The sequence below is a fragment of the Campylobacter sp. genome (genome assembly GCF_052169515.1).
GTDB lineage: Bacteria > Campylobacterota > Campylobacteria > Campylobacterales > Campylobacteraceae > Campylobacter_A.
This window is the reverse complement of sequence record NZ_JBQNCH010000001.1, coordinates 1-57,671: the sequence shown is the minus strand read 5'-3', so window position 1 is coordinate 57,671 and position 57,671 is coordinate 1. Positions and strand designations below refer to the sequence as shown.

The 57,671-nt window shown below is 38.2% G+C and carries 43 protein-coding genes and 1 pseudogene (1 of these 44 running past the window's edge); 30 read left to right on the top strand and 14 right to left on the bottom strand.

Annotated elements, in window-relative coordinates:
- Nucleotides 1-1,027: the 5' portion of a phosphate acetyltransferase gene (pta, locus tag ACTTKV_RS00220; protein WP_442548678.1), read on the bottom strand. It extends 341 nt beyond the left edge of the window; the window shows 1,027 of its 1,368 coding nt (coding positions 1-1,027); the start codon lies at nucleotides 1,025-1,027; its stop codon lies beyond the left edge, outside the window.
- Between the two features lie 68 nt (nucleotides 1,028-1,095).
- Here pta and flgH point away from each other — a divergent pair, with 68 nt between their 5' ends.
- The 11 genes from flgH to hypA all read left to right on the top strand — a co-directional run bounded on the left by flgH (nucleotide 1,096) and on the right by hypA (nucleotide 10,799).
- Complete coding sequence (gene flgH, locus ACTTKV_RS00215; RefSeq protein WP_442548677.1) at nucleotides 1,096-1,803, top strand: flagellar basal body L-ring protein FlgH; 708 nt, start codon at nucleotides 1,096-1,098, stop codon at nucleotides 1,801-1,803.
- Between the two features lie 112 nt (nucleotides 1,804-1,915).
- Entirely contained in the window at nucleotides 1,916-2,218 is a 303-nt protein-coding gene (locus ACTTKV_RS00210; RefSeq protein ID WP_442548676.1) for a Kae1-like domain-containing protein, read from the top strand.
- Nucleotides 2,202-4,418 (top strand): carbamoyltransferase HypF, encoded by a 2,217-nt coding sequence (gene hypF / locus ACTTKV_RS00205; RefSeq protein WP_442548675.1) that lies wholly within the window; start codon nucleotides 2,202-2,204, stop codon nucleotides 4,416-4,418. The genes ACTTKV_RS00210 and hypF overlap by 17 nt, the downstream gene beginning before the upstream one ends.
- A 54-nt stretch (nucleotides 4,419-4,472) precedes the next feature.
- A complete protein-coding gene (gene nikR, locus ACTTKV_RS00200; RefSeq protein WP_087584539.1) occupies nucleotides 4,473-4,886 on the top strand; it encodes a nickel-responsive transcriptional regulator NikR in 414 nt (137 codons plus the stop codon).
- A gap of 397 nt (nucleotides 4,887-5,283) precedes the next feature.
- The gene (locus ACTTKV_RS00195) at nucleotides 5,284-6,543 is read left to right on the top strand and encodes a DUF2157 domain-containing protein (RefSeq protein ID WP_442548674.1); all 1,260 of its coding nucleotides are present in this window, start codon (nucleotides 5,284-5,286) and stop codon (nucleotides 6,541-6,543) included.
- Nucleotides 6,540-7,148 (top strand): GDYXXLXY domain-containing protein, encoded by a 609-nt coding sequence (locus tag ACTTKV_RS00190; protein ID WP_442548673.1) that lies wholly within the window; start codon nucleotides 6,540-6,542, stop codon nucleotides 7,146-7,148. Before ACTTKV_RS00195 ends, ACTTKV_RS00190 begins: the two co-directional genes overlap by 4 nt.
- A 169-nt stretch (nucleotides 7,149-7,317) precedes the next feature.
- Complete coding sequence (gene hypB / locus ACTTKV_RS00185) at nucleotides 7,318-8,130, top strand: hydrogenase nickel incorporation protein HypB (RefSeq protein WP_442548672.1); 813 nt, start codon at nucleotides 7,318-7,320, stop codon at nucleotides 8,128-8,130.
- Nucleotides 8,130-8,369 (top strand): HypC/HybG/HupF family hydrogenase formation chaperone, encoded by a 240-nt coding sequence (locus ACTTKV_RS00180; RefSeq protein WP_442548671.1) that lies wholly within the window; start codon nucleotides 8,130-8,132, stop codon nucleotides 8,367-8,369. The genes hypB and ACTTKV_RS00180 overlap by 1 nt, the downstream gene beginning before the upstream one ends.
- Nucleotides 8,369-9,457 carry a hydrogenase formation protein HypD gene (hypD, locus tag ACTTKV_RS00175; RefSeq protein ID WP_442548670.1) on the top strand — a complete coding sequence of 363 codons (1,089 nt, stop codon included), beginning with the start codon at nucleotides 8,369-8,371 and terminating at the stop codon, nucleotides 9,455-9,457. Before ACTTKV_RS00180 ends, hypD begins: the two co-directional genes overlap by 1 nt.
- Nucleotides 9,458-9,465: 8 nt before the next feature.
- Nucleotides 9,466-10,458 (top strand): hydrogenase expression/formation protein HypE, encoded by a 993-nt coding sequence (gene hypE, locus ACTTKV_RS00170; RefSeq protein WP_103640715.1) that lies wholly within the window; start codon nucleotides 9,466-9,468, stop codon nucleotides 10,456-10,458.
- The gene (gene hypA, locus ACTTKV_RS00165; RefSeq protein WP_442548669.1) at nucleotides 10,458-10,799 is read left to right on the top strand and encodes a hydrogenase maturation nickel metallochaperone HypA; all 342 of its coding nucleotides are present in this window, start codon (nucleotides 10,458-10,460) and stop codon (nucleotides 10,797-10,799) included. Before hypE ends, hypA begins: the two co-directional genes overlap by 1 nt.
- A gap of 123 nt (nucleotides 10,800-10,922) precedes the next feature.
- Here hypA and ACTTKV_RS00160 read toward each other — a convergent pair whose 3' ends face one another.
- Nucleotides 10,923-13,388, bottom strand: a complete 2,466-nt coding sequence (locus ACTTKV_RS00160) for a YhdP family protein (protein WP_442548668.1) — start codon at nucleotides 13,386-13,388, stop codon at nucleotides 10,923-10,925.
- Nucleotides 13,389-13,461: 73 nt separating this feature from the next.
- Between ACTTKV_RS00160 and mltG the strand changes: the two genes are divergently transcribed.
- The 13 genes and pseudogenes from mltG to ACTTKV_RS00095 all read left to right on the top strand — a co-directional run bounded on the left by mltG (nucleotide 13,462) and on the right by ACTTKV_RS00095 (nucleotide 29,961).
- Entirely contained in the window at nucleotides 13,462-14,406 is a 945-nt protein-coding gene (gene mltG, locus ACTTKV_RS00155) for an endolytic transglycosylase MltG (protein WP_442548667.1), read from the top strand.
- A 63-nt stretch (nucleotides 14,407-14,469) separates the two neighbouring features.
- Nucleotides 14,470-16,644 (top strand): NADP-dependent isocitrate dehydrogenase, encoded by a 2,175-nt coding sequence (locus ACTTKV_RS00150; RefSeq protein WP_442548666.1) that lies wholly within the window; start codon nucleotides 14,470-14,472, stop codon nucleotides 16,642-16,644.
- A 3-nt stretch (nucleotides 16,645-16,647) separates the two neighbouring features.
- A complete protein-coding gene (locus ACTTKV_RS00145; RefSeq protein WP_442548665.1) occupies nucleotides 16,648-17,541 on the top strand; it encodes a lactate/malate family dehydrogenase in 894 nt (297 codons plus the stop codon).
- A gap of 11 nt (nucleotides 17,542-17,552) precedes the next feature.
- On the top strand, nucleotides 17,553-17,864 hold the full coding sequence (locus tag ACTTKV_RS00140) for a 4Fe-4S binding protein (protein ID WP_442548664.1): 312 nt from the start codon (nucleotides 17,553-17,555) through the stop codon (nucleotides 17,862-17,864).
- Nucleotides 17,861-18,991: a 2-oxoglutarate synthase subunit alpha gene (locus ACTTKV_RS00135; protein WP_442548663.1), complete on the top strand. Its 1,131-nt coding sequence runs from the start codon at nucleotides 17,861-17,863 to the stop codon at nucleotides 18,989-18,991. The genes ACTTKV_RS00140 and ACTTKV_RS00135 overlap by 4 nt, the downstream gene beginning before the upstream one ends.
- The gene (locus ACTTKV_RS00130) at nucleotides 18,981-19,826 is read left to right on the top strand and encodes a 2-oxoglutarate ferredoxin oxidoreductase subunit beta (RefSeq protein ID WP_442548662.1); all 846 of its coding nucleotides are present in this window, start codon (nucleotides 18,981-18,983) and stop codon (nucleotides 19,824-19,826) included. The genes ACTTKV_RS00135 and ACTTKV_RS00130 overlap by 11 nt, the downstream gene beginning before the upstream one ends.
- Complete coding sequence (locus tag ACTTKV_RS00125; RefSeq protein WP_442548661.1) at nucleotides 19,823-20,374, top strand: 2-oxoacid:acceptor oxidoreductase family protein; 552 nt, start codon at nucleotides 19,823-19,825, stop codon at nucleotides 20,372-20,374. Before ACTTKV_RS00130 ends, ACTTKV_RS00125 begins: the two co-directional genes overlap by 4 nt.
- Before the next feature lie 40 nt (nucleotides 20,375-20,414).
- Nucleotides 20,415-20,837: a heat-shock protein gene (locus ACTTKV_RS00120; RefSeq protein WP_442548660.1), complete on the top strand. Its 423-nt coding sequence runs from the start codon at nucleotides 20,415-20,417 to the stop codon at nucleotides 20,835-20,837.
- Between the two features lie 380 nt (nucleotides 20,838-21,217).
- Nucleotides 21,218-23,080: pseudogene (gene sdhA / locus ACTTKV_RS00115) on the top strand (8-methylmenaquinol:fumarate reductase flavoprotein subunit).
- A 9-nt stretch (nucleotides 23,081-23,089) separates the two neighbouring features.
- Nucleotides 23,090-24,055, top strand: a complete 966-nt coding sequence (gene sdhB, locus ACTTKV_RS00110) for an 8-methylmenaquinol:fumarate reductase iron-sulfur subunit (protein ID WP_442548659.1) — start codon at nucleotides 23,090-23,092, stop codon at nucleotides 24,053-24,055.
- Between the two features lie 2 nt (nucleotides 24,056-24,057).
- Nucleotides 24,058-24,915, top strand: a complete 858-nt coding sequence (sdhE, locus tag ACTTKV_RS00105) for an 8-methylmenaquinol:fumarate reductase membrane anchor subunit (protein ID WP_442548658.1) — start codon at nucleotides 24,058-24,060, stop codon at nucleotides 24,913-24,915.
- Between the two features lie 338 nt (nucleotides 24,916-25,253).
- Nucleotides 25,254-25,811: a hypothetical protein gene (locus ACTTKV_RS00100; RefSeq protein ID WP_442548657.1), complete on the top strand. Its 558-nt coding sequence runs from the start codon at nucleotides 25,254-25,256 to the stop codon at nucleotides 25,809-25,811.
- A gap of 73 nt (nucleotides 25,812-25,884) precedes the next feature.
- Nucleotides 25,885-29,961 carry a hypothetical protein gene (locus tag ACTTKV_RS00095; RefSeq protein ID WP_442548656.1) on the top strand — a complete coding sequence of 1,359 codons (4,077 nt, stop codon included), beginning with the start codon at nucleotides 25,885-25,887 and terminating at the stop codon, nucleotides 29,959-29,961.
- Nucleotides 29,962-30,019: 58 nt separating this feature from the next.
- Here the strand turns inward: ACTTKV_RS00095 and htpG are convergent, their stop codons facing one another.
- The 7 genes from htpG to ACTTKV_RS00060 form a co-directional block, all read right to left on the bottom strand.
- On the bottom strand, nucleotides 30,020-31,876 hold the full coding sequence (htpG, locus tag ACTTKV_RS00090) for a molecular chaperone HtpG (RefSeq protein WP_442548655.1): 1,857 nt from the start codon (nucleotides 31,874-31,876) through the stop codon (nucleotides 30,020-30,022).
- 227 nt (nucleotides 31,877-32,103) lie between these two features.
- Nucleotides 32,104-32,778: a lysophospholipid acyltransferase family protein gene (locus ACTTKV_RS00085; protein WP_442548654.1), complete on the bottom strand. Its 675-nt coding sequence runs from the start codon at nucleotides 32,776-32,778 to the stop codon at nucleotides 32,104-32,106.
- Entirely contained in the window at nucleotides 32,759-34,054 is a 1,296-nt protein-coding gene (locus ACTTKV_RS00080) for an SH3 domain-containing protein (protein WP_442548653.1), read from the bottom strand. Before ACTTKV_RS00080 ends, ACTTKV_RS00085 begins: the two co-directional genes overlap by 20 nt.
- Nucleotides 34,048-34,713, bottom strand: coding sequence for a phosphoribosylformylglycinamidine synthase I (gene purQ, locus ACTTKV_RS00075; protein WP_442548652.1), 666 nt, complete (start codon nucleotides 34,711-34,713; stop codon nucleotides 34,048-34,050). Before purQ ends, ACTTKV_RS00080 begins: the two co-directional genes overlap by 7 nt.
- Nucleotides 34,710-34,946, bottom strand: a complete 237-nt coding sequence (gene purS, locus ACTTKV_RS00070; RefSeq protein ID WP_087577064.1) for a phosphoribosylformylglycinamidine synthase subunit PurS — start codon at nucleotides 34,944-34,946, stop codon at nucleotides 34,710-34,712. Before purS ends, purQ begins: the two co-directional genes overlap by 4 nt.
- A gap of 8 nt (nucleotides 34,947-34,954) precedes the next feature.
- Nucleotides 34,955-35,665 (bottom strand): phosphoribosylaminoimidazolesuccinocarboxamide synthase, encoded by a 711-nt coding sequence (gene purC / locus ACTTKV_RS00065; RefSeq protein WP_442548651.1) that lies wholly within the window; start codon nucleotides 35,663-35,665, stop codon nucleotides 34,955-34,957.
- A 19-nt stretch (nucleotides 35,666-35,684) separates the two neighbouring features.
- Nucleotides 35,685-37,001 carry a S41 family peptidase gene (locus ACTTKV_RS00060; protein WP_442548743.1) on the bottom strand — a complete coding sequence of 439 codons (1,317 nt, stop codon included), beginning with the start codon at nucleotides 36,999-37,001 and terminating at the stop codon, nucleotides 35,685-35,687.
- 210 nt (nucleotides 37,002-37,211) lie between these two features.
- Between ACTTKV_RS00060 and ACTTKV_RS00055 the strand changes: the two genes are divergently transcribed.
- On the top strand, nucleotides 37,212-39,785 hold the full coding sequence (locus ACTTKV_RS00055; protein WP_442548650.1) for an ATP-dependent Clp protease ATP-binding subunit: 2,574 nt from the start codon (nucleotides 37,212-37,214) through the stop codon (nucleotides 39,783-39,785).
- 166 nt (nucleotides 39,786-39,951) lie between these two features.
- Here the strand turns inward: ACTTKV_RS00055 and ACTTKV_RS00050 are convergent, their stop codons facing one another.
- A complete protein-coding gene (locus tag ACTTKV_RS00050) occupies nucleotides 39,952-41,490 on the bottom strand; it encodes an inorganic phosphate transporter (protein ID WP_442548649.1) in 1,539 nt (512 codons plus the stop codon).
- A 128-nt stretch (nucleotides 41,491-41,618) separates the two neighbouring features.
- Between ACTTKV_RS00050 and ACTTKV_RS00045 the strand changes: the two genes are divergently transcribed.
- Together ACTTKV_RS00045 and ACTTKV_RS00040 are read left to right on the top strand one after the other, a co-directional pair.
- Nucleotides 41,619-42,521 carry a Ppx/GppA phosphatase family protein gene (locus ACTTKV_RS00045; protein ID WP_442548648.1) on the top strand — a complete coding sequence of 301 codons (903 nt, stop codon included), beginning with the start codon at nucleotides 41,619-41,621 and terminating at the stop codon, nucleotides 42,519-42,521.
- Nucleotides 42,522-42,551: 30 nt separating this feature from the next.
- Entirely contained in the window at nucleotides 42,552-42,974 is a 423-nt protein-coding gene (locus ACTTKV_RS00040; protein ID WP_442548647.1) for a GatB/YqeY domain-containing protein, read from the top strand.
- Nucleotides 42,975-43,493: 519 nt separating this feature from the next.
- Here ACTTKV_RS00040 and ACTTKV_RS00035 read toward each other — a convergent pair.
- Genes ACTTKV_RS00035 through ACTTKV_RS00020 form a run of 4 tightly spaced genes read right to left on the bottom strand, consistent with a single transcriptional unit; the run spans nucleotide 43,494 to nucleotide 50,057 of the window.
- Nucleotides 43,494-44,840 (bottom strand): TolC family protein, encoded by a 1,347-nt coding sequence (locus tag ACTTKV_RS00035; protein WP_442548646.1) that lies wholly within the window; start codon nucleotides 44,838-44,840, stop codon nucleotides 43,494-43,496.
- Between the two features lies 1 nt (nucleotide 44,841).
- Nucleotides 44,842-46,770, bottom strand: a complete 1,929-nt coding sequence (locus ACTTKV_RS00030) for a MacB family efflux pump subunit (RefSeq protein WP_442548645.1) — start codon at nucleotides 46,768-46,770, stop codon at nucleotides 44,842-44,844.
- Nucleotides 46,771-47,970, bottom strand: coding sequence for an efflux RND transporter periplasmic adaptor subunit (locus ACTTKV_RS00025; protein WP_442548644.1), 1,200 nt, complete (start codon nucleotides 47,968-47,970; stop codon nucleotides 46,771-46,773).
- Between the two features lie 53 nt (nucleotides 47,971-48,023).
- Nucleotides 48,024-50,057, bottom strand: coding sequence for an ATP-dependent helicase (locus tag ACTTKV_RS00020; protein ID WP_442548643.1), 2,034 nt, complete (start codon nucleotides 50,055-50,057; stop codon nucleotides 48,024-48,026).
- A gap of 64 nt (nucleotides 50,058-50,121) precedes the next feature.
- Between ACTTKV_RS00020 and pbpC the strand changes: the two genes are divergently transcribed.
- From pbpC to ACTTKV_RS00005, 3 genes are all read left to right on the top strand, one after another.
- Entirely contained in the window at nucleotides 50,122-52,290 is a 2,169-nt protein-coding gene (gene pbpC / locus ACTTKV_RS00015) for a penicillin-binding protein 1C (protein WP_442548642.1), read from the top strand.
- Between the two features lies 1 nt (nucleotide 52,291).
- Nucleotides 52,292-57,412, top strand: a complete 5,121-nt coding sequence (locus tag ACTTKV_RS00010; protein ID WP_442548641.1) for an alpha-2-macroglobulin family protein — start codon at nucleotides 52,292-52,294, stop codon at nucleotides 57,410-57,412.
- A gap of 120 nt (nucleotides 57,413-57,532) precedes the next feature.
- Nucleotides 57,533-57,671, top strand: a 139-nt coding sequence (locus ACTTKV_RS00005; protein WP_442548742.1) for a hypothetical protein, incomplete at its 3' end; no start/stop codon positions are given.

Genomic DNA, 57,671 nt, shown 5'->3' with positions numbered 1-57,671 from the left:
GCCCACTTCCACTCTCAGCTGTAGAGTAGCTCAGCATAGCGATCTTTGGACTAAGGTCAAATGCACTTGCCGTTTGAGCGCTACTTAGCGTGATGCTAGCAAGCTCATCTGAGCTTGGATTTGGCGTGACAGCACAGTCTGCAAAGAGCAAAATTTCTTCTTCAAGTGCCATGAAAAATGCCCCACTTACCACACTTACATTTGGCTTTGTTTTTATGACCTGTAAGGCAGGGCGTATCGTATCGGCCGTACTCATTGTAGCACCACTTACTAGTGCGTCTGCCAAGCCTTCATGAATTAGCATCGTGGCAAAGTAAATTTTATCTTTTGCAAGTGCGTTAGCCTTGGCTTCATCAACGTCTTTATGCTTTCTAAGCTCATAAATTTTTTTTGCAAATTCATCTGTCAGCTCGTTTTGCGCTGGGTTGATCACTTTGGCTTTGCTCAAATTTAGCCCAAAAGCAGCTGCCTTTTTTGAAATTTCGCTCTCAAGTCCTAGTAAGATGATATTTGCCGCATCTTTTTCTAGTACGATGTGAGCAGCTTTTAAGATCCTCTCATCATCGCTTTCTGGCAAAATAACGGTCTTATTTGCCATTTTGGCTCTTTTTAGAAGCAAGCTTTGAAATTTAAAAGGAGTGACGATCTGGGCGTTGTAGTTTAAAATTTCATCAATTTTATCGGTAATTAGAAGCTTTGAGTTTGGATTTAGTGTTTTTAACTCACTTGCATTTTCGTCAAAAATTGGCGTGTTTAAATTTTTAGCAAGTTTTAAATTTAGCTCGCTTTTACCAAAGACACTAAAGCTCTCACAGCCAAGAACTATAACAAAGTCGCTTTTGGCTTTTACCTCATCAAATTTGTCTATAAATTTGAGAAAAAACTCTTTTTCATTTGAGTTTATTAAGTTATTTTTATCGTTTTCATCTGGGATTATTTTAAAAATCTCAACTTTTTTGAATTTTGTAGCTATAATTTCTTGCAGATGTGCTAAATTTTTGTCTGTAAAAACGTAACAACTTTTCATTTGTGACCTTTTTTAGGAACTTAAATTGCTTGATTTTAGCACAAAGATACTTATTCTAAGGCATTTTTATGAATTATAAAATGATTTGGCTCGTCTTATCCGCGGGCATTTTTTACACAGGTTGCACACCAAGTGCTGACCCTCACATCAACATGAAACCCCCTGTCTACGTCGAACAACTTCCAGCAAAAGATAACGGCAGTGGTCAAAGTAACGCTGGTAGCCTTTTTGGCAAGGGTGACAATCCTCTATTTTCAGATAGAAAAGCGATGAACGTAAATGACATCGTGACGATCATCATCTCAGAAAACGCAAGCCAAATTTCAAGTGGAAGCAAAAGCACCAACAAAGATAGCACTGTCTCGCTTGGCGGAGGTGTATTTACGGCTGGAGCGTCACCGCTTTCAACTGTGGCTGAAAATTTAAACAAATATGGCGACATCGGCTTTAAAGCAGGTGGTGGCAATAAATTTACAGGTAGTGGCACGAGCAATAGGAGCGAGAAATTTACTGCAACTATCTCAGCTAGGATCATAAAAATACTAAATAACGGCAATTACTTTATCGAGGGTAGCCGCGAGCTACTTATAAACGGCGAAAAGCAGATCATGCAAGTAAGCGGAGTCATTAGGCCTTACGACATCTCACAAAACAACGAAATTGACTCAAAATACATAGCTGACGCCAAAATTTTATACAAAACCGAGGGCGAGCTAGACAAATCTACCAAAAAGCCTTGGGGTACAAGGCTCATGGAGGCTATCTGGCCATTTTAATGCAAATTTAAAAGCCTAAATTTAACTTCTTTTAGGCTTTTAAAATTTATCAAAATTTTTCAATAAATGCCTATGTATTATGGCTAGCAATTTTATCTGTAAGAAGGGTATTATGACCAACTATAAGATGAAAGATGACTTTGGTTTAGACGGGGTTAAGTTTGTAAAAAGTATTATTTCGTTTATCCTTGCTGGCGCTAAAAAGAAGAATGTTAGCTTTGGTTGCACCGAGTCTTTGGCGCACTTTTTGAGCAATTTTATCTATGAAAAACGAGATAAATTTAACATTAAAAATGTTACTTTAAGCGGGGATTTATTTTATAATAAGGTAGTTAGTAACTTGATAAAAAAGCACCTAAACCCAAATATAAAAACAAATTTTGACCCAGGATTTGGCATTGAGATCAAGCTTTAGATATGAGATCAAAGGCTTAGTTCAAGGCGTTGGCTTTAGACCTTTTGTCTATACTTTGGCGGATAAACTTGCCATTGTTGGCGAAATTTACAACGACGACGAGGGCGTAAAGCTAAATTTTAGCGGAGAAGAGGCTAGTTTTTTGGCTTTTGAAAAGGAGCTCTATGAGAAGCTACCAGCCCTTGCTAGGATCGATGAGCTGCATAAATTTAAGATAGATCAAATTTATGAAAAGCTTGAGATCATCGCCTCAAAGAGAGCCACCAAACAAGCGCCCATTTTGCCTGATTACGCACTTTGTGATGACTGCCTGCGCGAGTTTTATGACCCCACAAACCCACGCTACAAGTACCCATTTATAAACTGCACCAATTGCGGGCCGAGATTTTCCATTATCAAAGCATTGCCCTATGACAGGGCAAATACGACGATGAACGAGTTTAAAATGTGCGAGCTTTGCGCCAAAGAGTACAAAGATCCGCTCGATCGCCGCTACCACGCAGAGCCTATCTCTTGCCCAAACTGCGGGCCAAAGCTATATTTGAAAGATAAATTTGGTAAAGTCTTGGCTAGTGGGAACGAAGCGGCCAAAGAGGCGGCTAAACTCATAAACAAGGGTAAAATTTTAGCCATTAAAGGGCTTGGTGGTTTTCATCTTGTTTGTGACGCGACAAATGAAGCCGCAGTTAGCGAGCTAAGAGCTAGAAAACACCGCCCAAGCAAGCCCTTTGCTCTAATGAGTAAAAATTTAGAAAATGCTAGAAAAATAGCAAAAATTTCAGAGGTAGAGGCTAAGCTTCTTACCTCAAATTTAAAGCCAATCGTCTTGCTCGAGGCAAAAAGTGGCTCAGACATCGCAAAAAGCGTAGCTCCAAATTTAAACAAGCTTGGCGTCATGCTCGCATTTAGTGGCATACATCTTTTGCTTTTTGACTATCTTTTGCACGACATCATCGCAACTAGCGCAAACATATCAGGTGAAGTTGTCATAAAGAACGAGAGCGAGCTAAGAAAAAAGCTAGGCGACGTCATAGACTTTTACCTTGATAACGACCGAGAAATTTACTCACCAAGTGACGATAGTATCGCATTTTGCGTTGGTGATGAAGTTATTTTTACAAGAACAAGCCGTGGCTTAAATCCAAATTTTATTCATACAAATTTTAAGCAAAAAGGGACATTTTTGGCTCTTGGGGCGGAGCTAAAAAGCTCATTTTGTATCTACAAAGACGGCCTTTTGATGGTTAGCCCATATATAGGAGATCTAAAAAATGTGGCAACTTTTGATAGGTTTAAAGACATTTTTAGACTTTTTGAAAAGACTTATGATCTAAAAATTGACAAGGTCATAGCCGATCTGCATCCAAATTTTTTAAATACAAAATGGGCAAAAGAACAGGGTTTTGAGCTAGTTCATCTGCAGCACCACTACGCGCATCTACTAAGTGTAATGTTTGAAAACGAGCTTACAAATAAAGAGTATCTCGGGTTTTGCTTTGATGGAACCGGATATGGAGAGGATGGCAAAATTTGGGGTGGAGAGGTTTTTAGGCTAGATAAAAAGGACTTTAATAGAGTTTATCATTTTGATGAATTTAGCTTATTTGGTGGCGAAAATAGCATCAAAAATATCTATTTAATCGCTTATTCTATTATTTTGAAGTACTCACTTGAGGAAGAAGGGCGTAAATTTTTAGTAAATTTTGATGAAAAAATACTTCATAATTTTAAAAAAATGGAGCAAAAGGGGCTAAATTTAGTCCGCACTAGCTCGGTTGGTAGGATATTTGACGCATTTGGGGCGATTATTTGTGGGCTTTTTCACTCTAGTTTTGAGGGTGAGAGTGGTATGAGGCTTGAAGCGCTTTATGATAAAAATTTAGATGTGTGTTATAAATTTAGTTTAAATGCTGGAGTGATCTGCTTTAAAGAGGCTTTTAAAAATGCTTTAAAAGATGAGCCAACGGTGGCTGCAACGGCATTTATAAATGGTATAGCTGATATTATTTTTGAAATTTCTAAAAATGAGAAAAAGGAGGTTTTATTAAGTGGTGGAGTTTTTCAAAATAAGACTTTACTTGACATTATTTACAAAAAATTTACTAAAGTAAATTTGAAATTTCATATCAATAAAAAATTATGTAGCAACGATTCTAACGTAAATTTAGGGCAAATTTATTATTATTTATCTACATTTTAAAAGAACTGATGTATAATGATTGTAAACGGTAATCAAACGAGAAAGGAGCAAAAAATGGATAGTGTTATACGTTTTAGTGTTTCTTTACCTAGTCAGTTACTAGACGAACTAGATAGGAAAGTTAGCGAACAAGGCTACGCTTCTAGGAGCGAATTTACGAGGGATCTGATCCGTGAAAAGATCGTAAATGATAGCTGGAAGGACGCTAATGAAGAGTTGATCGGTGTTTTGACACTAATTTATGTGCATCATCACAACGATTTGGTAAATAAAAAAATGGATATCGAGCATGACTCTGACGTGAAAATCATCTGTACAAATCACGTACATGTCGATCATCATAACTGCTTAGAAACGATCTCTATAAGAGGTGAGGCGGCCAAAATAGAACGCTTTTCTGAGAGAATCGCTGGTTTAAAAGGTGTTAAATTTTCTAAACTTACAAAGGCTGCTGTTCCTAAATTTTAGGATGTAAAAGTCTTTGTGGTGGTAGGAAATTTAGGAGTTTTTAACAAGTATAGCAAGCAGCTGGTTTCTTATAGCTGCGTTGTTTATTGCATTTGTCTTTCAAAATAGTTTTAAGCGGTTTTTGTAGTTTTTGTAAATCGATATTGAGTTTTGCCGATTTGCTCGTGCAAACTCCATATCATTTGAATAAATGATAATTTGATGGTCATTTACTCTTTTTATTGGGCTTTGACTAAAATTCAAATTTCTAAAAATTTTTTGAACTCATCCAAATATCTCTTCTTATCATTTACACTATATTTTTATATAATAACAACAAAAATTTGATCCTTATTACTACATTTTACGCTGGCTAAGAGGCTTCTTATGTTTTAATGAGCTTGCAAAGGAGTTGTTGTTGAACTTTTTAAATAAAATTTTTCTAGCAAAAGAGCTGGATCGGTGGCAAAGTGACGGTATAGTCGATAAAGAGACCGCTATAAAAATAGCAAATTTATACGACATCGACACTAACGCTCATAGTGACAAGATAAGTTTTGTCCTAAAACTCGTAGCATATCTCTTTTTTGCACTGGCATTTTTTACTCTCGTTGGTGCAAACTGGGAAGAGATACCAAGACTAGGACGTTTGGCGCTTGTGTTGTTTGTACTTGGGCTTGTAAATTTTGGTGGAATTTACTATCTCGCAAAGGGAAAGGAAAATCTATCAACGGCGATGTTTTTTCTTGGAAATTTCTGCTTTGGTGCGGCGATTGCACTTATTGCCCAAATTTATCACATTAGTGATGAGCCAAGCGGCGGTATCTTGCTTTGGAGTATCGGAGCGTTTGCGGTTTCTTTTGCTAGTAAAAAAGGTGTGTTGGTAGCCCAAAGCCTTATCTTTGCAACGGTTTGGTTTTTTATGAGAGGCTATCAGGGCGATTTTGGTTTTGGCTTTATCATTTTTATAGTACTTGGTGCATATACGCTTTACAAAGACGACTCAAAATGGCTTGCTTTTGTGCTTTTTATAGATATCTTTATATACATCATTTCATTTTGCGGCTACATTAGTGGTCTTAGAGCGATATTTGATTATGGATTTTTGTTTGGACTTCCTATGGTTGCGATCGTATCGCTATCTTATGCACTTTTACTTATTAGTATTTCGCCTCTACTAGATAAATTTAGAGCAGGGCTTGGCACATTTGCAAAAGAATTTGGTAAAAATTTTGGCGTTTTTGTGTTGTTGCTTTGTCTGCTTTTATTTGAAGAAAGAAATTTATTTGAGGTTGGAGATGAAGAGCTTTGGTTTGTGAAGTCGTTTTTTAAAAGCAACTTTGGCTTTGTTTTTATACTATTTAGTGTTGCTTATTTTGCACTATTTTTTAAAGAAAAAAACAAGAGTGGTTTGCTGCTTGGGGCACTGCTCGTGTCGTTGCCATTTGTCTTTAGCTACGGTCCTGGTTATGCAAATATATTTTTTTCGCTCGCAAATATCATAACAGCTGCGGTTCTTATCAAAAAGGGTGAGTTAAAACTTGGTCTTTGTATGATATTTTTGGTTACAGCTGTAAGATACTTCCAGCTAATAGGTGATTATATCGGCGCTACGGCACTATTTATGGTGTTTGCTTTCATAGTGCTAGTTGTGGCTAGAAAAGGACGTAAAAAATGAAGATAAAAGTATTAATAGTAGCTGTGGTTTTTCAAATTTTGCTTATTGGTATTATGCTTGGCTACGCACTTATGCCACTTTATTTTGGGCAAGAGGTAAGAGTAAGGGTCAATCTTTATGATCCAAGAGATCTTTTTCGCGGAAATTATGTTGATTTAAACTATGAATTTTCAAATTTCCATTCAAGAAATTTTGATGAAAATGATGAAAATAACCGCTATATCGACCAATACGATGAGAGAGTAAGAGATGGGGCTAGAGTTTATGCTGTTTTAAAGCCAGATGTTAATGGCACTTACAGCTTTGCTAAATTTAGTATAAGCAAGCCAGACAATGGAGTGTTTTTAGCTGGTAGATATGACGGCTACTCACTCGTAAAATACGGCATAGAGCAGTTTTATATGTCGCCTGATAGTGCGGCTAATACTGAAAATGAAATGAGAGAAGAAGATGTTAATGCATATGCTGTTTTGATGGTGATGGATAGTGGCAAGGCTAGATTAAAGGATCTAATAATTCAAAAGAGTGCTGGAAAGAATAGTAAAAAATTATTTGGTGATGAAAATTTTGACAAGCTGGATGAAGATATTAGACAAAAAGAGTAGGGTAAATTTAGTCAAAACATTTGTAAAAAATCGCTTATATTTTAAATTTAAATGAAAATTTAAATAAGTTAATTAATTTTGATCTATTTGTAAAAACTCCCAAAAATTTAATTTTATTTTTAAATTTAAGAGTTAAAATCTCCATAAATTAATAAAAAAGGATAAAAAAATGTGCAAAGATTGCGGTTGCTCAATGGGTAATCACGCTCATGCCCACACTCATGTAGATGGCACCACCCACTCACATTTTCACACTCACGATGGTCATATCGATCACGCACACGACGCACACGAGCACAGTCACGATGCTCACGCACATCCAGTGCTAAATGAGAGTAAAACTATAGACGTGATAGAGAAAATTCTCTCTGAAAATGATAAAGAAGCTGCTCACAACAGAGCTCATCTTGATGAAAAAAAGATACTTTGTGTAAATTTAATGAGTAGCCCAGGTGCTGGCAAGACCACGCTTCTCGAGGCTACGATAAAGGCTGGTAAGTTTAAAATAGGCGTTGTTGAGGGCGATTTGGAGACAAATCAAGACGCCGACCGTATAGTAAAGGCTGGCGCAAAAGCTCATCAGATAAGCACAGGTCAGACCTGTCACTTGGATGCTTTTATGGTGCACGAAGGCCTTCATCACTTGCCACTAAATGAGCTTGACCTAGTCTTTATAGAAAATGTTGGAAATTTAGTCTGCCCTGCTAGCTACGATGTGGGCTCGCACTTTAACGCTGTGCTTCTTTCAGTGCCAGAGGGCGATGATAAGGTGAGCAAATATCCAGTGATGTTTAGGGCTGCTGACGTGCTTCTCATTACAAAAGCTTCGCTCGCACCACACTTTGACTTTGATATCGAGCGGGTTAAAAATGACGCTAGGAAGTTAAATCCAAAGGTTGATATCTTTGTGGTAGATAGTAAAACTGGTGAAGGTATCGATAAATGGATAAGCTATTTGGAATTTAAAAAAGAGCTAAGATAATGTGTCTTTCGATCCCTTCAAAAGTAGTAGAAATAGATGATAACAATGTCGCTACGGTAGAGACTCTAGGAGTTACTAGAAAAGTAAGCCTTGATCTTATATCTGAAGAGGTAAAAGTTGGCGAATACGTGCTAATTCACGTTGGATACGCAATGCAAAAGATTGATACAAATTTTGCACTTGAAAGTCTTGAAGTCTATCGGCAGATCGCTGATGATATGAGCGATGGGAAAATTTGATGGATCTTATAAATGATTTTCGCGATAAGGATCTGATTTTAGCCCTTTCAAAACTTATACAAAAAGAGAGCACAAAAACCCTAAATATCATGGAAATTTGCGGCGGCCACACGCATAGCATTATGAAATTTGCACTGCCAAGCTTGGTTGGAGAGCATATAAATTTCGTCCACGGACCAGGCTGTCCGGTCTGCGTGATGCCAAAGAGCCGCATAGACGAGGCCTGTAAGCTCGCTAGCATGCCAGGAGTGATCTTTTGCACGTTAGCCGACATGCTAAGAGTGCCTGGCTCAAAGACAAGCTTGCAAAAGCTTCGCGGCGAAGGCCACGACATAAGAGCGCTTTATACGCCACTTGATGCGCTAAATATCGCTAAACAACATCCAGACAAAAAGGTCATATTTTTTGCCATTGGCTTTGAGACGACGACTCCGATGAGCGCAAATTTGGTTGAAAAAGTGCTTCAGCAGGGTATTAAAAATTTATACTTTCACATAAATCATGTAACCGTCCCAGCGCCAGTTAGAGCTATAATGAGCGATGAAAACGTGAAGATAGACGCATTTTTAGGCCCAAGTCACGTGAGTGTCATTACTGGTAGTAAGATTTACAAAGAGCTAGCAGATGAGTTTAAAAGACCGATTGCCATTAGTGGTTTTGAGCCGCTTGACATAATGGCAAGTGTCTTAAATTTAGTCCGTCAGCAAAACGCAGGCACATATGAAGTCTATAACGAGTACGCAAGGGCGGTTAAAGAAGAGGGAAACGTCAAGGCAAAAGAACTCATAGCTAAGTACTTTGAGCCGTGTGATTTTGTCTGGAGGGGGCTTGGCGAGATAGCACAAAGCGGCATGAAGCTAAAAGACGAGTTTGCCCACCTTGACGCCAGAGTGCAGTTTGACTGCAGCGTAGAGAGTGCCGGCGAGAGCAAGGCTTGCATTTGTGGGCAAATTTTAAGAGGGCTAGCAAAGCCGACAGAGTGCAAAGTCTTTGGCAAGGTTTGCAACCCGCAAAACCCGCTAGGATCGTGCATGGTCTCAAGCGAGGGCGCTTGTGCGGCATATTTTAAATACGCAAGAGTTGGTTAAGGAATTTAATGAAAAAGATAATGCTAAGCCACGGCGGAGGCGGCGAGGAAATGAACTCGCTTATAAACGAGACGATATTTAAAATTTTTGATAATGAAATTTTAAGGCAGAGCAACGACTCGGCGATATTAAATTTGGGCGGCAAGATCGCTTTTAGCTCTGATAGCTTCGTGGTAACTCCCATTTTTTTTAATGGCGGTGACATCGGCAAGATCGCAGCTTGTGGCACGATAAACGACCTTGCGATGGTTGGTGCAAGCGCTAAATACCTAAGCTGTTCGCTCATAATCGAAGAGGGGCTTAGCATAGAAGAGCTTGAGTGTGTGCTAAGCTCGCTTGCAAAAACTTGTAAAGAAAGTGGCGTAAGCGTAGTTTGTGGTGATACGAAGGTTGTGCCAAAGGGCAAATGCGACAAAATTTTTATAAATACATCTGGTATCGGCGAGATAGTTTGTGAAGGCGTGGAGCTTAAAAATTTAAAAGCAGGGGCTAAAATTTTAATCTCTGGAGATGTTGGCAGACACGGCGGCGTGGTGCTTGCAGCAAGAGAGGAATTTGAGCTCGGACTTGATCTAAAAAGTGACTGCAAGAGCCTAAAAGAGGTTGCTTTAAGGCTATTTAGTGCTGGTATAAAACCGCAGTGCATGCGTGATGCGACAAGGGGCGGACTAAGTGCGGTGCTAAATGAGTGGGCTAAATTTAGCAAATTTGACATCTTGGTTTTTGAAGAAAATATCAAGGTCGCAAACGAAGTGATGGGCGTTTGTGAGCTGTTTGGTTTTGAGCCTTATGAGCTTGCAAATGAGGGCACTTTTGTGATGGCTGTTGATGAGAGCGAGGCCGAGGATGCGCTTAAAATTTTAAGAGAATTTGATAAAAATGCGATGATAATAGGCGAGGTAATGGATGTTAAAAACGAGCGTGTCATCATCGAAAACGCCTATAAATCAAGAAGATTTCTCGAGCCGCCAAAGGGCGAGCTACTGCCAAGGATCTGCTAATGCACGAGCTTAGTATCGTTCAAAATTTAGTTAGCCTTTGCAAAAAAAATGCCGCCAAAGAAAACGCCAAAGAGGTTAGCCGGATCGAGATAAAGGTTGGCCGTTTAAGCGGAGTGGAGCCTCATTATTTGCAGAGTGCCTTTGATGTTTATAAGGCTGGTACGATCTGCGAAAACGCCGAACTTGTGATAAATTTACAAGCCGTGGTTATTGAGTGCTTGGATTGCGGATTTGGTGGGGAACTTAGCGAAAATGACTTTACTTGTCCAAAGTGCAAGAGCCAAAATTTAAAGGTGACTGACGGCGAGGACATGTATCTCATGCGTCTTGAAATGAAGTAAAATTTAAACTCTAATACTTAAATACAAATATAGTCTATTAAATTTTTGCCAGGAAGAAATAGTATCAAAACTTGGTTTGATTATTTAAAATTTTTACATTTGCAATCACACTAAAAGCACTTTTTATTCAAATATCAAAAACGGAGCTTGTAGGACGTTTCTTATTATCTTTAGTGGTGAGAGCAGGGCGTCTTGCAGAATTTGTGTCGAGTACTCTGGCTTTTCAGTTGTACCGCGTATAGCGATGATGGTTGAGAGCGAGCGATCCTTGCCTAGAATTATTTGATTAACAAGCGGTATCTTGTCAATGATACTGCTGGCATCTTTTAATAGCTTTAGCTCAAGATCGATATTTATCTTTTTACTCTTTAGATCTATCGTGCCTCGTCCGCCTATGTCGGCACTTGTTCCTATCATCTCTATCGCCAAAAATTCAATCACATCGCCCCTTCTAGTGAGTAAAATTTTACCGTTTTTGACCGTAAAGCCTTTGTCGTTAAAATCAGGAGTTTTAAAGCTAAGAAGCGATGGTACCGAGTTTAGAAAGCTAAGTAGTCTTTGATAAAAAATGTAGTCTTTTAGGTATGTACCAAAAAACCTCACTTCAGCTTTAAAGTCTTTTGCATTTTCGCCGAGTAGTTTTAAGCGAAATTTACCGCCCTCAAAGCTCTTGATACCAAAAAGGTCGTTGATAAATTCGCCGCTTATGTCGGTTGCGTCTAAGTTTATACTCTTTTCATCGTTAAAATAGCCAAGTCTGCCTTGCTGAGCTAGGCCATTTAGTGAGATGCTTTTGCCCTTTTTCTCGGCACTAAAACTAGTAAATGGTAGGGTTTTGTTTAAATCTTTTAAAATAATATCGCCGTTTTTTGCCAAGAGCTCAAGCGGTGTGTTTTGCTCGCTGGTTTCGTTACCGTCAAGTACTAGCAAATCTAGATCTTGAGTTTTTACATTTATGGCTTTTTCTTTTATGTCTAGGCTTAGCTTTTTACTCGCACTATCTACTTTTACACCAGCTTTTGAGACTAAAATTTTAAGATCATCATTTTCATAATTTGAGCCATTTTTATCTAAAAACGGCATATCAAATTTTACTTCTTTGGCCAAAATGTCAAGATCTACAAAATCATTACTTTTGATACTAATTTCATCAAAGTCAAGCACGCCGTTTTGCTTTAAAACTGGCGAGTTTTGTAAAACAAATTCGCTATTTTTTGTTGAGATAACATTCTCATCTCCAAAGCTCATATCAAGCCCAAATGGTTCTATCTTAAGTAAAGTCTTATCATCCTTGCTAAAGTCTAAAAAAACAGTAAATGGCTCATTTTTAAAGGCTAAAATTTCATCATTTTTTTCTTTTAGATCAAAGCTTTCTATTGTGCCTTTTATCTCGCCAGTACTTTTTTGTAAATCTATATTCGCTTTGGCATTTGCCTTAAAAAAGTCAAGCCCAAAGCCAGTAGCATCGATATTTAAATTTGTTGTATCTATGAGCTTTACGAGAGCGTTTTTGGTATTAAATTTACTTCCGGCTATTTCTAGGACTGCATCGCTGATTTTAAACTCTCCATTTGCGATGACGCTTTTTTCATCAAAATTTTCAAGGCTTTTTTCATCAAGTTTGATTAAAATTTTTAAGTTAGCATCCATTTTTCCGCTTAGCTGTCTAACTGGTACGATGATTTTGTAAGCTTTTAAAATGTCATTTATCGCCTCATCATAGATCGATTTTGTCTTTATAAATAGCTCTAAGTTTGCACTTTTTTCATCAAATATATTATTTATCGTAACATTTGAGCCATCAAGCTTTTTGCCTTTGTAAATGGGTGCTGTAAGATCAAATTTAAGCTTTGAGTTTTTAAGCGTAATATTTGCTTCGCTCACGTTTACTGCCGGCAGACCTTTTTCAAATTTAACGAGTAAATTTTTGGCATTTGCAGTGGCATTTAGATCATTTAGATAAAAGTCATTTTTAGCTAGATTAGCCTTACCGTTTATCTCATTTAGATGGTAGTCGTTTGCTACGATATAGCCATATATCCAGCTTTTTACCTCGCTGTTTAGCTCTATACGTTTATCAAGTTCATCGATGAAATCCTTAATACTACCAGCATTTACGTCGTAAGCTTTATAGGTTAAAAATGTATCTTTTAGAGCAAAATTAAGCTTGCCATTTAGCTCATGAGATGTGAAATTTCCATCAAATTTATAGTCATTTTTATCAAAATTTGCACTCCCTTCTCCACTAATGCTTATATTAAAATCCTTAAAACTTAAATTTCTAACACTAAAGAGATCTACGCCATTTTGTTGTTCGTTTTGGAATTTGATGTCTACATTTAGATAAGGGCTATCTACGAAAAAAATATCATCTAAAAATAGAATTTTTAGTTTGAAATTATCTCCTATTTCTACATTTTCAAGTGATATTTCTTGAAAAATTGTATCTATAAAATCTACGCTTTTGCTAAGGTTTAAAAGACGTTCATCGCTACTTTTTTGTTCACTTTCTTTTTTAAATTTTGGGAGTCTTATCTGCTTTGCTCTTACAATTATTTTTTTATCTAACTTTATATATAATTGCTCCAATTTTACGCCGTAAAATTCGAAATCGTTAATTTTTATGCCGTATTTTAAAAGCAAAGCAAGCGAAAGAATCAAGATGATAAAAAATTTTATAAAAAAACCATATCTGGATATTTTTTTTGATATTGTACTCATCATCGTCCTAAGTGTTTTTATCTATTTGGCACGCCCTATAAATACAAGTAAGGTCGTTTTTATACCAAAGGGGAGTGTGGGCGAAATTATAACCTATTTAGCTAATCGCAACTTTAACTTAAGTGTGATCGACAAGTACGCCATGCACTTTATCGGCTCTCCACAATCTGGCTGGATAGAGATCGGAAAAGATAAAATTTCAAGGATTGATTTTTTAAAACGGCTCGCAAAGTCAAAAGCTGCTCTAACCGAGATAACTCTCATACCTGGAGAGACAACGGTTGTCTTTTTAAATCAAATTTCTGCTCAGCTAGGACTTGATCCTGTTAAGTTAAATGGCGAATATAACGCTCTTGCTCCGGTGAGCGATGGCTTTTTGATGCCAAATACATATAAAATCCCAATAGGTATTAGTGAAAGGCACCTTGCTTTTTATCTTGTTAACTCATCAAAAAAGGCTCAAAATGAGATAAGTAGAAAAATTTTTGGTGAATACAACGAGAAAAAATGGTTCAAAATTTTAACGATTGCATCGATTATCCAAAAAGAAGCGGCAAATGACGCTGAGATGCCTCTTGTGGCTTCCGTCATCTACAACCGCCTTGATAAAGGCATGAGGTTGCAAATGGATGGCACACTAAACTACGGCATCTACTCGCACGATGTGATCACGGCTGAACGCATAAGAAGCGATATGAGCGAGTTTAATACCTATTTTAATAACGGCATTCCGCCAAGTCCTATTTGTACAGTGTCCATAAGTGCGATCAAAGCAGCAATAAATCCAGCAAAGAGCGATTATTTATATTTTGTGCTTGATAAAAAGGCAAAAAAACACATTTTTTCAAAAACCTTAAGCGAACACAACCAAAATATCGCAAAATAGGGCTAAGATACAACAAGTTTTAATAAAAAAAGTGATAAATTCTTAAAAAATAAAAGGGCTAAAATGAGTGATATAATTTGGACTAAAACCGATGAAGCTCCGCTGTTTGCGAGCTACTCCTTGTTTCCTATTGTAAAGAGCTTTTTATCTCGTGCCGGAGTTAGTATAACTAGAGCTGATATAAGCCTAGCTGGGCGAATTTTATCCATTTTTAGTAAAGAGCTTGGACTAAATAAGGCCGATGAGCTAGAGCTTTTAGGCGAGCTTACCAGTCACAAAGAGGCAAATATCATAAAGCTACCAAACATCTCAGCCACACTCGTTCAGCTAAAAGCTGCGATTGAGGAGCTTAGAAGCAAGGGGATAAATGTACCGTTTTATCCAGATGAGATCATCACAGACTACGACGAAGAGGTTGCCAAAAAATACTCAAAAGTGCTTGGTAGTGCGGTAAATCCAGTGCTAAGACAAGGTAACTCAGATAGAAGAGTCCTGCCGCCTGTAAAAGAATTTGCCAAAAAGCATCCGCATAGCAATGGCAGCTGGGACAAGGCAAACAAGACAAAAATTTGCTACATGCAAAATGGTGATTTTTATGAGAACGAGTGCTCAATCATCGCCAGTAAAGACGAGAAATTTTATATAAATTTTGTGAGCACGGATGGCAAAAAAGAGCTTTTAAAAGAGCTTGCTGTACAAAGTGGCGAGATAGTTGATGCTACATATTTAAGCGTAAACGAGCTTGATAAATTTTATGAAAGCTGTTTTGAAGAGGCAAAAAAAGAGAATTTGACCTTAAGTCTACACCTAAAATGTACGATGATGAAGGTTAGCGATCCAGTAATTTTTGCTCATGCGATAAAGAGCTATTTTAAAGAGGTTTTTGCCAAATTTGGTGATGAATTTAAGGCTCACGGTGTGGAGACTAAAAACGGTTTAAAAGATATGTTCGCTAAAATTTCGCAGCTTAAAAACAAAGATGAAATTTTGGCTAAATTTGATGAAATTTTAGATAAAAAAGCAAAAATTTGGGCGTTAAATGAAAATGCCAGCAACTTTGATGTGCCAAATGATGTCATCATCGACGCCTCCGTGCCAGCACTCATTAGAAACTCTGGCAAAGTAAAAGATAGAAGCGGCGAGCTAAATTTCTCACTTTGCATGATCCCAGATAGAACGTATGCTAGGGTTTATGAGGCCTGCGTGGCGGACTTTAAAGAGCATGGCGCGCTTGATGTAAGCAGCATAGGCAGCGTATCAAACGTAGGGCTCATGGCTAAAAAGGCCGAGGAGTACGGCAGTCACGACAAGACTTTTATAGCAAAAGAAGACGGAGAATTTGTTGTTTTTGATGAGGCTGGCGAGAGTATCTTTAAATTTAGCGTTAAAAGTGGCGATATTTTTAGGATGACGCAGGCAAAGGACGATGCGATAAATGCGTGGTTTGAGCTTGCTTTAAAAAGAGGCGAGATATCAAAAGATGAGCTCATATTTTGGCTAGATAGTAGCCGTGCTCACGATAGAAATTTGATAGCTAAATTTGAAAAATTTAGAAATAAATTTGCTAGGGCTGGTGTTAAATTTGAAATTTTAAACTACGAGCAAGCAACGATAAGATCGCTTCAATCAATAAGAGCTGGCAAAAACGTAATAAGCGTTACTGGCAACGTTTTAAGAGATTATCTAACCGATCTTTTTCCGATCTTTGAGCTAGGCGGCAGCTCAAAAATGCTCTCAGTCGTGCCACTACTTGCTGGTGGGGCAATGTTTGAAACAGGTGCTGGCGGAACGGCTCCAACGCTCGTAAAAGAGCTAAAAGAGAGAAATCACCTACTTTGGGATAGTCTCGGTGAGTTTTTAGCGCTTAGTGCTTCACTCGAGCATCTGGCATTTGCTAAGCAAAAAAAAGAGGCAAAAGAGCTAAGTGATGCGCTAAATAGGGCAGTTGCTAGCTACCTAGACGAAAACAAAACTCCAAACGCTACCCTTGATACAAGAGAGTCGCACTTTTATTTGGCACTTTTTTGGGCAATAGAGATGGCAAAAAATGATGGAATTTTGAGCAAAATTTTTGAAAATTTAGCGGATGAACTAGAAAAAAGTGAAAGTGAAATTTTAAAAGAGATAAGAGAAAAAGAGGGTGCTAGAGTGGAATTTGGCGGATACTACCTGCCAAATGAAGCAAAGGCAAACGAGGTCATGAGACCAAGTAAAATTTTAAATCAAATAATAGGATAGAACATGAAAATAAGTGTAGTTGGAGCAGGAAACGTCGGTGCTAGCATAGCATATGCGCTTTGTATGAGGGAAGTTTGCGATGAGATCGCACTTGTAGATATATTTGGTGATGTGGCACGTGCAAAGGCGATCGATCTATCGCAGTCAAGCTGCGTTTTTAACGCAAAAATTAGCGTTTGTGGCGGAGATGATTTTGCTCTGCTAGAAGGTAGCGACATCGTCGTGGTAACTGCTGGAAGCCCTAGAAAAGATGGTCAAACTAGAGAGGATCTGCTTCTTAAAAATGCCGTAGTTGTAAAACAAACAGCGCAAAATATCGCTAAATTTGCCCCAAATGCGGTGATAATTGTCGTGACAAATCCACTTGATGTGATGGTATGGACGGCTCATGAATTTAGTGGCTTTAGCAAAAACAAAGTGATCGGTATGGCTGGTGAGCTTGATGGTGCAAGATGCAGATATGAGCTAGCTATTTTAAAAGACAAGGACGCAAAAGAGCTAAAGACAAAGATCGTTGGCGCTCACAATGACGAGATGATAGTATCAGCTAGCAACATCAGTGAAAATTTAAGCGAAAATGAGCTAGCAACTCTTAAAAAAGAGACCAGCACTGGCGGAGCAAAGATTGTTAAACTTCTTGGCACATCAGCATATTACGCACCAGCAGCAGCGGCTGTAAAGATGTGCGAGGCGATCATGGGCAAGAGTGACGAGATACTAAGCGCTAGCGTGATACTTGATGATGAGCTAAGCTGCGGAAGGTTAGTAAGGCTTGGACGTGAGGGCTTAGAAGAAATTTTTGAGCTAAATTTAAGCACCAGCGAGCAAGAACAACTAAACAAAAGTGAAGCTGATATTAGAAAAAACATTAAATTTTTAAAAGAAAATTTAGACTAGGAATAATATAGATGATAGTAAAAGAAAACGTGCCTGTTTGGGTCGATGAAAGCAGGTGTAAGGCCTGCGATGTCTGCGTGAGCTACTGCCCAGCAGGCGTGCTAGGCATGAGACTCGAGCCAAATGCTGTGCTAGGCAAAATGATAGAGGTCGTCCATCCAGACTCCTGTATAGGCTGTCGTGACTGCGAGCTTCATTGTCCTGATTTTGCTATTTATGTAGCAGAAAAAGGCTTTAAATTTGCAAAGCTAACGCCTGAAAGTAAAGAGCGAGCTGTGGCTGTAAAGGCAAATAAATTTGCAAAGCTTGGAGAGAGTGCATGAGAGAGCTGGTATCAACAGGAAATGCCTTAGTAGCAAGGGCTGCGGTCGAGTGCGGCTGTAACTTCTTTGGCGGATATCCGATCACTCCAAGCAGCGAGATCGCCCACGAACTAAGCGTGCTTTTGCCAAAACATGGCGGTACATTTATACAAATGGAAGATGAGATAGCTGGAATTTCAGTAGCACTTGGTGCCTGTGCAAGCGGCGCTAAAGCCATGACAGCAAGCTCAGGACCTGGAATTTCGCTAAAGGCTGAGCAAATAGGCCTTGGCTTTATCGCTGAGATACCGCTTGTCATCGTAAACGTCATGCGTGGCGGCCCTTCAACTGGTCTGCCAACCAGGGTCGCACAAGGCGATATACTGCAGGCTAAAAACCCAACTCACGGCGATGTAAATATGATCGTCCTTGCGCCAAGTAGCCTAGAGGAGTGTTACACAGAGACCGTGCGTGCCTTTAATCTCGCAGCTAGGTTTATGACGCCAGTCATGCTGCTACTTGATGAGACGATAGGGCACATGCAAGCAAGGGTGCGTTTGCCTGAGATTAACGAGCTAGAAATTTATAAAAGAAAAGAATTTAACGGCGAGCCAAAAGAGTATAAGCCTTATGAGGCCGCACACGACGAGCCAGCCACGCTAAATCCTTTCTTTAAAGGCTATCACTACCATATAACTGGGCTTCATCACGGAGCAACTGGCTTTCCAACTGAAGATGGCAAGATCGTTGAAAACTCGATAAATAGGCTATTTGATAAGGTAAATTTACACGTAGATGAGTGCGAGAGATATGAAGAATTTATGCTTGATGACGCTGATATTTGCATCATCGCCTTTGGAAGTGTCGCTCTTTCAGCTAAGCAAGCGATTTTAAATTTACGTGAAAAAGGGCTAAAAGTAGGGCTATTTAAGCCACTTACACTTTTCCCAGCTCCAGCTAAAAAGCTAAAAGAGATATCAGGCAAATTTAGTAAAATTTTAGTTTGTGAGCTAAATTTAGGCCAATATAGTGGCGAAATTTCAAAAATTATCTTAAGAGATGACTTTGCTAAACTACTAAAAGCAAATGGCAGACCGATAAGCCCAAGCGAGATCGAGGCGAAGATGGGAGAAATTTATGGCTTTTAATTACGATAAATATTTACGAACAGATAAAATGCCTACTCTTTGGTGCTGGGGTTGTGGCGACGGCGTCATACTAAAGGCTCTCATCCGCGCTATCGACACGATGGGTTGGGACATGAACGACGTTTGCGTGGTCTCAGGCATCGGCTGCTCTGGTCGCTTTAGCGGATACCTCGACTGCAATACGATCCACACGACGCACGGCAGAGCCATAGCTTACGCCACTGGCGTGAAAATGGCAAATCCAGACAAACACGTCATCGTTGTAACTGGCGACGGCGACGGACTAGCGATCGGAGGCAACCACACAATACATGGATGCCGCCGAAATATTGGTCTTAATCACATCCTTATAAACAACTTCATCTACGCGCTAACAAACTCTCAAACCAGCCCAACCACGCCAAAGGGCATGTGGACGGTCACAGCACAGTATGGCAACATCGATCCTAGCTTTGACGCCTGTAAGCTCGCAACCGCAGCAGGTGCTAGCTTCGTCGCACGCGGAAGCGTCATCGAGCCAGAGAAGCTCACAAAGCTCTTTGTGGAGGGCTTTAGCCACGATGGATACAGCTTTTTCGATGTATTTTCAAACTGCCATATAAATTTAGGCCGCAAGAACAAAATGGGCGAAGCAGTGAAAAATTTAGAGTGGATAAAGGGTCGCACGACGAGCAAGGTCAAATTTGACATGCTGAGCGACGAAGAAAAAGAGGGCATTTTTCCACTTGGTGTGCTGCATAAAGATGAAAAGAAGATAGAGTACACCAAGGCTTACGACATGGTAAGAAGGGCTGCTATGAGCGGTGAGGCGATAGATTTTAAGGAGCTAGTATGAAGTCACAACTAAGATTTGTCGGCGTTGGCGGACAGGGCGTCATACTAGCAGGTGAGATCCTCTCAGCCGCCAAGATAAAAGCAGGCGGATACGGTGTTAAGGCATCTACCTACACATCTCAGGTGCGTGGCGGTCCAACGAAGGTCGATATCATCCTTGATGAGAAAGAAATTTTATATCCTTACGCAAACGGGGGCGAGATAGAATTTATGCTAGCAACTGCGCAGATAAGCTACGATGCCTTTAAAAGCGGCGTAAAAGAGGGCGGTGCGATCGTTGTTGAGCCAAATTTGGTAAAAGTAAGCGACGAAGATAAAGGGCGCTGGAAAATTTATGAAATTCCTATCATCTCTATCGCAAAAGACGAGGTTGGTAATGTCATCACTCAAAGCGTCGTGGCTCTTGGCGTGGCGGTGGCGATGAGTGGGTGCATGGATGAAAATTTAGTGCGTGAAGAGATGTTAGCAAGCGTACCAGCTAAGGTCAAAGAAGCAAATGCAAAAGCTTACGAGCTAGGCCTAAAATACGCAAAAGAGCTTTTAAGATAAAAACTTGGCTAAATTCTAAATTTAGCCAAAACCTCACAATATGGATCAGATAAAACTAGAAAATTTCCGCAAAGAACATGGCTTTGAGATACCTATCATTAGGAGCTTGTCGCCTAGTGAGTGCTTAAAGATAAAAGAGAATTTACTTCATAAATTTAGCCTAGATGATATAGATCAGTTTTTTAAAATGGAAAAATTTAGCAAGCTTGATGGCTTTAGTGCGGACGAAGTAAATTTTGACCTAACTGCTGCTTTCAGCGATCTTGACATCGCCACACCAAATGAAATTTGCATAAATTTTAATAAATTTGAGAGCATTGATATTTTGCATTTTGATGATCTATCTAAATTTTTTAGCGATATCTGGTATCCGTCACTCGATGATGTTGAGATATTTGATCTAAAATTAAACTGGATTGTTTCAGTCAGACACCACGGTGCAATATACTACGTAAAACTATAAATTTAGCTCTTTTTGATAATAAAACAATTTTTATCATATTTTTATATATTAGTTTATTTTATTTATAAATATTTAATATTTTTATTAAAAATACGCTAAATAGGTCTTTTTATTTATTTTTATCTTTTTAACATAAAAAAATACAAATTTTATTTTATAAAATAATTAAACCTTACAAGAATAGCCATTTACTAGTGCTTTTAACAAATTTATTTCACATCTAAAATCTAGAAATAAATTTTATGTAAAATTTAAATAAATTTGATGTAAAGTTATATCATTAATTTTTTAATTAATCTACTTATTTTAAAAAAAATTAAGAAAATGAACTTGCGGTGCGTTTTTATACGCTAGAAATTTATCAAAATAGGAAGTTATCAATGAGTGAAAAAATTACCAGAAGAGAATTTCTGCAAAGTGCCTGTATTAGCGTAGGTGCGTTGGCTACTACTGCTGGTGCTACAAATGTTTTTGCGGGTGAGTTGCCAAAAGGTAATGAAAATGGCTTGCCATCTGTTGATGTGCTGATAATTGGCTCTGGCGGCGCAGGACTTCGTGCAGCGACAGCTGTTCGCAAACAAAATCCAAATTTAACAGTCGTAGTTGCTACAAAGATGATGCCATCTCGCAACGAAACCTGTATGGCAGAGGGTGGCATAAACGGAGTTACCGACTTTAGCAATGGAGACAGCTTTAAGCTTCACGCCTACGACACTGTAAAAGGTGCGGCCTATCTTGCTGACCAAGATGCAGTAGTTAAATTTTGCGAGGCAGCAGGCGCGGTCATCCATGAACTAGATCACAACGGCATGCTCTTTTCTCGCATAGATAATGGCGACGTATCTCGTAAAGATAATGGCGATGTTGCGTTTCGCTTTATGGGTGGCGCTAGCAAAAAGCGCTGTAACTACGCAGCTGATAAAACTGGCCACGTTTTGATGCATGCGTGCTTGGACGACGCGATCACAGCCGGTGTTAAATTTCTAATGGATCATGAGCTACTTGAGATCGGTCTTGAAGATGGCAAGGTCGAAGGTGTCGTACTTCGTAATATCCAAGATGGTCAAATTTACCCAGTTCTTTGCAAGTCACTTGTCATCGCAACTGGCGGATATACTAGAATTTTTTATAACCGCACTTCAGTTCCATTTATAGCAACAGGCGACGGCATCGCAGTAACTCTTCGTGCTGGTCTTGGCTTTGAAGACCCATAGGTGATCCAGTTTCACCCAACCGGTGTTCAAAACGGCGGCACACTTATCACAGAAGCGGCTCGCGGTGAAGGCGGATACTTGCTAAATAATAAGGGTGAGCGTTTTATGAAAAACTATCACGAAAAGATGGAGCTAGCCCCTCGTGACGTCGTCGCTCGTGCGATCGAGACAGAGATTCGTGAGGGCAGGGGCTTTGGTGAGGGTATGAGCTCTTACGTGCTTTGCGACGTTCGCCACCTTGGTAAAGAAAATATCATGAAAAAGCTTCCAAAAATTCGCCACACAGCGATGCTCTTTCAAAACATCGACCTAGTCGAGCAGCCAGTGCCTATCCGTCCGACAGCTCACTACTCAATGGGCGGCGTCGAAGTGGCTAAATTTGATGATATGAGCACAAAAATTCCTGGAATTTATGTAGGTGGTGAGGCCTCATGCGTATCTATCCACGGTGCAAACCGCCTTGGCGGCAACAGCCTAACTGACGCAGTGGTCACCGGCGATCTGGCTGGTAAAGGTGCTGGCGCATACGCAAAAGATGCTAAATTTGCAAGTGGCAAAAAGACTTCAGAGCTAGCTAAAATGTGGCAGGATAAATTTAAAGCCATAGCAGCAGGCGAGGGCGGTGTAAACGACATGTACGCGCTTCGCGAGGAGCTTGGTAAAAACAACTGGGATTTAATGGGAATTTTTAGAACAGGTGACAAGTTAGATCAGCTCTCTAAAAACCTTGAAGCTATCCAAGCAAAATACGACACCATAAAAGTGCCAAATAATAATCCAGTTATGAATACCGCCTTTACAGACTATGTCGAGCTTGGCAACCTTATACTTCTTTCTCGTGCAGCATGTCTTGCAGCGCAAAAACGCCTAGAGAGTCGCGGCGCTCATACAAGAGAGGACTATCCAAAAAGAGATGATGCAAATTTCTTAAAACACAGCATCGTTACACTAAATGACGGCAAGTTGGAGCTTGGTTACAAAGATGTTGTGACAGGCATATTTTCACTTGACGGCAAAAAGCCAGAGTAAGGAGCTAAGATGAAAATTATTATCGACCGCTTTGACGGAACTAAAAAATATGAATCAACTTATGAACTAACAAACGAAGAAATCGAAGGAAAAACTCTTTTAACAGTGCTTCTTGATATCAAACAAAAAAAGGATGCGACGTTAAATTTCACAGCATCTTGCCGCTCGGCGATATGTGGAGCGTGCGCTGTTAGAGTAAATGGCCACTCATATCTAGCCTGTGATACAAAGATGAATGAGCTTTTGGCGGAGTATGATAACCCAGAGAGCATAAGAATTTCTCCACTTGGAAATTTCAAAGTGATCTCAGACCTCATGGTGGACTGGGAGCCAAGTATTGAAAATTTACGCAAGATTAAGCCTAGTATCACTGCTAAGTCAGAATTTAGCGCAGAAAAAGGCTGCAAACAAAGTCAAAAAGAGTATGACAAAGTAGCTCTTGAATGGGACTGCATACTTTGTGGAGCCTGTGCTAGCGAGTGTAATAAGCTTGAAGCTGATGCGAGCGACTATATGCAGCCATTTGTCTTTGTGTATGCTTATAGAGCGGCGTTTGACTCACGCAACAAAGATCCTATGCCGCACTTAAAACCAGCTATCGACAACGGCCTTTGGATGTGTGTAAAGTGTCAAGAGTGCGCTGATCGATGTCCAAAAGGTATAAGTGCATGTAAAGATATAACTGATCTTCGCATCATGGCTATACAAAAAGGCTTTGATGATGGTATGGGGCCAGATCACGCTGAGGCATTCTTAACTGATCTAGTTGATGGCTCAGGTAGACTAAATGAGATCAAGCTTGCACTTCGTTCTGAGGGAGTATTTAAAAATATGGGCAAAATGGATATTGCTGCAAATTTAATGCTCGCAGGTAAGATGAATCCACTTCATATTTTTGGTGAAGAGGATATCGAAGGACATGATGATCTAGTAAAAATGATAAATGCGGCTCGCAAAGCTGCTAGTAAGGAGTAATTATGCAAAACGAATTCGCTTTTTTCCCAGGATGCGTACTCTCTCAAGCAGCTAAAGAGGCTAAGATGTCGCTTGAGGCTATCGCTCCAGTACTTGGCTGGAAGCTTCACGAGATAAGGGGCTGGAGTTGCTGTGGGGCTCAACAAGCACAAGACGTGGATCCTATCGCTGCACTTGTAGCAAACGCTAGAAACATAGCACTTGCAGAGCAGATGAATATGCCGATGCTTACGACATGCTCAACTTGTATGCTAACTCTAACAAGAGCAAAAAGCACGCTTGATAAGGGAGCAAAGGATCGTATAAATACTTTCTTGGCTGAAGGCAATATGAAATATAACGGCTCAACCGAGGTTACAAGCCTTCTTTGGGAGCTTTATAAAGATATAGATACTCTAAAAGCAAAGGTTGTTAAACCACTTAGTGGCCTAAAAGTGGCACTATTTTACGGTTGTCACAGCCTAAGACCCGAAAAGGATCTGCATAATAGAGAAAGTTCAGTCAATCCAAAGAGCTTTGAAACCGTTGTAAGTGCACTTGGTGCTACTATTGTACCATTTGAAAAGAGGCTTGACTGCTGCGGCTTCCACGCTAGCTATCCAGCTGGAAAATCAGTAAGAAAAATGTCTAGCCAGATCGTAAATAATGCTGATGAAAACGGCGCTGACGTAGTTGTCACACCATGTCCTCTTTGTCAAATGCAGCTTGATATCTACCAAGAGAGATATCAAGATGAAAACAACTCAAACGTAAGAAAACCTATCATCCACCTATCTCAGCTTGTAGGCCTTGCACTTGGACTATCTATTGAGGATCTGGGGCTTGACCTAAATATCGTTGATGCTAGTAAAAGAGCATAAATTTATCCCACGCCTTTTAAGCGTGGGAGTTTTTAAAATTTATTGTTCTAGTTATCAAAAATACATATATTTTAATAACATAATTGTTTTAAAATTTACTTTATACCATTTAAACGTGCTTATTATAAAATTTATAAAAATTTGATTTTCTTCTCCTGCTAAAATCCGAGAGCGAGTTTTTGGTATTTCATAAAAAAATTAATTTATTTTTAAATGCAAAAAAAGGATCAAAAATAATAAAATTTATTATATAAATTCTTTTATTTATATAAACATTTATTTGGCTATAATCGCGTGAAATTTTAATGGATTGAATAGCAAAATTTAAAGGACTAAATATGCAAAATGTTGGTATCGTTGCAAAAATAAGCGGAAAAGTATTTGTAAAACGTGATGGAAAATTGATCGCTTTAAAGCAAGGTGATGAGATATTTTTAGGCGACGAGATCATCACACAAAGTAGCGGTGACACTATCGTTATAAATTTCTACCACGCTTCGCCTATCACGCTACTTGAGCCCCAAACTATTATCATCACAAAAGAGCTATCAAAGGTAAATTTTAACACGCAAGGCAGCGAAGCACAGATAGAAGAAGATAAGAGAAAATTTCTTAGTGAGAATGAAGAAACAAAAAACAAAGGCGAAGATGACAACTCTCACAACGCAAGCCATAGTTCTCATGGCTCAAGCCACAGCAGTAGTTTTGCAAGTATAAATGGTTTAAACTTTGATATGCAAGGTCATATCTCAAATATTGTTAGTGTTGATGGCAGTGCGGTTGTACTACCTGTTGTATCAAACGAGTCGGCATTGCCACATAGTTTTGTTGGTGGAGCGGTATCGGCGGTAGAGCGAAAAAGAGAGTGCTCCGGTTATTGCGGCACCAAGTGTTAAAATTTTAAAAGACATTGATGGTGATGGCTACATAAATATTGCAGAAGCAGGCGGCGATGCAAATCATACTAGTATGGCGGTTACTTTTAATAATGATTTTAAACCAAACGACAAAGTGGCATTGGAAATCGTAAATAACGGTGTAAAGACTGTACTTGTTTATAAAGTTGATCAAGCTGGCACAAGCGTGATAAATATAAATAATCCAAGTGAAATTTTACCTATTGTGCCAAATGCTACAAACCCAGAGCAAAAAGAATTTATCATTCCAAGTGTCGCTGTCACTCCAAATGCTACATTTAGTGTAAATTCTAGTATCACTCTAGCAAATGGTACTAGCTCATCTGTAGCAAAGATAGCTGCAAGCGTTGATACAATCACTCCGACTCTTGGCTTTAAAAAGGTCGTTTTGGGAAAAGATTTAAACGGCGATGGTGTCATAGATGCAAGCGAAAATAGCTTTAATCCAGCAGTTAGTACACCAAGTGATGATGCTAAGATCATCTTGTCGCCAAATATGAAAATAGGCGATAAGATAAAACTAACTACTACTGATCCTGACGGAACTTTACATGAAAAAGTGCTGGTTAAAACATCACAAAACACGCTTATAGATAAAGAGAGTGGCGAGAGCTATCCGCTCACAAGTGAAAGTGGTGGAAATGTCGGTTTTAACGTAGCAAATGCGGTTAAAATTTCATCTTCAACGCCTACAAATGTCAATATACAAATGATAAGTAAGTCGGGCAATCCAGGTGCAACTGAAACCATAACCATAGCAAACAACAATGAACCAATCGCTGTTTTTACTCTTGATGATAATAAAGATGGGATTATAAATTTAGCTGAACTTACAAAAAGTGGCGGTACGGCCTTATCGATAGATATTTATATACCAAACAATGCCGCAGTTGGCGATAAGATCCGTATAAAAGTTGATGATCCAGCTAGCACGCCAACAAGTGTAACAAAGACATATACTATCGCACCTGACGGACTTAGTGCTACACTTGATGGTGGTACAGAGATCATTCCCATCGAAAATGGCAAGATCACAATCACTGATCCAACAAACTCGAGTGATCCAAGCAGAAAAAGACTAAGCACGACGATCATTGACGGAACGACTGGCACTCCAAAAGCTTCAAGTGTGAGTGAAATTTCAAGTGACATAGTTGCACCTATAAAATCCCCACATGTGCAGTTTGCAAAAGATGGCGATAAAGACGGCATTCTAACTAGCAAGGAGAGTGGTTTTAGTCCTGATGGCGTAAAAACATCTATAAAGATAAAAATTCCAAACGATACAAGAGATGGTGATAAATTTGAGATAGATATCGCAGGAAGTGACGGCAAAACAGATAAGATTACTATTAAAATTTCTCAAGATACATCTGGTGTATATAGTGCGACAAGAGATGATGGCGTGCCTATTAGCGTAAATAATGGTACGATAGAGACCACCACAAGACTTTATGGACTTACTACAAATTTTACAACTACATTTACTGACAAAGCTGGCAACAAAGCAGCCCCAGTCACAGATAAGATAACTCTAGATAATAGTATAAAGGTGCAATTTGCAAGGGATAATGACGGTGACGGTTTGATAGATAGCATAACGACTCCTTCAGGCTCGCCGTCAACCCAAAGTGATCTTGATATTTACCTGCCTAACAATACAAAACCAGGAAGCAATATAAACGTCACGATATCAACTCCTACCATACCATCTGTTACAACAACTGTCAAATATACCATAAGCGATGATGGACTAACGGCTATACCAAGCGATGGCTCAGCACCACTTCCAATAGCTGGTGGTAAATTTAGCATACCAGGCGTTCCTATTTCTATGGATCATTCTACGCCGGTTAGAGCGACTATTTCAACACCTGGCGAGGCTACGACGACTGATGGTATCCGTGGTAGATTATTTGACTTTGGAATTTTAGAGTATATTGATGATGTAAAGCTTGCTACGCAGATAGACGGCGGAGTTATAAATATTGCAAAATACTTAAGAGCAGGGGATAATGAAAAAGTTATTCAGAAAAATAACTTCGATAATGAGAGCAAAACTATAAAAGAGTATAACATTTCGCTTACTAACGATGAGCAACCAAATATAGTCTTTGGTGTAGATCGTGCTCCTGGAACAAAACTTCGTTTGGCTCTTGAAGATGATCTTGGTAATGCTAAAATTTTACCAAACGGACAAAACTATATAGATCTAGTTGTAGGTGCAGACAAGCGTGTAAATATGGACTTTGAAGCGCTTGGGATAAAGCTAGATGAGAGATACTCAAATATTAGAGCGACTGTTTTAAAGAGTGATGAAACAAAAGATGATGATCTCTTGGTTCGAGTCGATCTTGATGCTACTCCAGATGCGATAGGCACACCAAACGCCACATCTAATGTCACTAGTGTAGACATTTCAGGCAGTATCGGAACCGACTCAAATGGCAACAACACTCTTAATAAAAATACCATAAATAAAGTTGATCTTTATGATTTGCTAAATTCTGTTCACAAAAGCTCGTCTCTTGATAATACACACACTTATTCTGAAAATTTTGCCCTATCATCTAATAGCACTGGAGCAAATTTTATGATAAAAAATTCTGACGCTGCAGGAAACGTCTCTATTAGCACAGTAACATTTATTGGTAATAGTGGCCTTGATGCTGATATGTGGTTTTACAACTACGTAGATCCGTCATGGAGAGCTAGAGTTGGTAACAATTCTGGTGTTTATAGCACGCAAGGTGGCAAGCCTATCTATAAAGACTATATGGAAATTTATTCTCCAAGCGCCTCTACTACCTATGATGTTGTGCAGTTTGCTTCAGGAAGACACTATAAGACCTTGTCTGATCAAGGAAATATGCATGCGGAGGACCTGGCTAGAGTTGGTAGACATGGAGATAGTGCCTTATATGATGCGTCTAATCCATATGCGCCAAAGAAATTTAGAAATGGTGTCGATACCGCTGCTGGCACAGGTGAGAATATAAGCTTTGTAAATGGAGTTTTAAAAGGTAGACCCGGCAACTATACCCTTGGTGAGTCAAATCCTGTTGGATCCGATCTTGTTATGAAGATGAATGGTTGGATATATGTAAGTGCACCTGGAATATATTCTGTAAGAGCAGCAGACTTGCATAACTATGCAGAGCTTACTATAAATGGAACGACACAAAAATTTGGAAGTGCGACTAATTATATAAATCCATCTACCGAAGCATCATATGGTAAAAATGGTCAGTGGTGGAGTAGGGATTTTACATTTGATAAAGCTGGTTTTTATAAACTTGATATGGAGTATATGGACGGAACTGGTGAGATGAACTTATCTTTATATATGCTTCCAAAAAGTGTAGCAAACACTTATGGCCCCCAAGATCCATATCCTTCATCTATGCTAGTTGGAGCACAAGGTAGCGGCACGCATCTTTTTAGTAATAATTATGTTGAAGCACTTATCCAAAATGGACATCTAAAAAAGATAGGGACTACAAATTCTTACGAACTAAGCGACACTAGCAAATATGGCGAGTCAAATTTTGGCGACCCAGTATACCTAAGACAAGAGGGCGATATAAAAGGTGGCAACCTAGATGATGCCTTTGTTTATAGCAAGGGTAGGGCGATAGATGGTAGAGGTGGAGTGGATACTCTAATAGTCGTTGATGATGTGGATTTTTCAAATTTAGATAACGTTAAAAAAATAAATAACTTTGAAAAGATCCAGCTAGGCAGTGCCGATCAAGCGGTATCTATAAAATTTAGCCCAGATGGTGTCTTTGATATTATTGATAGCAGAAACACAAGAGATGCAAGCAATAGTGCAGCTAGTGAGAGTGTAAATACAGTGTTAAAAGTCATAGGCGACAGCAAAGACCTAGTACAGCTCACACATGACTTTGTAAAAGCTACAAAAGCTGATGTTGCTACGCTAAATAGAAAACATAGTGTTGTCGGTGACATATACAACAAAGTAGATGTTACAAGTGAGGGTGACGCAGTCAATCAAGTCTATAAAGCGACATTTAATCGCCAAGAAACCATCAATGGAAATACAATAAACACAAGACACACTGTTTTTCTTGAGATCCAAGATGGTGTACAGGTCGATCTATTATAGAAATTTTTAATTTGTACATGTAGAGTAAAGCCCAAAATTTCTCTTGGGCTTTATAAATTTAGATAGCTTTTAGCATAACTTTCGTTAGCAACTCTGAAAATTTAGCTGGATTTTCTAGGCTCATGCCTTCATTTAACCTTGCCATATCAAGAAGTAAAGGCGCAATGTCATAAATCATAGCTTCATTCTTCTCTAGTTTTGCAAAAATTTCATGATCAGCGTTGATTTCCAAGATCGGCTTAACTTTTGGAGCGTTTGCACCTTGTCCCATTTGTTTTAGCATCTCTTGCATAGCGTAATCAGGATCGTTTTTATCATAGATAAGCACCGCAGCAGAGCTTGAGAGTCTTGAGCTAAGTTTTACGTCTTTAACTTCATCTTTTAAAATTTCTTTCATTTTAACAAGTGTGTTTGCGACTTTACTCTCATCTACCTTTTCATCGCTTTTTATCTCGTCATTGATATCAGCGTGAGAGATAGATTTTATAGGAGTTTTGTCAAATTCATTCACCATTGGCATAACGATCGTATCTATCTCTTCATCCATAATAAGAACCTCGATATCATTTTTCTTAAAGCTCTCAAGGAGTGGAGAATTTCTTAGCATGTTTTCGTTGTTACCACTGATATAATAGATCGACTTTTGATCATCTTTCATTGCCTCTTTGTACTCTTTTAGGCTAATTAAACCATCTCTTTTTGAGCTTTTAAATAGACAAAGATCTAAAATTTGCTCTTTTTCAGCACTAAATCCATAAAGACCTTCTTTTAAAACCTTACCAAATAGTTTGTAAAATTTTATGTATTTTTCACGATCGTTATCTTTTAGCTTTGCAAGCTCGCTTAAAATTTTCTTCACGCTTTGCTCTTTGACACTTCTCATGATCGCATTTTCTTGTAAAATTTCACGGCTCACATTTAATGGCAGATCCTCAACATCAATGATACCCTTGATAAATCTTAAATATGGCGGCAAGAGTTCTTTTGCATCATCTGTGATAAAAACTCTTTTTACATAAAGCTTTACGCCACTTTGATAATCGACTCTAAATAGATCAAATGGCTCAGAGCTTGGTACGTAAAATAGCGTCGAGTACTCGATCTTGCCTTCGGCCTTTGTGTGAATATAAAGGAGAGGATCGCTACTGTCGTGAGAAATTTGTTTATAAAAGTCGTTGTAATCTTGCTCTTTAAGGCTAGCTTTATTTAGCCTCCAAAGCGCATTTGCCTTGTTTATCTGCTCATTTTTAGTCTCATATGTGCCTTCCTTTTCGCCTTCTTTTGGAGCGACATAGCTTTGCTTATCCATAAATATAGGATAAGGAATGTGGTTTGAATACTTCTTGACTATCTCTTCAATACGCCAAGAATTTGCAAACTCATCATCGTTTAAATACAAAGTGATATCAGTGCCAAAGCTCTCTTTGCTAGTCTCTTCTATCTCGTAGTTTTTTGCATCAGATGTCCATTTGTAGGCCTTATCGCCAAGTGCTCTTTGGCTGATGACTTCGATCTTGTTTGCTACCATAAAGGCTGAGTAAAAGCCAACACCAAACTGACCTATTAACGAACTATCTTTTTTTGCATCGCCGCTTAAATTTTTCATAAAGCCTTTTGTGCCGCTTCTTGCTATTGTGCCCAAATTTGCGATAAGCTCATCTTTGTCCATACCAATGCCGTTATCACTAATAGTCAGTGTTTTGGCTTTTTCATCGATCTTAATATCAATTCTTGGAGTATAGTTTAATTTTTTGTACTTTTCGTCGGTCAAACAAAGGTAGTTTAGCTTGTCGAGCGCATCGTTTGAGTTTGAGATAAGCTCTCTTAAAAATATCTCTTTGTTTGAGTAAAGAGAGTGAATCATTAAATTTAGAAGGTCATTAACCTCGGTTTGAAATTCAAATTTATCTGCCATTTTTCTTTTCCTTGTTTTAAAATTTTGGCAGATTATAACACAAAGTGATAAAAATACTCTTAACATTGATAGTATCACTATCAAGTTTTTTACAAAAATTTTTATAGTTACAAAAGAGAATCTCTCTTTTACTTGCAAGGTGGTACACTGGTAAAGCATAAAATCAAACAAATAAAAGAAATTTATAGATAATAAAAATTTTAGAAAGCTAAAGTTTTAAAAGATATTTATTGTCTATTTTTATCTAAAACATTTTGCATATTTTCTCTTGTGACTTCTAACCAATTTTCTTTAGAGGTATCTACTAGATCAAGACAAAATATTCTAATATCTGCTTTTTTAAAGCTAAACTCCTTTACTTTCAAAGCGTCACTTCCAATGATTACGATAGGCTGAACCTTTAAATTTAGCTTTTCTACAAGCATTTTAGCTCCACCTTTAAAAGGTAAAAGCTTGTTAGTTTGCGATCTTGTTCCTTCTGGAAAAATCGCTAAAACACGACCGTTTTCAACTCTATCTTTAGCTTCTTTTAAAAGTTTTATTAAAGAGTGCTTGTTTTCACGTTCAACTGCTATCATCTTTGGTATGCTTAAAATTTTGCCTATTATAGGAATTTTGCCTATTTGTGCCTTTGCGATCCAACAAAGGTTTTTTGGATGAACCTCTTCTAGGACAATAATATCAAGCATGCTTTGATGATTTATGAGTAAGATATTGGCCTCATCTTTAAAATCACCAATTACTTCAAGCTTATAGCCACCAAAAAATCTTTGCGTTCTGCCCCAAAATTTTCTAATAGTTCTATTTTTGGAGTTAAAGAGCCACATAAAAAAAACCACCAAAATAACACTAAGAACGAATGTAATTGAAAAGAAAAGAGCTCTAATTTTTGACAAGATCATCCTTTTTTACCCAGCCAATTTTGCCGTCGGTAAATAAAATTTTCGAATAGTCGTTTTTTGTATCTAAAATTTCAACATTTTCATTTTTGCGAGATGTGTAGAAAATAGTCGAATTTTTAGTTGGCAAAATAGAAACACTAACATCTGGTTTCAAGATAGCTTTCCCGAAAGGATTATAGGTGTAAACCCCAAGCGCTATAAAAACAGCAGCTACAAAAAAGTAGCTAAATTTTCTGCGCCAAATAGCTAGCAATATAAAAATTACTACACAAGAGTAGATCGTAATATCTTTGTAGGTGCTAAATTCGCTTTGTTTTGGGTTAAGTCCGATTTGTGTACTTACTTCGTCATCTTCAACACTAACCGGCAAAGAAAAGCTTTCAAATTTGGCCTTTTTTAGGTTGTAGTAGTTGAAATCAAGCGATTTTTTATTTGGTTTAAAAACCGCAAAATAATATGCACTTTGTGAGTTGAAATCACCATTTATCGTATCTACGCCTTGCTTTAAGATTGTCTTATTTTCAATATTAAAAGCACTTAGATCTACGTTATTGCCATAAATTTCTACAACCATGATATTATTTATATCATCAAATTTTGTTGTTTTAAATTTTTTGACTTCAAGGTTGTCGGCTACGATATGGTTGTAATTCTCGTCGCTTCTAAGCTCTTTTAGCTTTGGTAAAAAGATATTTATATTTGAGTTTTGGTAGTTTTCGCCATTTCTTTTTAAATTTAGGCTAACTCTTAAAGTCTTGGCATCGATATTTGTCGCTTCTAGATAAAATGTACCTATATACTTATTTTCATCGCCTCTTACCCATTGAAAATTCTTCTTGTTTAGCCATTTTATGCTTGTTTCGTCAAGCTGTGTCTCAAACTCAAACTCAAGGTCGTTTTGCGTATCAGCTACAATCTCAATACTAAAAATTTCTCCTATAACGACATTTTTTGGAACATTTGTAGCTTTTAGAAGAAGTTCTTTAACTTTGATCTTATCGTAGATTTGATTATCAGGAACATTAATATCTGGCTCATTTGTTGGTACGATATTTCTCATCTGTTCCGGAGTGATGCGCTCTGGCTGTGGTGATACAAATTTTCTTGAAAAGTCTTGCTCTCTAGCTGGTTTTTGAGTTTTCGGCTTTGCGGCAGGACTATTTACAAATTTATCCTCCCTGGCTTCATCCATCATATCAAAAACACTAACTTCATCAGTGTTTACAGCAAATAAATTTATTATGAGCAGGGAGACAAAGAGGATCTTTTTTACCAAACTAGCCCTTTTAGCATTTTCATGCCATCATCTGTACCTAAAATTTTCTCACAAGCGCGCTCAGGATGGGGCATAAGACCAAATATTCTTTTGCTTTCATCGCAGATTCCAGCTATATTGTCGACTGAACCGTTTGGATTTATTTCGTTGCCTTTAGCATCGCAATATTTTAGCAGCACTTGCTCATTGTCATATAGGCTTTTTAGCGTATTTTCGTCAGTGTAGTAGTTTCCTTCTCCGTGGGCGATAGGTATATTCACTACTTCATTTTTGGTTAAATTTGCCAGGAATTTATTGTTATTTGAGATCACTTTTAGATGGTGATATTTTGAGACGAAATTTAAATTTTCATTTCTTCTCATAGCACCTTTTAAAAGCCCAAGCTCAAGAAGCATCTGAAAACCATTGCAAATTCCCAAGATATAGCCGCCTTTTTTCGCATGCTCTTTTACGGCCTGCATAGCTGGGCTAAATTTAGCTATCGCAGCTGTTCTTAGATAGTCGCCGTAGCTAAAACCACCAGGCAAAACGACTAGATCAGCCTCTATCTTATCCTCTTTGTGCCATATGATCTGTGTTTGGCAGCCAAGTAATTTAAATGCGTGAGCCGTATCTTCTTCACAGTTTGTGCCAGGAAAAAGTATGATCGCTACTTTCATAGCACGATCTCGTAGTCTTCGATGACAGTGTTAGCTAGAAGCTCTTCGCACATTACTTTTAGCTGCTCGTTTGCTTTGTTTTTATCGCTCTCGTCGATATCTAAAACGATTTGTTTGCCTATTCTGACATTTGACACACCACTAAATCCGAGAGAATTTAGAGCGTGCTCCACTGCTTTACCAGCAGGGTCAAGGACCCCACTTCTTAATGCTATATTTACAACAGCTTTCATCTTTGTCCTTACGATAAAATTCTTTTTAAAACTTCTTCATAAGCGACTTTTACGCTACCAAGGTCTTGTCTAAATCTATCTTTATCAAGCTTTTCATTTGTTGTTGCATCCCAAAATCTGCAGCTATCAGGGCTTATCTCATCAGCTAAGATAATGTTGCCATCTTTGTCAATACCAAATTCGACTTTAAAATCAACTAGTTTTAAATTTCTCTCTGCAAAGAATTTAAATAAGATAGAGTTAATCTCTCTTGCTGTGTGTCTTAGTGTTTGAAGATCTTTTTCACTCTTTACTAGACCCATGATGATGCAGTGCTCATCAGTCACCAAAGGATCGTGCAAATCGTCGTTTTTGTAGTAAAACTCTACAAGCGTGAAAGGTAAAACTGTACCTTCTTTTATGCCAAGTCTTTTGCTTAGTGAGCCAGTTGCGATATTTCTAACAACAACTTCCAGCGGTATGATCTCGCATTTTTTGACAACTTGCTCGGTATCGCTGATGGTCTCAACTAGATCAGTCACAATGCCTTTGCTCTCTAGTAGCTTAAAAAGCTGTGTAGAAATTTTATTATTTAAAGCGCCTTTGCCAGCTTCATTGCCTCTTTTTTGAGCATCAAATGCTGTTAGGTCGTCTTTAAACTCAGCCACAAGCAAATTTGGATCGTCTGTGGCATACATCTTTTTGCCTTTTCCTTCGTAAATAAGCTCTCTTTTTTGCATGATCTTCTCCTTGTGAAATTTATTGTTTTATTTTTAAAATTTTAATAGTATCAATTGCTGTTTTTAACTGAATGTCTTCATCAACTTTTTTTTGCGTGATTATCTTTTTATCGTCTTTTGCTTCAGTTTTATTGCCCTCGCTTGTAGAATTTATCTTATTTAGCTCGCTTTTTAGATGAGCTTTGAGCTCGCTCTCTTTTATACTAAATGCGCTATCGTCACTTTGTGGTACTTTGCCTGGGTGTACTATCACATCAGGTGTTACTCCTACGGCTTGGATAGTTCTTCCACTTGGTAGATAGTATCTTGCAATGGTTAGCCTTAAAGCTTCCGTATCGTCTATTGGAAGTATTACTTGAACGCTTCCTTTACCAAATGTATTTTCGCCAATTACCACTGCACGTTTATGGTCTTGAAGTGAACCACTTACAATCTCACTAGCACTAGCACTTCCTCCATTAACTAGCACTGCAAGTGGTAATTTTGAAAGAGTCTTGCTTGCACTTGCTTTGTATTCTACGTTTTCAGACTCATCGCGACCTTTTTGAGAAACGATAACGCCATTATCTACAAAGATATCTACTAGATCAACAGCTTGATTTAAAAGTCCGCCAGGATTGTTTCTAAGATCAAGTATGACGCCACTTACTTTTGGATATTCTTTGATGGCTTCTTTTACTTTTGAAACGACGTTTTTATCAAAATTTGTAACACGAACGTAAAGAATATTGTCGTTTTCTATCATTTTTGCATAAACAGACTCAACCTTTATGAGATCTCTTATGATTTTTACGTCAAACGGCTTTTGTTCGCCTTTTCGCAAAATAGTAATAGTTATCGGAGTTTTTGGCTTTCCGCGCATTTTATTTACGGCTTCGTCTATCGTTGTGCCGATCGTTGAGTTGCCGTCTATCCTTAAAATAATATCGCCTGATTTTATGCCTGCTTTATCGGCTGGAGTATCTTCTATTGGTGAGATAACGGTTAGTGCACTATCTTTCATGCCAACAGTTATGCCAAGTCCACCAAACTCTCCACTTGTTTGCACTTGCATATCTTTATAAGCTTTTTCATTTAAAAAGCTTGAGTGAGCATCTAAATTTTGCATTAAACCAGCTATGGCTTTGTCTATTATCTCTTTAAATTTGATGTCATCTACGTAATATTTTTCAACTGTCGAAATCGTTTTTGTAAGCTTTGAAAGTGCCTCAAGTTTTGCACTTGCTTCATCTTCAGTTTTAGCAAAAAGTGCATTTACCGCCACACTTGATATGAGTAGGGCAGATGTGATTCTTAGTGCGAAAGATCTACTAAATTTATTCAAAATTTCTCCTATGATTTTTGGTTCAATTTTATTAGCTTTTGGCTAAAAAAAGCATAAATTTGAGCTCGTATTTTTGCCTTTTTTGTTTGTTTGTAACACAAATTTATAATGGTAAATTTTAGCAATTAAATATACTAAGTGATAAATATTATATTAATACTTGACAATATAAGACTAAAGTTATATAATACTATTCATATAAAATAATTCAAGGAGATTTGAATGGCTGACATAACAGAAAATCTAACAGCTCAGATGCAGGAAACTCTTGAAAAAGGCGTTAGCCTGGCGATTTTTTCTAAAAATCCACAAGTTGTCCCACTTCACATTTTTTGGGCTTTGATTGCAGATAGTAACTCTATTTTAAATCAAGTATTTAATAAAATGAATATAAGCAAAGACGCTGTCGAGCTTGAAGTAAAAAGTAAAGTTTCATCACTTCCAAGTAGCTCAAACGTCACTAAAGATAACGTTTCAGTTTCAAGAGAGCTTATAAATTCACTTGAAAACGCAAAAGCCTTAATGGTAAGCATGGGTGATAGTTATATCGCTGTTGATACATGGATCATCTCGGCTCTTGACCTTGGTGATATCAAGCAAATTTTGAGTAAATTTTGCGATATTTTGGAGGTTAAAAAGAATCTTGAGAGCATAAGAGGCGGTAAAAAAATAGATAGCCAAACTGGCGATGATACGCTTGATAGTCTAGAAAAATTTGGTATTGACCTCACACAAAAAGCACTAAATAAAGAGCTTGATCCAGTTATCGGTCGTGATGAAGAGATCACTAGAATGATGCAAATTCTAATAAGAAAGAGTAAAAATAACCCTATATTATTAGGTGAGCCAGGTGTTGGTAAAACAGCTATCGTTGAGGGCTTAGCTCAAAAGATAGTGGCTCGTGATGTACCAACAAGTCTTGCAAATAAACGTGTCATCGCGCTTGACATGAGTGCAGTCGTAGCTGGTGCAAAATATAGAGGTGAGTTTGAAGATAGATTAAAAGCTATCATCGACGAGGTAAAAAAAGCTGGTAACATCATACTTTTTATAGATGAAATTCACACGATAGTTGGAGCAGGTGCGAGCGAGGGTGGAATGGACGCTGCAAATATCCTAAAACCAGCTCTTGCACGTGGTGAGCTTCACGCTGTTGGTGCTACGACATTAAAAGAGTATAGAAAATATTTTGAAAAAGATGCGGCACTTCAAAGACGCTTCCAACCAATAGACGTTAAAGAGCCAAGCGTTAATGAAGCTTTGCAAATTTTACGTGGTATAAAAGAGCGCCTAGAAGTTCACCATGGCATTACGATAACAGATAGTGCGCTAGTTGCCGCAGCAAGACTTAGTGACCGCTATATAGCAAACCGCTTCTTGCCAGATAAAGCGATAGACCTTATTGACGAAGCCGCAGCTGAGCTAAAAATGCAAATAGAAAGTGAGCCATACGAGCTTTCAAAGATAAAACGCGAGATCGTGACGCTTCAAGTAGAAAAAGAAGCTCTAAAGATGGAGGATGCGGATAAAAACAAAGAAAGACTTGGCGAGATCGAAAAAGAGATAGCTGATCTAAATGAGAAAAAGCTGGCACTTGATACAAAATTTGAAAATGAAAAAGATGTTTTTGGCGGAATTTCAAAAGCCACAAAAGAGATAGATAGCTTAAAATCACAAGCTGAAATAGCAAAAAGAAATGGCGATCTTCAAAAAGCTGCTGAGATAGAATACGGCAAAATAGCAGATGCCAAAAAGCATAAACATGAGCTTGAGGAAAAATGGGAAGGCATGAAAAAAGAGGGTGTGCTTCTTAAAAATCAAGTCGATGAAGAGCTTGTGGCTGAAATTTTGAGCAAATGGACTGGAATTTCAGTTAAGAAAATGCTAACAAGCGAAAAAGAAAAGTATCTGCATATCGAAGAGCATTTAAGAGAGAGTGTAGTCGGTCAAGATGACGCACTACACGCATTAGCACGTGCTGTTAAGAGAAATAAAGCAGGGTTAAACGAAGGTCAAAGGCCGATTGGTTCATTTTTATTTCTTGGGCCAACAGGCGTTGGTAAGACTCAGTCTGCTAAGGCTTTGGCTAAATTTTTATTTGACGACGAGAAGGCACTCATTCGTTTTGATATGAGCGAATATATGGAAAAACACAGCGTGAGTAGACTTCTTGGTGCACCTCCAGGATATGTTGGATATGACGAGGGCGGTCAGCTAACAGAGGCTGTTCGTAGACGACCTTACTCGGTCATACTTTTTGACGAAGTTGAAAAGGCGCACAAAGACGTATTTAACATACTTCTTGGCATACTTGATGATGGACGTGCGACTGACAATAAAGGTGTAACAGTTGATTTTAAAAACACTATCATCATTTTAACTTCAAATATCGCTTCAAGTTTTATAATGGAGCTAAAGGGTGAAGAGCGCGACGCTGCTGTTAAAAATGAGCTTAAGAATTACTTTAAACCAGAGTTTTTAAACCGTCTTGATGACACCATCATCTTTAATCCTTTAAATGAAGAGGGTCTAATCTCTATCGTTGAAATCATGTTTAAAGAGCTTGAAAAAACCCTTCATAACCGTGGTATCAAAGCAGTTTTGAGTGAGGAAGCCAAAAAATTTATTGCAAAAGCCGGATTTGACATAGTTTATGGTGCAAGACCACTAAGAAGGGCACTTTATGAGCTAGTTGAAGACAAGATAGCTGACATGATATTAAAAGATGAGCTTGAAACTGGCGACGAGATAGTTATCAACAGTGACGGTGAAAATATAGAGATCAATAAAAAATAATTTTACACTTACTTGGCAGGTTTAGGCCTGCCAAGGCTTAAATTTCAACAATAATTTCTTTACATTAAAATCAATAATAACATTAGTATAGGTAAGCACTCTAGTTCTAAAAATTTAAAGTGTTTATTGGCATAAATTTTTAATCTATACCAATAAGTTTAACTTTTTAAATTCCTAAAAATATAGCAAGACCAAAGTAAAATAGAGCCGATGAGATCGCAGCTGCTGGAAGCGTAATAAGCCAAGCAAGTATGATTGGTTTTACCATTTTCCAGTTTGCATTTTTATTTACGATGCCGATGCCTAAAACCGCACCTATTAGGATATGAGTCGAGCTAACTGGTATGCCAAGCTTTGTAGCTAGAAGTATGACAATACTTGAGGCAAGCTCTGCGCTAAAGCCGGTCGTAGGTAAAATTTCAGCTAGTTTTGAGCCAATGGTTGTGATAACCTCTTTGCCTAAAAACCAAAGTCCAACAACGAGCGAGATACCAAAAGTCACCATTGCGATGCTTGGTATTGGTGAGCTTTCGTTTATCGAGCCGGTTTTTAGTACATCAAGCACAGCAGCAAACGGTCCGACTGCGTTTGCGATGTCATTTGCACCGTGCGAAAAGGCAAAAGACGAGGCAGTAAAAATTTGGAACCAAGAAAAAATTCTATTTATACTTTTTTCGCTATCGTTTTTACTCATTACGTTGATGATGGCAAGACTAGCAAGGTAGGCTAGGGCACCTATGACAAATATAACCCAGATAGTTTGGATGATACTAAAGGCTAAATTTATGTGTTCTAAACCCCTAAAAAGCATCATAGACGAGATCACCATCGCAGCAAAACCAGCAATGATAGGTACGTGTTTTTTCATGGCTTTAAACGTATCGATCGCCTTTTCTCTATCTTTCATTATGCGGATTTTTGAGCGGTATTCGCTATATTCTGTCGTTTCTATCTCGTCTTCATCAATGATGGCAATTCTTGAAAGTGTAGCGATTTGCTCTTCAGCCGGCTTTGTTTTTAAGGCCTTTACAAAGCTTTCTTTGTATGCCTTTCTCTCGGCCTTTAGGGCTTTTAGATCCATTTTTAGTTCGTGTGTTGGATCTAAAATTTTTCTTTTTACATAGCCAAATATAATGTAAGACATCACACCACCAAGCAAAGGTGATATGACCCAGCTAACAGCGATCCTACCGATCTCACTCCATGAAACCATACTAAATGGGGCTGGATTTTTTATCATAAAACCCATTGCAAGTCCAGCGCCTACGATGCCACCTACAATAGAGTGTGTAGTAGATACTGGAAGTCCTTTTCTAGTCGCATAAAAGAGCCAAAGTCCAGAGCTAAGAAGGGCTGAAATCATGATGATGACAAATTTCATCGGATTTAAATCGATTGGAAATTTCACGATCTCATTTCTAATCGTATTTGTAACCTCAGAGCCAGCAAATATAGCGCCGCTAAGCTCAAAAATGGCAGCTATAACAAGGGCTTGTTTAAGGGTTAGTGTCTTTGCACCGACACTTGTACCAAAGCTATTTGCAACGTCGTTTCCGCCGATATTAAATGCCATAAATAGACCAAAAACACTAGCGATTAGAAACAAAAAGTAGTTATTTGTTGGGATGTATTGATAGCCCCAAACGAAAAATCCAACGCTACAAATCGCAAAAATAACGAATGCTAAGAAGTTATCTCGAAGCAATCAAGCCCCCTTGAGAGTTTTTAGCAAGATTATATCTTGAAAATTATTAAAGTTTTTAGAATTTTCTCACTTTAAATGATACTAAATTATCATATGTTAGAATTTATAAAAATTTTTAAGGATAAATTTTGGTTATAGCGATTGATCTTGGTTCAAACACCTTTCGTGTAGCGCTTGTAAAAATGGAGCAAAACATCTTTTATAACGAGCAAATTTATGAAAAAATAGTTGGAGCTGCAAGAGGTTTAAACGAAAGTGGCGAGATAGGCTTGGAGGCTAAACATAGGCTTTTTGAAGCGATAGCTGAGGCCAAAAGTAAATTTTACTTTGCCAAATTTAAATGCGTGGCAGTTGCTACTGAAGCTTTTAGAGTGGCGTCAAATAGCAAGGAAATTTTTAGCGAGATAAGAGAGAAATTTGGGATAAATTTTCACGTAATTGACGGTAGGGCTGAGGCAAAACTTACATTTTTGGGAGTTCAAAACGCCTTTAAAAGGCTTGGGATAAATGAGAAATTTAGTATAGTTGATATCGGTGGAGCAAGCTCAGAGATCGGTGAAGATGGAAATTTTAAGAGTTTTAAATTTGGCATTATCACATTTTTTGAAAAATTTAAAAGCCTCGAGCTACTTGAGCAAAATACAAAAATTTATGTGCAAGAGGCGAGGGCGTTTTTAGCTTCGCTACAAAATAATTTTATTGTTTTAACTTCTGGCGTGCCAACAAGTATCGCAGCCTTAAAACTAGGGCTTAACTACGAAAACTATGATGCCAAAAAGATAAATGGCTATGAGCTTAAAATGAGCGACTTTGATCACTTTATAGGCGAGCTTTTGAGACTAGATGAGGCTGTAGCAAATGTAGCGGTCGGCAAGGATAGGAAATTTCCACTTATCGCTGGGGCACTGCTTTTAAAAGAGCTACTAAGCGGGCAAAATGCGAAATTTATAGTTATCGACGATGGGCTTCGAGAGGGCGTCGGGGCGGCTTATCTGCAAGGTACCTTTCAAGAAATTATCACAAATTTTTAGTTATTATTTCAAAAATTTAAAGGAGATAAAATGAGCATAAGAGAGCAAATTTTAGCTGATATAAAAGAGGCTATGAAGGCAAAAGATGAGTTTAAAAGAGATACGCTAAATGCAGCACTTAAACAGGTTGAAGTTGATCAAAGGATTGAGATGACTGACGATGTAGTTCTGCCACTACTTCAAAAAGAGATCAAAAAGAGAGCTGACTCTGTAGAGCTTTATTTAAAAGGCGAGAGAGGGGATCTAGCTAAAAAAGAGCAGGGCGAGATTGAGCTAATTAAGGCATATCTGCCAGCACAACTAAGCGATGAGGAGCTAAAGGCAAAGATCGAGGCTATTATCCAAAAAACTGGTAAAAACCTTGGTGCTGTGATGAAAATGGCAAAAGATGAGATCGGAGCAAGTGCTGAGGCAAAACGTATAAGCATGATCGCAAAAGAGCTTTTGTCTTAATTTATATTTTAAATTCTAACTGCAAAAATTTTGAAAACTTATATTATAAAAATAAGTTTTCAAATCAATTTCTGATCTGATTTGTATATTCTAAAATGTAATATCGAAACAAATATATTTTAAAAGGTAAAGTACAAGCTATTTTATATATTTTGTATTGAAAACTGTAATTTTCAAATTAATATTTTAAAATCTTTATTCTGCTCTTCTGAAAGTTTTAAATGACTAAATATAGGCATTTTCGTGTTTTATCTTTTGTATAATTTTAATTTATCCATCAAATTTGTCGTAAAAATATTTGTAAGAAAATGAGTTAAATTTTATACTTTTTGAAAATTGTAAAATTTGTATTTATCTTATACATAACTTAAATTTTGATCTACCCTATTGTGTAATTTTTGGACATAAAGATCTGCCGTCCATTCAGATAGCGTGACCTCTCAGCCTTCAAATTTAGTGTTAAATTTGCCGTCTTTGCTGCACGCGTTTGCCTTGTAGTCCCAAGCCGAGCTCATAAATTTATCTATTAAATTTGCCAGCCATGGCTTTATAGATATTTAGCTCATCTTGTAAGAGTGTGTATTTTGCCTTTAGTAGCCCTATTTTGGCTTCTAGTTCGCTATTTTTAGCCTCCAAAAACTGCTTTAGCTCGACCTTGCCGTAGGAGTATTTTAGCTCGTAAATTTTTGAAATTTCCTCGTAGTTTTTTATCTGCTCTTGGTAATTAGCAAGTAGCGCCTCGTCGTTTAGGTAACCTTTGTAAAATGCGTCTATCTCGTTTAGTGCGCTATTTAGAGTGCTTATGTAGTTTAGCTTTGCAAGCTCGAAATTTGCCTCGCTTATTTTTAAATTTGACTTTAGCTTGTGGTAGTTTAAAAATGGCAAATTTAAAGCGACGTTTCCATTAAGAAATTTAAGATTAAAAGCTTCGTCTTTTTTGTCAGTGCTACTTTTGAGGCTGGCTCCTAGCGTGATGCTTGGATAAAACTCTTTTTGACTCGCCTTGTAGTTTAAGATACCCTCCTCTATGCGGTAAATGGCCGCTCTTAGATCAGGCCGGTTTGCTATGGCGCTTGTTGGCACTTTTAGATCAACACCAACTCTTTTTACCGGACTTAGCGTGAGGTCTTTAAATTTAAGCTCAAATTCTGGCCTCTCATTTAGCAAAGTCCTAAGCGTTTTTTTAGCGCTTACAAGCTCTTTTTTGGCGCTTTCTATCTTATTTTGAGCGCTTAAGAGCTGTGAGTTTATCTGTTTTAGACTTAGCGCCTCCTCTTTGCCAAGCTCAAATTTAAGCCCAATTATCTTATTTAGCTCATTATAAATTTCTAAAATTTGCTCATAAGTTTTTATGCTCTCGTTTAGATATAATATCTGAAAATAGGCGTCTGAGACAGAATTTATCACACTTAGCTTGCTAGCTTCTAGGTCAAATTTAGTAGCCTCTGCTTCAAACATCGCTACGTCTTTGCTATTTGCTAGCTTTTGCCAAAGATCAAGCTCGTAGCTTAGCCCTATGCTTGAGCCAAAACTTCTACTAGAAGCGCCGCCCTCTTTTATGTTTTTGCTACTTCCAGCCTCAAAACCAGCGTTAAAGCTCGGGATGAGATTTGCCTGCAAAACGCCAGCTTGAGCGAGTGCTTTATTTACATTTATCGCGGCTTTTGCTAGGTCGGCGTTGTTTTTAAGTGCAAGCTCTACAAGCTCATCAAGATAGCTTTGCTGATACTCTTTCCACCAAGAAGTGTTTAAATTTAGCTCGCTATTGGCGTTATCTTCAAGTAAAATTTGCTTGTAGTTTTCATCTATATTTTTAACAGCGCAGCCGCTTAAAACGAGCACTAAAGCTAGGCTTAGAAATTTCATATTACTCCCTTGAAAGCGCATCTATTGGATTTAGTTTTGAGGCATTTTTGGCAGGCATGTAGCCAAAAATGATGCCAATTGCCATCGATGTGACAAGTGCAAGCACGATCGAGCCGTTTGAAAAGATCATGCTAAAACCATCTAAAAAGTTGTTAAAGATGTAGCCAATAGCGTAGGAAAATCCTATACCGATGGCTCCGCCGATAAGGCAAAGTAGCACTGCCTCTATCAAAAACTGCTGCAAGATATTGCTCTGTCTGGCTCCGATCGCCATTTTTATGCCGATCTCTTTGGTACGCTCGGTGACTGAGACTAGCATGATGTTCATGACGCCTATGCCGCCAACTACGAGCGAGACGACGGCTATGCTTGATATGAGAAGGCGCATTGTGGAGATGGTCTCTTCGATGGTTTGCTTGATACTATCTGAGTTTCTTGTAAAAAAGTCTTTTTTGCCGTGTTTGATCTCCAAAAGCTCGCTTAGGCTCTTCTCGGCGATTTGCGCATTGACGCCCTCGTTTACTTTGACGGTGATCGAGCTTATAAATTTATCCCCTGTGACCTTGTTGATGACGGTCGTGTATGGGGCGTAAATTTTAAGCGTGCTGGCGTCGCCCATCTTAAAATCATCTTTTTGCAAAACGCCGATAATGCGGAGCGGCTTTTTGTTAAAAAGTATGATCTTTCCGATAGGATTTTCATTTTCAAATAGGCTATTTTTGGTATTTTGATCGATTAAGGTGACTGAAGCGGAGTTTAAAACCTCGTCATCATCATAAATTCTGCCATCCTCTAGCTTTAGCCCGTTTACATCAAGGCTGCCAGTGCCCCCACCTCTTAGGCTAGCACTTAGTGAGGTATTTTCGTATGTTAGAGTGCCAGAGGTGTTTGTATTTGGCGTGACGGAGTCTAAAAAGGACTGCTTGGAAAGCATTGTGGCGTCGCTAATTGAAAGGGTTTTGATCTTGCCTGAGCGCATATCGCCAAAGCCTTTGCCAGGCATAATGTCGATCGTGTTTGTGCCGATCTTTCTGATGCCAGCTAAAATTTGCTCCTGTGAGCCTTTGCCAAGAGCTACGACGCTAATGACTGCCGTGATGCCAATGATAATACCAAGCATCGTTAAAAGCGATCTTAATTTATGAGCTAGCATCGCGCTTACCGACATTTTAAAGCTCTCTATGAGCTGATCTTTATAGTAGGTAAATTTACTTTTTTCTGGCTGGCTCTGCTTGGCTGCCTCGTAAATTTCGCTATTTTTGACATTGTCGCTTACGATGTTGCCATCTTTTATCTCTATCACCCTACTCGCGTACTCTGCGATCTTTGGATCGTGCGTGACGATGATGATGGTGTGGCCTTTTTTGTAAAGATCAACTAAAATTTTCATCACTCTTAGCCCACTTTTGCTATCAAGAGCGCCAGTTGGCTCGTCTGCTAGGATGATCTCGCCGCCATTCATCAGCGCCCTTGCTATGGAGACCCTTTGCTGCTGTCCGCCAGAGAGCTTGTTTGGTAAATTTTTCGCTTTTTCGCTAAGGCCAAGTGAGTCTAAGATCTCCATCCCCCTTTTCTCTCGCTCGCTCTTGTTTGCACCTGCGTAGATGCTTGGGAGGGCTACGTTTTCAAGGGCATTCATCGTGCTAAGTAGGTTGTATCTTTGAAATATAAAGCCAAATTTATCTCGTCTAAGCTTGGCAAGCGAGTCGCTATCAAATTTAGATATATCTTTGCCGTCCAGTAGATATTCGCCACCACTTGGGCTGTCTAAGCAGCCAAGGATGTTCATAAGGGTTGATTTGCCAGAGCCAGACTGGCCGATGATAGCTATAAACTCGCCCTTTTTTATCTCTAAATTTATGCCGTGCAGGATCTCTAGCTCATTGTCGCCGAGCTTAAAGCTTTTGGTGATATTTTTTAGACTTATCACTTAAAACTTCTTATGTTCTTTTGCGATCATCTTGGCGATCTCGCTTGATGAGCCTTGAGATGTGATGATCTCATCGCCCTCGTTTATGCCGCTAATGATCTGTGTATCAAGGTTGTCTTTTATGCCGGTTTTAACCTCGGTTTTTACAGCCTTGCCATCTTTTAGTAGATATACGTAAGAATTTCCTTTTTCATCTTTTTTGATACCAACGCTTGGCGCGATGATGGCGTCCTCGACGTTTGCTATTAAAAGCTCATTTTGCGTGGTCATGCCTATTCTTAAAATTCCATCTTTGTTATCAACTATACTTTGGGCGTAATAATAGACCGCCGAGCTGCTACTTGAGCTGTTAGAAACTGAGGACTTGGTGCTTGATGAGCTGGAGTAGCTGCCGTCACTTAGCGTGGTAAGCCCCGGGTCGATCGAGCTAACAGTAGTTTGAAATTTCTTTGTTGGCTCAGAAAGTATCGAGTACTCAACTGGCGTGCCGACTTTGATTTTGGTGATGTCGCCCTCGGCGATTTGCATCTTCATCTTGACACGGCTAAGATCGGCGATATTTACGATAGTTGGTGTAGTTTGGTTGGCATTTACAGTCTGACCCTCCTCTACTTGCACGCTTACTACAACACCGTCTCTTGGTGCGGTGATCTTTGTGTAGCCTAAATTTATTCTAGCGGTACTTAGCTCGATATTTGTCTGCTTGATCTGAGCTTCTAGCTCCTTTATCTTGGCACTGTTTGAGCTAAAAGTGTTTTTCGCACTTTCAAATTCTTGCTTTGAAGTGGCATTTTTGGCAAAAAGTGCCTTTTCTCTATCAAACTGCGTTTTTGCAATATTTAAAGCCACTTTTGCACTTTCAAGCTGAGCTTTGTAGATAGCAAGCTGTGCTTCTTTATTGTCAATGCTATTTTGCTGGGTAGAGCTATCGATACTTGCGATCATATCGCCCTTTTTTACCTGATCTCCAAGCTTAACGTATAGCTTTTTTATCTGACCGCTTACCTGTGCGCCCACATCAACTAGCTCGGTAGCAAAAATTTCTCCAGTGGCATCGACCTTTTTGCTAAATGATCCCCTTTTTGCCTTTTTGGTGATAAACTCCACCTTTTCGTCTTTTACCTTAAAAAATTTATCGTAGATAAAATATCCACCGACGCCTAAAATAAGCAGGATTATTAAAATTTTAGATTTTTTCATCGCTTCTCTTTGTAAAAAATTGGCAAATTCTACTTCACAATAGTAAACATCTACTATGCTTCCTCTTTTGCCATGCCAGCCTCTATCAAAAACCTACTTGGTTGGTAGGTCACCTTCTTTATCTTGTCGTATTTTGCGTAGCTTAGATATAGCTCGTCTTTTGCCCTAGTTACTGCTACGTAAAAGAGTCGCCTCTCTTCTTCTAGGCTGCCGCCCATGCTCATTAGCTTTAAATTTGGAAAGCGGTTTTGTGCGAGATCGACTATGAAAACTTGGTCAAACTCAAGCCCCTTGCTCGCATGCACGCTGAGCAAACTAACGCCCTGCCCTTCGCTCATCTCGTTGCTTCCAAGGGCTAAGAAGTTGTAAAATTTACTGATATCTTGATATTTTTTAGCTAGCTCGCTTAGCACCACGCTCTTTGCTATTATGCGCTCTTTGACCTCTTCTTTGAGCGCAAGATCGACGTTGCCGTTTTTTAGAGTTGCCCTTTTTGTGCTGAGATTTTCAACGATTAGAGAGTAAATTTTGCTAGTTTTTATCTCATTTATCATTGTGGCTGGCTTTGTGATATTTCTCATACCCTTTAAAAAGTTGTAAATTTCATATAAAAACTGCGCTCCGCTCTCGCTTAGCTTTTGTAGTTTTAGCACAGGGTGGCCTAGAAATTTATCGCTAAAGCCAATCTTAGAAAACCTTGAAATCTCGGCAAATTCATCAAGGTCGTCAAAAAGGCCCAGCTGATAATTTCGCCTTTTATTTGATGAGATATTTACACTCTCGTCTGGATCAAGCATGCCTTTTATCAAATTTCCATGTCCAAGCTTAAGAAGCGCGTCAAAAATTTCTTTGCTAACTGCGCTACCAACGCCCTTTGCGTATTCGCAGATGTGGATAAATGCCATTATATCTTTTGGATTGACATAAATTCCCATGATGTCGATGAGTGCCTTGATCTCGCGGCTCTCAAAAAAGCTCACCCCACCCTTTCGCTTTGAACTGATACCTCGCTCTTTTAGCGCGACCTCGATGCCGTCCGCTGATGAGTTATTTCTAAAGATGATAGCAATATTTTCCCTATTAAACGGCGAAAACGAGATGATATCGGCGATATTTTGATACTGATCAAAAAGCTCGTTATAGACAAGTAGCCTTGGAGGCTTGAAATTTCCCTCTCGGCTAACTGTGAGGTGCTTTTCATAAAGCCTTGGATTGTTGTTTATGACCTTATTTGCGAGAGCTAGTATGCTTGAGCTTGAGCGGTAGTTTACATTTAAAGCGTAGATATTTGCGTTTGGGAAGCGATCTTTAAATGAGCCAATGATCTCGATATTTGCTCCGTTAAATGCGTAAATGCTTTGGTCAAAATCGCCCACGCAAAATAGGCTCTTTGTCTTAAATGCGTCTATGAGGCTGCCTTGAAGAGTATTTGTGTCTTGATACTCATCGATCAAAATTTCATCATAAGCTAAATTTGCCCCATTTTTTAGCTCATCGCGCATTTTTATAAGAAGATCGTTAAAGTCAGCGTAAGAAAATTTAGCCTTTTCAGCCTCAAACTCCTCTAAAACATCTTCATAAATTTCAGCATAAACGCCCTGCTCTTCACTCTTATCACTTATCCATTTGCCAAATGTTGTGCCTTGCTCGCTGTTTTGAAATAGCGAATAAAGGTCGTATAGATATGCCCCGCCATAAGGCTTGACGTCGCTTAAATGGTAAAATTTACGCCTCTCAACAAGACTTTTTAAAAGCGTCTTTAGCTCGCTTGGCTGCTTTAGCGTGACGCCTTTATCAAGGCTTTTTAAAAGTGAAAATGATACCGAGTGGAAGGTGCCTGCGGTGATTTTGGAGGTGATTTGTTTATCAAAATACCTATTTAAGCGCTCTATCATCTCGCTGGCTGCTTTGTTGGTGAAAGTTAGAAGCAAAATTTTCTCTGGTTTTACGCCTAAATTTAGTAAATGAGCGATGCGTGCGACGATGGTGCTAGTCTTGCCAGTACCAGCTGAAGCGATGATAAGATTGTGTCCAAATGGCGCAGTTGCGGCGGTGTATTGTTCTTTGTTTAACCTAGATAAGGGCATGTATTCCTCTTTTTTAAAAGGCCTAATTATAGCTACTTAAACTTTAACAGCTATAATCACGCAAATGAAAAAGCTTAAATTTCTAAAATTTCTTGCCCTATTTTTGGCTCTAATGGTCGCTATTTTTTTGATACTGGATCAAATTTACCCACTAAATTTAGATGCATTAAAAAAAGACGAGGCCAAAATTTTGCTTGACAAAAATGGAAACATTATAAATATGAAGCTTGGCAGCGATGGAATTTGGAGATTTCACGAGCAAAATTTTCCAAGCTCGCTAAAACAAAGCGTCGTTCTCTTTGAGGATAGATACTTTTACTACCATTTTGGGGTAAATTTTGCCTCCATTTTTAGAGCATTTTTCCACAACCTGAGAAGCGACAACCGTATAGGTGCGAGCACTATCACGATGCAAGTAGCCAGGATGCTTGAGCCAAGTGATCGAAGCTATAAAAATAAGATAAGAGAAATTTTTAGAGCATTTCAGCTTGAGTTTCACTTTAGCAAAGATGAAATTTTAAATTTTTATCTAAATTTAGCCCCATACGGCGGAAATATAGAGGGTGCAAAGGCGGCTAGCTTTTTTTATTTTGGAAAAGAGCTAAATGAGCTAAGCTACGCTCAGGCGGCACTTTTAAGTACGATACCTAAAAATCCAAATAAAAATAGACTTGACCGCGTCTCAAACATAAATGCTCTAAAAAACAGAGTCATAAAGATGCTTTATAAGGCAAATTTGATCGATCTTAGTGCGTTTAAAAGAGCACAGGCTGAGCCATTTAAAAATGTAAGGATAAGAGCCGTCGTAAACGCAGGCGACTACGCAAATGTTGCTTTTAAAAACCAAATTTCAAAGGCCAGTTTGGATCTAAATTTACAAAAAGATATGCTTAAAATTTTAAAAGATGCGATGTTTTTGCTAAAGGCCAAAAACGCAAACAACGCTGCAGCCGTGGTAATAGATAATAAAAAAATGAGTGTGGTAGCTTTTATAGGCTCACACGATGAGCACGCACGTGACGGTAAAAACTCAGCACTAAATATGAAACGAAATACCGGCAGCACTCTAAAGCCATTTATCTATTCACTTGCTCTTGATAGCGGGCTCATCACGCCAAACTCGCAGCTAATTGATACACAAATTTATGTAAATGAATATGTGCCAAAGAACTTTAATAACAACTTTTTAGGGCTTGTAAGCGCTAAGGATGCTCTAAATTTTAGTCTAAATATCCCAGTTATAAATTTAAACCTAAAACTAAAAGACAACTCACTTTATGAGCTACTTGAAAAGGTAAATTTGGTAGATGAAAGCAAGGAATACTATGGTGCTTCGATAACTCTTGGAAGTGCTGAGATGAGCCTGCTTGAGCTTGCACATCTATATACTATATATGCAAATGGTGGCGTTTTTATGCCACTTGAGTTTGCAGGCAAAAACTATAAAAATTTAGACAAAAACTTAACTCTTATTTCACCTCAAAGTGCCTACTTGACCGCTAAAATGATGAGCGAAGCCTCAAGGTCATATCTAAAAAATGCTTGGCAGTACGCACAAAACACGCCAAAAATAGCCTTTAAAACAGGTACAAGCGCAAGCTCGCGTGACCTTTATGCTATAGGTGTTGATGCAAACTACACGGTTGCTGTTTGGGTGGGGAATTTTAATGCTGATAAGACAGATAAGCTAACAGGGCTAAATGATGTTTCAAAGATGGTTTTTGACATGTTTAAGATCACAGCTCAAAGGCAAAATTTAGAGTTTATGGATGCCCCTACTGGCATAGTAAAGCTTCCAACTTGTCTTGATGTTTTTAGCTATGAGCAGTGTCAAAAAATGGCAGTTGATGAGAGGATAGAGGGCGTTGAGCTCGCAAATAAATGCGATAGTTTAAGAGGCGAAGAGCTTGAGTTTTTAGTTAAAAATGAGCTTTTAAATAAGGACGAAATACAAAAAAGTCCCTGTGTTGAAATTTTTAAAGATAAAAAGCCGGTTTTTGCCTATCCTTATGACAAAGAAGAGATAGTAACAGATGAAAATATTACCCAAGTTATGGTAAAATGCTACGCGTTCTTAGGTGATGAAATTTACCTAAAAATAGATGATTTAAATTTTACAAAGATAGAGAATGCAAGTGAGAAAAAGCTTGATATGACTCTTGGCGAGCATAGTCTAAAGTGTCTTGATGAGAATTCAAATCAAAGTGAAATAACAATAAAACTAAGGAGATAACATGCGTCAAAAAGTAGCACTTATGGCACTCCTGGGGGTGGTAAATTTATATGCTTTTAGCCTAAATGGTACTGCTGAGATAAAATCGCCCCTAAGTGTAGAATTTGGACTAGAAGATAAAGTAAGCAAAAATCTTGTTGAAACACTAAGCGATAAAAAGATCCTCTCATGCCAGCCAGCACTAAATGGCATAGTAAAATTTAGAGATCAAAGCTTGCTACTTTTTACAAAAGATATGCACGCTGGCATAGAGTATGACTGTAAGCTCGAAAATGGCAGCATGGCTAGATTTACCACAGAAGAGTTTAATCTATCAAATATAGAAAAACTAAGCGATAGTTCATATATACTTAAATTTAACGACGAAGTGGATATAAGCACTATAAAAACTATCGCAGTAAAAGGTGCAAATTTTAATGCAACTGAGCTAACTAGCACTAGCTTTGAGCTTAATCTTGATAAAAATATAAGCGAGCCCATTTTTGATCTAGGTGAGAATTTTGAGAGTAAATTCAAGGCCAAACTTGTAGGTGAGACGAGAGTAAAATTTACAAACGAAGCAAAAGAAGAGAATGTAAATATAAACGCCAAAGCTAAAAGCCTTGAGATACCTGAAATTTATCCGGTGAGCCTTGATAATGGTATCTTGGGATTTAGAATTTATCTAAAAAATTGGCTTGATGATGACATCAACCTAAAGAAATTTATAAACATAAAAGATGTGAAAAACTTTAGCATTAGTGATGTTACATATAATGGTAGCGATGAAGAGAACTCGGAGTTTAACGAGTATTATTACTACATTGATATTACAAGCGATGAGTTTAAGCCACAAAGCAAATATCAAATCACTATTAAACCTGGATTTGGTGATGATAGAAATGTCGTAAGAGAGGCAAGAAACTACGAAGTAACAGCAAGTAATTTTATGCCTTTTGCAAATTTTATAAACAATGAGCCATACATATCAAGTGTCGGTGAGATCGGTATCAGAAGTGCAAATTTAGCCGAACTAAATGTAAGTGTTGAAAGGCTTGCTGAACAAAATTTTAGATTTTTTTTAAATTTTAACTACGATAGCGAAAATCTAAGTAGCTTTAGCACTCAAGTAGCACAAAAGAGCTATAAGCTTGATGGTGCTTTAAATGAGATCGCGCTTAACAAAATAAAACTTGACTTTGCAGGTGCAGGAGACGGCGTATATAAGATAAATTTAAACTACGGCAAAAACAAGAGCGTCTCAAAAGTGGTTTACTTAAGCGACATTGCCGTAAACGTCAAACTTGGCAAAGATGAAATTTTTGTCTTTGCAAACCGCCTTGGTGAAAATACAATGCTACCAAATGCAAATGTTAAAATTTATGGTGTAAAAAACGAGGAAATAGCTGTTGGTGCTACAAATGATGAGGGTGTATTTAAATTTAATAAAAAAGATATACACAAAATCGCATCATCAGTCGTGGTTTCACTTGGCAAAGAGCAAAATTTCTTAATCATACAAGAAAACGAAGCACTAAATGATGCTCAATTTATCAGTCAAAATCCAAGTGATACCATCGATGCCTATACGCATTTTGCGTCAAACATTATAAGGCCAAATGAGAGCTTGCAGGGGGCAATTTATCTAAGAGATAGAGATTTTAAACCGCTTAAAAGCATGCCAGTTAAGATCAAATTTATAGATCCACAAGGCAAAAGCAGTAGTGAAATTTCACAAAATACAAATGATGCTGGCATGATAAATTTCGAAAAAGAGATATTAAGTGATCTAAGCGGTAGATTTAACATGCAAGTTATTTACGCTAGCAAAGTGATATCAAGCGTACCATTTTATGTCGAGAGCTTTGTGCCAAATAGGATAAAAAATGAAATTGTCCTTGAGTCGGAAAAATTTTTCAAAAACGATCTTTTAAGGGCAAATCTAAGAAGCAACTACCTTTTTGGCGGTGCGGCTAGCGAGCTTGATGGAAATTTACAAGTAGACTTTTTTGATGATGAATACAAAAATAGTGAATACAAAGAGTATAAATTTAAAAACGATACGATAAAAGCAAGCTCATATCCAGGCTATGTTAGTGATTTTACACTTTCAAAAGATGGCAAATCAAGCCATATTGTAGACCTTAGTTTTAGTACTAAAAACGCACCTTCTATCATAAAAGGTGTCATAAATTTCAACGTAAATGACGATGGCAAGAACGTAAGCGAGGCAAAAAGCTTTACGCTTTATCCATATAAAGATATGGTCGGAATAGCCGCTAGTACGACTTTTGCTGAGCCAAACGAGGATGTAAAACTAAGAACAGTCGTACTTGAGATGTCAAGTCAAAAGGCTGTAAAGTCAAATTTAAAATTTGATATAAAACGTGTTTCATGGCAGTACCAAAGGGATGCAAATGGCTATATAAAATGGATACGAACACTAGAAGATATCGATAGTTTTTATAAAAGTAGCGGTGAGTTTGGGTATAAATTTACACAAAGCGGTTCATATGTGATCACTGCTACAAATTTAGTAAGTGGAGCAAGTACGAGCCTTGATATCGATGTTAGCGGCTATAACTATTCAACTCTTGCACCTACAAAAGAGCTTAGCAAGTCTCAGATCAAGCTAAACAAAAGCGTTTATAAAAGAGGCGATGAGCTAAGTGCGGACATCAGTTCAGCCATAAAAGAAGGTATCGCTCTTGTCGCGCTTGAAGATGCGGGTGTTAAGGCCTACAAGGTGGTTAAGATCAAAAATAATTCAGCAAATGTTAAATTTAAGCTCGACTTTGACTTTAACGGTCTTTATGTAAGTGCAAACATCTACCGCATGACTGATGCTGGATTAACTCCGTTTAGAACATATGGCAAAGTCTATGCAAATGGCGATAAGTCTTCAAGAAAGATTGACCTTAGTCTTGATGCGCCAAAAGTCGCAAAAAGCGATGAAAACATCAAAATTTCACTAAAAACAAAGCCAAAAGCATATGTAAATTTATTTATCACAGATGTTGGCGTACTTGACATCACTTCACAAAAGCCGGCTGATCCACTTAAATTTTTTGACAAAATTTTACCAGACGGTGTATTTGACTACGACATTTATAATAGACTCACAAATTACAAGGTCGAAGGTAAAATACTAAATTTTGGTGGTGACATGACGGCGATGGCCATGGAGGCCAAGATGGCAAAACATGCAAGCCCAGTCGATAGTAAAAATGTAAAAACTTTTGCAAATTTGATAAGCCTTCAAGCAGACGACAAGGGTGAAATTTTATACGAGTTTAAAACACCAAATGGTTTTAACTCGGCTGTCAGAGTGGACGTTGTGGCAAATAATGAAAGCGGTATGAACGCAGTAAGTAGCGAAATTCTTATAAAAGATGAAGTCATTATAAAACCAAGCGTTGTAGTTTATCTCTTAAAAGGTGATGAGCTAAATACAAATTTAAGGCTAATAAACACAACAAATGAGGATAAAAATTTAACTATAAATGTGGTTAGTAGTAAAAATTTAAACATCAAAACAAAAGAAAATGCAAATTTAAAGCCACTTGAAAACAAAGCCTTTACGTTTAAAATTTCAGCTCTTGAGGCTGGTGCGGCCGAGTATAATGTGACTATAAGCGACAAAAATAGCTCAAAAACTGTCCAAAGTTTACTTGACGTTGTCAACCCTTACACAATAAGCACCTACGCAAAAAGTAGTGTCTTTGACAAAGAGAGCATGATCTCACTTCCAAAAGGCTTTCATAATGTTGGCATAGATGCGTCAAGCTCTGTCTCAAGTGTGCTTTTGGCAGCTTCAAAAAATTTAGTTGAGTACCCTTACGGATGTGCAGAGCAAAGGAGCTCAAGACTGCTTGCACTTTTAAATTTAAAACCAAAAGACGAGCTTGAAAAAAATGATCAAAAGAGGTTTATCACTCATGGTATGAGTGAGCTTATCAAGATGCAAAAGCCAGATGGTAGCTTTGGCTACTGGAGCGATCTAGGTTACACAAACGCATTTGCAAATATCTTTACAACTGATGTATTGTTAGACCTTGAAGAGGCTGGATATGAGATAGGCAAAAGAGTAAAACAAAGTGCTGTAAATTCAATGGCAAAATATGTAAATAGCGACCTTGAAGCGCTCTACTCTCTATATGTAAGTGCTCGTGCAAATATGGCTGATAAGTCGCTGCTAAATAAAATTTACGATGACAAAGCCTACAATACAACCGCGCTTAATAAATATTTAATGGCAGCAGCTTTGAAACTAAGCGGACTAAATGACGAAGCAAAAGTAGCTCTAAAAGATATTAAAAAAGCTCAAGTGGCTGATTACAGCAAGGATTATTCTAGCTTTGGCTCAAAGATGAGAGATAATGCGTTTATCCTATATCTGCATGCAAAATATTTTGAGAAAAACGACTACTCAGATGATCTTGCAAATTTCTTGATCACAAATTTAAATGAGCTAAGCTCAACACAGGAGCGTGCATTTACCCTTAGGGCGCTAAATGCTTACTTTGGCAAAGATAGTGGCGAGAAAAACAATAAATTTAAGCTTGCCTACAACGGTTCAAGTAAAGAATTTGACGGCCTTTTAAGTGTATCTTTTACAACAAAAGATGGAAATTTCACCATTACACCACTTGGCGAAAACAAGCTATATGCCACTATTTTAAGCTACGCTTACGTGCCGCTTGAGATCAAGCACAAAATAGAGCCAAAAGAGCTTGACATCTACCGAACATTCGTAGATGAAAAAGGCAAAGAGTTGGGTCTTGACAGCCTAAAAGTAAATGACGTCATCTACTCAAAAGTAGTAATAAATTCAAAAACAATGGTCAGAAATGGTGTTATAAACGAGATCGTAAGTAGCTGCTTTGAGCCGATAAATGAAAATTTAACTAATTTTACAAAGAGCCTAAAAAGTAGCTTGCAAGTAGAGTATAAAGGCATAAAAGATGACCGCGTGTTAAGCTTTTACACACTAAGTAGTGATCAAAAAGACGCCGTGCTTTACACACCTTATAGAGTAAGACTTGGTGGCAAATGCTCTCTTGGTGCAGTCACAACTGAAAATATGTACAACGAAAGACAAAACGACTACGACCTAGCTCAGCGAAGCTTTAACGTCAAATAGGCTATTTAAACTCAGGGGCGGTAAACGCCCCAAGCCCATATTTCCCACTTTTGCAAAGATTTTTTTAAACAAATTTTAGATAGTATTAAGCATTTTTTAAACGAAACTGAGGAGACAAAAGTGGCAGAATTTTACAATGCAAAAGAGATAGAAGACAAATTTTATAAAATTTGGGAAGAACGTGGATACTTTGAGATAGACGCAAACAAAGATATCCAAAAAGATGGACGTAAATTTTGCATTATGATGCCACCTCCAA

What these genes read in the sequence shown, in the direction of transcription:
- ACTTKV_RS00035 (WP_442548646.1), bottom strand. Translation starts at nt 44,840, where the DNA reads ATGAAATTTCTAAGCCTAGCTTTAGTGCTCGTTTTAAGCGGCTGCGCT.
- hypE (WP_103640715.1), top strand. Translation starts at nt 9,466, where the DNA reads ATGAAAAAGATAATGCTAAGCCACGGCGGAGGCGGCGAGGAAATGAAC.
- mltG (WP_442548667.1), top strand. Translation starts at nt 13,462, where the DNA reads ATGATAAAAAATTTTATAAAAAAACCATATCTGGATATTTTTTTTGAT.
- hypA (WP_442548669.1), top strand. Translation starts at nt 10,458, where the DNA reads ATGCACGAGCTTAGTATCGTTCAAAATTTAGTTAGCCTTTGCAAAAAA.
- ACTTKV_RS00120 (WP_442548660.1), top strand. Translation starts at nt 20,415, where the DNA reads ATGGATCAGATAAAACTAGAAAATTTCCGCAAAGAACATGGCTTTGAG.
- ACTTKV_RS00210 (WP_442548676.1), top strand. Translation starts at nt 1,916, where the DNA reads ATGACCAACTATAAGATGAAAGATGACTTTGGTTTAGACGGGGTTAAG.
- ACTTKV_RS00020 (WP_442548643.1), bottom strand. Translation starts at nt 50,057, where the DNA reads ATGCCCTTATCTAGGTTAAACAAAGAACAATACACCGCCGCAACTGCG.
- ACTTKV_RS00150 (WP_442548666.1), top strand. Translation starts at nt 14,470, where the DNA reads ATGAGTGATATAATTTGGACTAAAACCGATGAAGCTCCGCTGTTTGCG.
- ACTTKV_RS00135 (WP_442548663.1), top strand. Translation starts at nt 17,861, where the DNA reads ATGAGAGAGCTGGTATCAACAGGAAATGCCTTAGTAGCAAGGGCTGCG.
- sdhB (WP_442548659.1), top strand. Translation starts at nt 23,090, where the DNA reads ATGAAAATTATTATCGACCGCTTTGACGGAACTAAAAAATATGAATCA.
- ACTTKV_RS00125 (WP_442548661.1), top strand. Translation starts at nt 19,823, where the DNA reads ATGAAGTCACAACTAAGATTTGTCGGCGTTGGCGGACAGGGCGTCATA.
- ACTTKV_RS00180 (WP_442548671.1), top strand. Translation starts at nt 8,130, where the DNA reads ATGTGTCTTTCGATCCCTTCAAAAGTAGTAGAAATAGATGATAACAAT.
- nikR (WP_087584539.1), top strand. Translation starts at nt 4,473, where the DNA reads ATGGATAGTGTTATACGTTTTAGTGTTTCTTTACCTAGTCAGTTACTA.
- pbpC (WP_442548642.1), top strand. Translation starts at nt 50,122, where the DNA reads ATGAAAAAGCTTAAATTTCTAAAATTTCTTGCCCTATTTTTGGCTCTA.
- purC (WP_442548651.1), bottom strand. Translation starts at nt 35,665, where the DNA reads ATGCAAAAAAGAGAGCTTATTTACGAAGGAAAAGGCAAAAAGATGTAT.
- ACTTKV_RS00145 (WP_442548665.1), top strand. Translation starts at nt 16,648, where the DNA reads ATGAAAATAAGTGTAGTTGGAGCAGGAAACGTCGGTGCTAGCATAGCA.
- hypD (WP_442548670.1), top strand. Translation starts at nt 8,369, where the DNA reads ATGGATCTTATAAATGATTTTCGCGATAAGGATCTGATTTTAGCCCTT.
- htpG (WP_442548655.1), bottom strand. Translation starts at nt 31,876, where the DNA reads ATGGCAGATAAATTTGAATTTCAAACCGAGGTTAATGACCTTCTAAAT.
- ACTTKV_RS00010 (WP_442548641.1), top strand. Translation starts at nt 52,292, where the DNA reads ATGCGTCAAAAAGTAGCACTTATGGCACTCCTGGGGGTGGTAAATTTA.
- ACTTKV_RS00055 (WP_442548650.1), top strand. Translation starts at nt 37,212, where the DNA reads ATGGCTGACATAACAGAAAATCTAACAGCTCAGATGCAGGAAACTCTT.
- ACTTKV_RS00040 (WP_442548647.1), top strand. Translation starts at nt 42,552, where the DNA reads ATGAGCATAAGAGAGCAAATTTTAGCTGATATAAAAGAGGCTATGAAG.
- ACTTKV_RS00095 (WP_442548656.1), top strand. Translation starts at nt 25,885, where the DNA reads ATGGCGGTTACTTTTAATAATGATTTTAAACCAAACGACAAAGTGGCA.
- purQ (WP_442548652.1), bottom strand. Translation starts at nt 34,713, where the DNA reads ATGAAAGTAGCGATCATACTTTTTCCTGGCACAAACTGTGAAGAAGAT.
- ACTTKV_RS00190 (WP_442548673.1), top strand. Translation starts at nt 6,540, where the DNA reads ATGAAGATAAAAGTATTAATAGTAGCTGTGGTTTTTCAAATTTTGCTT.
- hypB (WP_442548672.1), top strand. Translation starts at nt 7,318, where the DNA reads ATGTGCAAAGATTGCGGTTGCTCAATGGGTAATCACGCTCATGCCCAC.
- ACTTKV_RS00130 (WP_442548662.1), top strand. Translation starts at nt 18,981, where the DNA reads ATGGCTTTTAATTACGATAAATATTTACGAACAGATAAAATGCCTACT.
- ACTTKV_RS00085 (WP_442548654.1), bottom strand. Translation starts at nt 32,778, where the DNA reads ATGATCTTGTCAAAAATTAGAGCTCTTTTCTTTTCAATTACATTCGTT.
- purS (WP_087577064.1), bottom strand. Translation starts at nt 34,946, where the DNA reads ATGAAAGCTGTTGTAAATATAGCATTAAGAAGTGGGGTCCTTGACCCT.
- ACTTKV_RS00025 (WP_442548644.1), bottom strand. Translation starts at nt 47,970, where the DNA reads ATGAAAAAATCTAAAATTTTAATAATCCTGCTTATTTTAGGCGTCGGT.
- flgH (WP_442548677.1), top strand. Translation starts at nt 1,096, where the DNA reads ATGAATTATAAAATGATTTGGCTCGTCTTATCCGCGGGCATTTTTTAC.
- sdhE (WP_442548658.1), top strand. Translation starts at nt 24,058, where the DNA reads ATGCAAAACGAATTCGCTTTTTTCCCAGGATGCGTACTCTCTCAAGCA.
- ACTTKV_RS00100 (WP_442548657.1), top strand. Translation starts at nt 25,254, where the DNA reads ATGCAAAATGTTGGTATCGTTGCAAAAATAAGCGGAAAAGTATTTGTA.
- ACTTKV_RS00140 (WP_442548664.1), top strand. Translation starts at nt 17,553, where the DNA reads ATGATAGTAAAAGAAAACGTGCCTGTTTGGGTCGATGAAAGCAGGTGT.